The organism is Aeromonas sp. s4, from assembly GCF_040907855.1.
In the GTDB taxonomy this organism is placed as follows: Bacteria; Pseudomonadota; Gammaproteobacteria; order Enterobacterales; family Aeromonadaceae; genus Aeromonas; species Aeromonas caviae.
This window is the reverse complement of the sequence record NZ_JBFOCP010000013.1, coordinates 1-55439: the sequence shown is the minus strand read 5'-3', so window position 1 is coordinate 55439 and position 55439 is coordinate 1. Positions and strand designations below refer to the sequence as shown.

Genomic DNA, 55439 nt, shown 5'->3' with positions numbered 1-55439 from the left:
CCTCACCATCAGCGACAGCACCATCGACAACCTGAGCCTGCAGAGCGAGGCCCTGACCCTGCGCGGCCTCAGTGCGTCCCTGAGTGACTGGGAACTGATCGACCCGAGACGCCAGCCCCAGGCCAACCTCACCCTGGGCATCAACCAGCTGGAGACCCCCATGTTCACCCTGGCCCGTCTCAGCCTCAAGGGGCGGCTGGAGGGGCAGGTGCTCAGCACCGACAAACTGACCACCAACCTGTTCGACGGCCTGCTCGAGACCGGCATGGTGCTGAACTGGCCAGAGCGCAGCCTGCAACTGCACGATCTCAAGGCCCGCGCCATGCGCCTCGAGCTTGGTGACATCCCCCCTGGCGAGTTCCCCCTGCGCCGCATCACCCTGGATAGGGGTCAGCTTGCCCAGGTGAGCATCAATGCCATCGATCAGGAGCTCTCCCTCAACAACTTCAACGGCCAGCTCACCGCCTTCGACTGGCAGGCGGGCAGCCAGCCCAGCGGCTATCTGGCGGGCACCCTGGGCGACATGGGCCGCGGCCTGTTCCAGCTTGAGGCCGTCGAGGGCAAGCTCGCCTTCTCCCCCCGGCAGCTGGATGCCGAGCTGCGGGGCAAGGCATACGAAGGGGAGTTCAACGTCGAGCTGGCCCTAGACACCCAGCAGCAGAAGCTGACCCTGAAGGACCTGGCCCTGAGCGGCATGGACATCAGTTTGCCCCAGGAGTGGTGGCAGGATTGGCAGGGCTGGCGCCCGCAACAGATCGACATCCGCAAACTGGCCTTCGACAAGCTCAAGGTGCTCTCTTTCGACGACACCCTGCCTCTCTCCCTGACCGGCTGGCAACTCTACCTGAACGATCTCGCCCTGCGGGGCAACCAGCTAGGCCCCCTGCTGGGGCGAGCCCGCATCGAGAGCAAGTGGTTCGAGCTGGTGTGGGACGGTCTCAGTGCCCGCAACGGCACCCTGGATGGCGAGCTGACCCCCAGCTCCTGGCAGCTCAACACCCTCACCACCTCCCTGCCCGACGAGGGTACCCTCAACCTGAGCGGCCAGTGGGGCAGGACGCCCGGGCAGGAGAGCCGCCTGCAGTTGCAGGGCAAGCAGCTGGATCTGGAGCAGTGGGGCAAGTTGCTGCACTCCCCCGTCTCCTTCGCGGGCAAGGTGGATCTGGCGGCAGATCTGCAGGCCGACCTCAACGGGCAGCCCGGCGAGCAGACGGCCAACTGGCGCCGGACCCTTCAGGGCAGCCTGAGCCTGGAGAGCAAGGATCCCTTCTGGGACAAGGTCGGCATCGACCCCTTGCTGGATGACTGGTTCAGGGAGCAGACCCCCCCCGATCTGACACCGCAGACGCTGTGGCAGGCGATGCAACGCGGAGACACCCCCTTCTATCAGATCAGGCTGGATGCCAGGGCGGAGCAGGGCAAGGTGCGGATCGAGCAAGGCGGTGCCTCCACCATCACCCACCTGCTGGCACTGCAAGGGGGTGTCGACCTGGCCGCAGACCAGTGGCAGCTCGACCTCGGGGTCCTGAACAAGGGACGCTGCGCCGAGCTGCTCGCCCGTTGGCGCGGCCCCCTCAATGCGCCCGACCTGGGCTGGAGTTTCCCCACGGGACAGGACGCCTGTGGCTGGGAGGCGGGTGTGCGCTACCCCGCCCAGGGACGAAGCGGCCCGCTCTGGCGCCCACGGCCACCCGCCGTCCAATAACGAACAAGGCCTCGCGAAGAGGCCTTGTTGCTGTGAACATCAGGGATCAGCGTGCGCCGCGCTTGATGGGCAGCACCACGTACTGACCGACAAACTCCACCGCCAGCTTACGGCCGCTGAACAGCTGCACCCGCAGGCTGAATTTGGCGGACTCTCCGCCCCTCAGCGGCTCGAGCACGGCGGGCATGCCCTCCCGGGCCACCCGCGCCTCCGGTTCTTCGCTCACCGGCCGGTAATACTTGATGTTGCCCTCGGCCAGCACGGTATCCCCTCCCAGCCCTGCCTCCTTGAGCTGCAACCAGATGAGACCCCAGCCCGCCAGCACGCACTGGCTGTAGATGCTGCCGGCGAACATGGTGTCGTGGACGTTGAGATTGGCCGCCAGGTTGGCCTTGAGGTGGAAGGTCTGGCCATCGTAGTGGGTGATGTGCACCCCCATCTTCTCGCTGATGGGAATACCCCGCGACCAGCGGGTGGTGAGATCCTGGCACCACTCCGGACGGTACTGGATGGTCTGCATGGGACTCAGGGACTTGATCATCTGGCGGTGAGGGATGCGGCCGAAGGAGACGGGGCCTTCCCCTACCTCGAGGAAGCCGCAGCGGCGATAGAACTCCACCGCCTCCTGGCGGGCGTTCATCACCAGCCGTTTCACCTTCTCGTCGCGGGCAAGCTGCTCGAGATCCTCCACCATGCGGGCGCCCAGCCCCTGGCCGCGAAATTCGGGTCGCAGCGCCATAAAGCGGATCTGTGCTTCATCGCCGCCCACAAAGAGGCGACCCACGGCGATGGGCGTTCCGTCGGGGGAGAGCATCAGCCGGTGAATGGCAACGGTATCGTACTCGTCACGCTCGGAGCCAAGGGGCAGATTGAAGGGTTTGCGCAGTAGTTCCCAGCGCAACTGATAGTAAGCATCCAGCTCCGCTGGTGTTTCTGGGGTGACTACCCGGTACATAAAGCGATCCTTGAGTGTGCGCCGACTGGCAGATGGAAGGACTGACGCAACCATTTCTCCCGGCGCAGCCTGTAGTAGGTATCCAGCTCGGCTGCCGTTTGGGGGATGACCACCCGGTACATAACAACATCCTTGAGTTACACTGGTCGAAAGCCATCTTGCCGTGCAAATTCATGGACTTCAATCTGCAAGCGTACCAAGCCGATCACTTATTGCACCTCAGTGCCAAACCCGAACGCCGCGTTTCGGTGCTTGAAAATGCCCGTCATCGCTGGCTGGAAATGGATGGCGTGGTGCAATCCGCCATGAGCCTCCACCAGCCGGCCCGCCTCTGTCTGCCTCATCAACGGAGCATCGCGGAGCAGTTGCCAAAGCAGGCAAGCCGTATCCTGGAGCTGGGGCTGGGCGGAGGGGATCTCACCCGTCACCTGGCGGCACGCTGGCCCGATGCCCACCACGACTGCGTGGATCTGGATGCCGAGATCCTCACCCTGTTCCAGCAGTTCTTCCTCCCCTCATCAGGGGGCTCGCCTCGGCTGCATCACGCCGATGCGCTGCACTTCCTGCACCAGAGCCAGGAGAGCTACGATCTGGTGCTGCTGGATTTGTTCAGCCAGGACGGCAACCCCCTGCTGCTGTTCCAGGCTCCGCTCTATCAGGCACTGGCCAGCCGCCTGAGCGGCACCCTCATCATCAATCTGCTGCCCCGCACCCGGCTCGAACAGGCACAGGCTCTGCGACTGGCAGAGGAGTGGATAGGCCCGACCCACGTCCACGACGTGCCCGGCTACCGCAACGTCATCCTGCACGCGACCCGTCAGCATGGCCAGGGCGGGCGAGCACCGGCAGGGTGAAGAACCTGCGAAGTGTGCAGGCATCGCGTCCTGCCCTCCGGTGAGGCCTGCCCTGCCTGCCACCCTTATACCTGCAGCCAGAAGGTGACGGGGCCATCGTTGAGCAGCCTGACCTTCATGTCGGCGGCGAAGCGGCCGGTTTCGGTCGGCACGCAGCTCTCCCTGGCACGAGCCACGAAGTACTCATAGAGTCGCTCGGCATCTGCGGGATGGGCGCCACCGGAGAAGCTGGGTCTCATCCCCTTGCCGGTATCCGCCGCCAGGGTGAACTGGGAGACCACCAGCAGGCTGCCACCCACCTGGCTCACGTTGAGGTTCATCTTGCCGTTCTCGTCAGAGAAGATGCGATAGCCGCTCACCTTGTGCAGCAGCTTGTCGGCTTTGGCCTCGTCATCCCCCTGCTCCACCCCGAGCAGCACCAGCAACCCCTGGCCGATGGCCCCGGTCACCTCTCCCTCTACCGTTACGCTGGCCTCGCTGACCCGCTGAATCAGTGCAATCACATCCCTCTCCTCTCAAAACAGCACGACCGCCCATCCTGCGGGATGAGCGGTCGTCGATGCTACCAATAAATGCCCTGCCCGGGCCAACGCCTTTGTGTCGGGATCCGGTGTGATGGCCGGCCAGCGTCAGGCCAGCTCCTCTGCACCGGGCTTCTCGTACTCCCCGAGGCAGGCGGTGGTCTCGGCCCCCAGCAACACCACCAGCCAGCTCAGATACACCCAGACGAACAGGATGGGAATGGTCGCCAGGGCGCCATAGATGGCCTGGTAGGAGGGGAAGTTGGTGATGTAGATGGCAAAGCCGCGCTTGGCCAGCTCGAACAGGGTGGCCGCCACCAGGGCACCGATGAAGGCGTGGGTCAGCCGCACGCGGCAGTTGGGCACCACGGTATAGATCAGCAGGAAGGTGAGCACGGAGAAGAGGAACGGCAGGCTGCGCAGCAGCAGATAGCCGATACCGAACAGGCTGTCAGCCGCGAACAACCTGAGCGAGAGAATGTAGGAGGAGATGGCGATGCTGGCACCGATGAGCACGGGGCCCAGGGTCAGGATCATCCAGTACATGGCGAATGCCTGGGCCAAGGGCCGGCTTCGGGTGGATCGCCAGATGTAGTTGAGGTTCTTGTCGATGGCCGAGATGAGCATCAGGGCCACCACGATCAGGGCACCGATACCGACGGCCGTGGTGTTGGTGGCGTTGGCCACGAAGCCGTCGATGTACTCCTTGAGCATCTCGCCGGCGGTGGGGACGAAGTTGTGATAGACGAACTGCTCCATCGCCTGCTTCAGGCTCTGGAACACCGGAAAGGCCGACATCATGCCGAACACCACGGCGATCATGGGCACCAGGGAGAGCAGGGTGACATAGGCCAGGTAACCGGCAGTCACCGTCAATCTGTCCTGCTGGAAGCGGCCCCAGACAAACTGGGCGAAGTGGGCACCATCGTGGCGCAAGAAGGAGAGTGCATGGGCCAGACGGCCGCGGATCTGCTGCTGCATCTTGTTTCTCGTAAGCGTGATCATGCAGACATTGTGTCAGATAGGGTGGTCATTTGGCCACCCGCAGACCGGCCGGATGCGCCTCCATCGGGCTCAGGCACCATGCGCCCTCATGTCGAGCCCATAAAAAAAGAGGCCATAAGGCCTCTCTTTGGTCTGTCGATGAACAGCTATCGATCAAGCACGACCAGCGCGCTTGCGATCCATCTCGGTCAGCAGTTTCTTGCGGATACGGATGGCTTTCGGGGTGATCTCGACCAGCTCGTCGTTGTCGATGAACTCGAGAGCCTGCTCCAGGGTCATGCGGATCGGCGGAGTCAGCACCTGGGCTTCGTCGGTACCGGAGGCACGCATGTTGGTCAGCTGCTTGCCTTTCAGGCAGTTGACGGTCAGGTCGTTGGAGCGAGAGTGGATCCCGATCACCTGGCCTTCGTACACTTCGGTCGCGTGACCGATGAACAGACGACCACGATCTTGCAGACCGAACAGGGCGAAGGTCAGGGCCTTGCCGGTGGCGTTGGAGATCAGCACGCCGTTCTGACGCTCACCGATGCTGCCACCCTTGTGCGGACCGTAGTGGTCGAAGGTGTGGTACAGCAGACCGGTACCAGAGGTCATGGTCAGGAACTCGGTCTGGAAGCCGATCAGGCCACGGCTCGGGATGATGAAGTCCAGACGGACGCGACCCTTGCCATCCGGGGTCATGTTGGTCATCTCGCCTTTACGCAGGCCGAGCTGCTCCATCACGGACCCCTGATGCGCTTCTTCCACGTCCACAGTGACGGTTTCGAACGGTTCTTGCAGTTCGCCATCCACGGTACGCAGGATAACTTCCGGACGGGATACCGCCAGTTCGTAACCTTCGCGACGCATGTTTTCGATCAGGATGGAGAGGTGCAGTTCACCACGGCCGGAGACGCGGAACTTGTCCGGATCTTCGGTCTCTTCCACGCGCAGGGCCACGTTGTGGACCAGTTCCTGGTTCAGACGCTCCAGAATGTTGCGGGAGGTGACGAACTTGCCTTCTTTACCGGCGAACGGCGAGGTGTTGACCTGGAAAGTCATGTTCACGGTCGGCTCGTCAACGGAGAGCGGCGGCAGGGCTTCGACGGCACTGTTGTCACAGATGGTGTCGGAGATCTTCAGCTCGCCCAGACCGGTGATGGCGATGATGTCGCCCGCTTGCGCGTCGGTCACTTCGGTACGGGACAGGCCCAGGTAGCCCAGCACCTGACCGACCTTGCCGGTACGCGGTTTGCCGTTGGCACTGACGATGGTGACCTGCTGGTTGGTCTTGACGCGACCACGAGTGATGCGGCCGATACCGATGACGCCCACGTAGGAGTTGTAGTCCAGCTGGGAGATTTGCATCTGGAAGGCACCGTCAACGTCGCCCTTCGGGGCTTCCACGTTGTCGACGATGGCCTGGAACAGGGGTTCCATGTTCTCGGACGGGACGTCCTGATCCAGGGTGGCCCAACCGTTCAGTGCAGAGGCGTAAACAACCTTGAAGTCCAGTTGCTCATCGGTGGCACCCAGGTTGTCGAACAGATCGAAGACCTGATCCATTACCCAGTCAGGACGAGCACCCGGACGGTCGATCTTGTTGATGACCACGATGGGCTTCAGACCCTGGGCGAACGCCTTCTGGGTCACGAAACGGGTCTGCGGCATCGGGCCGTCAACGGCGTCGACCAGCAGCAGCACGGAGTCAACCATGGAGAGTACGCGCTCAACTTCACCACCGAAGTCGGCGTGACCCGGGGTATCCACGATGTTGATGCGATAGTCGTTCCAGCGGATCGCAGTGTTCTTGGCGAGAATGGTGATGCCACGTTCCCGTTCCAGATCATTGGAGTCCATGATCCGTTCCTGACCTTCGCTGGTGCGATCCAGAGTGCCGGATTGCTGCAGCAGCTTATCAACCAGAGTCGTTTTGCCGTGGTCAACGTGCGCAATAATCGCAATATTGCGTAAATTCTCTAACATTCTCGCCTCAAATCACCGGGTAAAATTGGGCGCTAATTGTACTCTCGCCTTTGTGATCTGCCTAGCAGAATTGCAACACATTCACACACAACAAAGGATCAGGATCATGGACCCCGCGGCAAAAGGCTGCTTAGATGGCCTGGATACGCTGGCGCACCATCTCGGTGCACCAAAACGATCCAAGGTTGCACCACTTTAATGCAGCAACCGGCATGAGAACGGGTTTCTCGGCAGCCTGAAACGGTGCAAGTGCCCTGAAATCAAGCTGTCACAAACTTGGCACGATACTGGCTTATGTGAATGTGACGACGCATTCACCCAAAGAGTTTTAACACCGGAGGTTACTTAGCATGTCAGCCCAGAACGTTTTGGCCCTGATCCAGGAACACGAAGTCAAGTTTGTTGATCTGCGTTTTACCGACACCAAGGGTAAAGAGCAGCACGTATCCATCCCTTCCCACCAGGTTGACGAAGACTTCTTCGAAGACGGCAAGATGTTCGATGGTTCCTCCATCGGCGGCTGGAAGGGCATCAACGAGTCTGACATGGTGCTGATGCCGGACCCGGCTTCCGCCAAACTGGACCCGTTCACCGAAGAGACCACTCTGAACATCGTCTGTGACGTGCTTGAACCCGCCACCATGCAAGGCTATGACCGTGATCCGCGCTCCATCGCCAAGCGTGCCGAAGATTTCCTGAAGTCCAGCGGCATCGCTGACACCGTGCTGTTCGGGCCGGAGCCGGAATTCTTCATGTTCGACAACATCACCTTCTCCAACACCATGGGCCACAGCTTCGTGAAGATCGAATCCGAAGAAGCTGCCTGGAACTCCGGTACCGACTACGAGCACGGCAACAAGGGTCACCGTCCGTTCGTCAAGGGTGGTTACTTCCCGGTTGCCCCGGTTGACTCCTCCCAGGACATCCGTGCCGCCATGTGCCTGGTGCTGGAAGAGATGGGCCAGGTCGTCGAAGCTCACCACCACGAAGTGGCGACCGCCGGTCAGAACGAGATCGCAACCCGCTTCAACACCCTCACCCTGAAGGCTGACGAAGTACAGGTCCTGAAGTACGTGATCCACAACGTGGCCCACGCCTACAACAAGACCGTCACCTTCATGCCGAAACCCATGTTCGGTGACAACGGCTCCGGCATGCACTGCCACCAGTCCCTGGCCAAAGATGGCGTCAACCTGTTCGCAGGCGACCTGTACGGCGGTCTGTCCGAGATGGCACTGCACTACATCGGCGGCATCATCAAGCACGCCAAGGCCATCAACGCCTTCGCCAACCCGACCACCAACTCCTACAAGCGTCTGGTGCCGGGCTATGAAGCACCGGTCATGCTGGCCTACTCCGCCCGCAACCGTTCTGCCTCCATCCGTATCCCGGTCGTGCCGAGCCCGAAAGCCCGCCGCATCGAAGTACGCTTCCCGGATCCGGCTGCCAACCCGTACCTGGCCTTCGCTGCCCAGCTGATGGCCGGTCTGGACGGCATCATCAACAAGATCCATCCGGGCGATGCCATGGACAAGAACCTGTACGATCTGCCGCCGGAAGAAGCCGCTGAAGTGCCGACCGTTGCCGGTTCCCTGGACGAAGCGCTGTCCGCACTGGATGCAGACCGTGAGTTCCTGACCCGTGGTGGCGTGTTCAGCGATGACTTCATCAACTCCTACCTGGAACTGAAACAGCAGGATGTTGACCGCGTGCGCATGACTCCGCACCCGCTGGAGTTCGAGCTGTACTACTCCGTCTAATCCGCTTTCCCATGATAAACCCGCCATCTGGCGGGTTTTTTTCATTCTGGCAACGGAAATACCGCCAAACGGGCACGATCGTACAGAAAGATGATCCCGTTCACGGAGCCGTACCACCCTCGGCTGCTCACGCCCCGACCCCGTGGTTTTTCTCTGATAGGATTAAGGTGAACCCCGTCAAGGAGAGATGGATGAACACTGTACCCTGGCTGCTGAGCCTCCTGCTGATGGCCTCCTGTTCTGCACAGGCCGCCCGCGTCTATTCCTGGGTCGATCCCCAGGGGGTGACCCACTACACCGATGCCCCCCCTCCCGGCAAAAGCGCAAAAGAGGTGGACCTGCGGGTCTCGCCGCTCATCGGCACAGCCCCCCACTCGGTCCAGGTGGACAACTTCAACAGCCTGACCGGTGTCGATGCCAGGAAAGCCCTGGAAGCGGCGCCCCTGGAGATCGATCTCATCTCTCCGGAACCGGGCAGCACATTGCGCGACAATACCGGCAACATCGTCTTCCAGGGCGAGATCTCTCCCCAGGTCCCGGTGCAATACGATGTGCGCCTGATCCTGAACGGCAAGGCGGTGCCCCTGGTTCACAACAGCCTGGCCATACGGGTGGAAAACCTCGATAGGGGCGCCTATGAGGCACGGCTCGAGTTGCTCGCCAAAGACGGTACGATCCTTGCTAAATCTAAGCCAACCACCTTTTACCTGCACAGGGCGTCGGTGAATCAGGCTCCCAGAGCCGCCCCCAAGGCCAATTAGGGGTGATGTGACGCACCGATGCGGGTAAACTTGATGCACTATATTGGTGCACTCTAGGTGTACAGCACCGTTTTAGGGAGAAACCTGTGCCAACCCGCTCGGACAACGCCAAGACACTCTTGGACAATCTGCTGACCGCCGTCATTCTCATGGATGAACGTCTCTGTATTCAATTCGTCAATCCGGCGGCAGAACAGCTGCTTTCCCTCAGCGAACGACGACTGATCGGCATCGAACTGCCCCACCTGCTGGAACACATCTCTCTCGATCTGCAGCGTTTCAAGCAGTGCCTCATTTCGGGGCAGGGCTTCACCGACAGCGAAGTCACCCTGGTGGTGGAGGGGGAGCCCAGGCTGGTGGAGATCAGCGTCAGCCCCATGGCCGATCATGAACAGCGACTGATGGTGGTGGAGCTGCGCAAGATCGATCAGCAGAAGAAGATCAGTCAGGAGCTGCAGCAACACGCCCAGCAGCAGGCCGCCAAGGAGCTGGTGCGCGGCCTGGCGCACGAAATCAAGAACCCCCTGGGGGGATTGCGCGGCGCGGCCCAACTGCTGCAAAAGGAGTTGCCCGACCCGGCCTTGCGTGAATACACCGGCATCATCATCGAGCAGGCCGATCGCCTGCGGGTGCTGGTCGACAGGTTGCTCGGTCCCCAGCGTCCCGGCCGTCACCAGATGCACAATGTTCACTCCGTGCTGGAGCAGGTGCGCCGTCTGGTGGACCTGGAGCTGCCGCCGCAGATCCGCATCGAGCGGGACTACGACCCCAGCATCCCCGAATTCGAGATGGAATCGGACCAGCTGCAACAGGCGTTCCTGAACATAGTGCGCAACGCCGCCGAGGCCCTTGGGGATCAGGACGGCCTCATCCGCATCAAGACGCGCACCGCCTTCCAGATCACCATCCATGGCCAGCGCTATCGCCTGGCGGCCGAAATCAAGATCATCGACAACGGCCCCGGTATTCCCGACGCCATTCGCGACACCCTCTTCTACCCCATGATCACCGGCAAGGAAGGGGGAACGGGCCTGGGCCTCTCCATCGCCCAGAACCTGATCGATCAGCACAAGGGTCGCATCGACTGCATCAGCTGGCCGGGCCACACCGAATTCACCATTTATCTACCACTTCGCAAATAAGGGAACCTCATGACAGCAAAAGTGTGGATCGTCGATGACGACAGCTCCATCCGGTGGGTTCTGGAGCGCACCCTTGGCAGCGAAGGCTTCGAATGCGAAAGTTTCGCCGACGGCGAAGCCCTGCTGAGTTCACTGGAGATGCGCTCACCGGACGTGATCCTCTCGGATATCCGCATGCCGGGCATCGACGGCCTGAGCCTGCTGGAGCAGATCCATCGCCGCCAGGCCGATCTGCCCATCATCATCATGACGGCCCACTCGGACCTCGACAGCGCGGTCAACGCCTACCAGCGCGGTGCCTTCGAATACCTGCCCAAGCCGTTCGACATCGACGAGGCGGTCACCCTGGTACGCCGGGCCGAGAACCACCTCAAGGAGCAACGTACCAAGCGCAAGGCTCGCCAACAGGAAGCCACCACCACCCCGGAGATCATCGGCGAAGCCCCTGCCATGCAGGAGGTGTTCCGCGCCATCGGCCGGCTGTCGCGCTCCAGCATCTCGGTGCTCATCAACGGTCAAAGCGGTACCGGCAAGGAGCTGGTTGCCCATGCCCTGCACAAGCACAGCCCCCGGGCCCACAAGAACTTCATCGCCCTCAACATGGCGGCCATCCCGAAAGACCTCATCGAATCCGAGCTGTTCGGTCATGAGAAGGGAGCCTTCACCGGCGCCAACAACATTCGTCACGGCCGCTTCGAACAGGCCGATGGTGGCACCCTGTTTCTCGACGAAATAGGCGACATGCCGCTGGACGTGCAGACCCGGTTGCTGCGGGTACTGGCGGACGGGCAGTTCTACCGGGTTGGCGGCCACCAACCGGTGCAGGTGGATGTGCGGATCATTGCCGCCACCCACCAGAATCTGGAGAAGCGGGTCGCCGACGGCGAGTTTCGGGAAGACCTGTTCCACCGCCTCAACGTCATCCGCATCCATATTCCGGCCCTCAAGGAGCGCCGGGAGGACATCCCCCAGCTGGCCCAGCACTTCCTGCTGCGAGCCGCCAAGGAGCTGAACGTGGAGGCCAAGAGCCTGCACCCGGATACCCAGATCTACATCAGCCGCCTGCCCTGGCCGGGCAACGTGCGCCAGCTGGAGAACGTCTGCCGCTGGCTCACCGTGATGGCCTCTGGCCAGGAGGTGCTGGTAGGCGATCTGCCCACCGAGCTGCTGACTCCCATCACCAGCACCGCCGAGCCGGGCCAGCCCGCCCTGACCGGTGGCTGGCAGCAGCAGTTGCAGGACTGGGTGGCCGCCAAGCTGGCGCTGGGGGAGACCGATATCCTGGCGGATGCCATGCCCCAGTTCGAACGGATCATGCTGGAGACGGCACTGGATCACACCCACGGTCACAAGCAGGAGGCTGCCCGCCTGCTCGGCTGGGGCCGCAATACCCTGACCCGCAAGCTCAAGGAGCTCGACATTCCCTGAGCCTGCGGGAAAAACGATTCCCATCACGCCTTGAGGGAAAGCCTGACCAATCACACCCCGTTTGCTTGCAAACGGGGTATCTTTTTCAGGCGCCCCGCCTAGAATGGCAGGCTTTCCAACCCGACTCGCAGAAGGTGCCCCATGATTGACAGATCCCTCCCCCTGACCGACCTGCATCGCCATCTGGATGGCAACATCCGCCCGCAGACCATTCTCGAGCTGGGACGTCAGCACAACATCCGACTGCCAGCCGATGAGCTGGAAGCCCTGCGCCCGCACGTGCAAATCGTCGAGAACGAGCCGAGTCTGGTGGCCTTCCTGAAGAAACTGGACTGGGGTGTAGCCGTGCTGGCCGACTACGATGCCTGCCGCCGGGTCGCCTACGAAAACGTGGAAGATCTGTTGCGTGCCGGGATCGACTATGCCGAGCTGCGCTTCAGCCCGGCCTACATGGCGATGACCCACAAACTGCACCCGCAGGGCGTAGTCGAAGCCATCATCGACGGCGTGGCCGCAGGCAGCCGTGACTTCGGCATCAAGACCAATCTCATCGGCATCATGAGCCGAACATTCGGCACCGAGCAGTGCAAGCAGGAGCTGGATGCCTGTCTGGCTCATCGCGATCGCCTGGTCGCCATCGATCTGGCCGGCGACGAACTGGGCTTCCCGGGCGAGCTCTTCACCGACCACTTCCGCCGGGTGCGGGATGCAGGCATGCGGGTCACCGTGCACGCCGGTGAAGCCGCCGGCCCCGAGAGCATGTGGCAGGCCATTCGCGAGCTGGGAGCCGAGCGCATCGGCCACGGCGTCAAGGCCATCCAGGATCCGGCCCTGATGGCCTATCTGGCCGAACACCGCATCGGCATCGAGTCCTGCCTCACCTCCAACCTCCAGACCACCACGGTGGCGAGTCTGGCCGATCACCCGATCCGCCAGTTCCTGGCCGCCGGCGTGCTGGCCTGCCTCAATACCGACGATCCGGCGGTGGAGGGGATCGATCTGCCCCATGAATACGAGGTGGCGGCCCCTGCTGCCGGCATGACGGTGAGCGAGATCCGCACCGCCCAGCAGAACGGCCTGACCCTGGCCTTCCTGAGCGAAGCCGAGAAGGCCGAGCTGAGTGCCCGTGCGGCTCAACGTTGAGCAGGGGTAAAACCCAATAAAAAAACCGCCGAAAGGCGGTTTTTTATTGTCCCACGACATTGCCCGGCCTAGATCACCCGGGAGAACTGCTGCTGGCGCGCCTTGCTGCGCAGGTAGACATCGAAGCACATGCAGATGTTGCGGATCAGCAGCTGACCGGTGGAGACCACCTCCAGCCCCTCTTCGGTCATGCGCACCAGACCGTCGTCGATGAAGGTCTGCAACAGCTTGAGATCCTCGGCAAAATATTCCTTGAACACCAGGCCGTGGGCCTGCTCCACAGCGGCGAAGTTCAGGGAAAAATCGCAGATGAGGCGCTTGATCACCTCACGACGGATCAGATCGTCCCGATTGAGGGAGCACCCCTTCCACTGGGCATGGCCCAGTGACTCGACCTGGGCGTAGTAGGTTTTGAGATCCTTCTGGTTCTGGGAATAGGCATCCCCCATCATGCTGATGGAAGAGACCCCCAGCCCCAGCAGATCGCAATCCCCCTGGGTGGTATAGCCCTGGAAGTTGCGATGCAGCTTGCCCTCGCGCTGGGCGACGGCCAGCTCGTCATCGGGCTTGGCAAAGTGGTCCATGCCGATGAACTGATAACCCTGGCCGGTCAGGAAGGCAATGGTGTCCTGCAGCATGGCCAGCTTCTCCTGCGGCGCCGGCATGTCCGCTTCTTTCAGCTTGTGCTGGGCGGCAAAACGGCTCGGCAGGTGGGCATAGTTGAAGATGGAGAGGCGGGCCGGGTCGGTCTTGAGCACCTCTTCCAGGGTGTGATGGAAGCTCTCCCGGTTCTGGTGCGGCAGACCGTAGATGAGATCCAGATTGGTGGAGCGGAACCCCAGCTCGCGGGCACGAACCAGCATGGCGCGGATGAAGTCGTTGTCCTGCTCCCGATTGACCGCGACCTGGACCGCCTTGTTGAAGTCCTGAACGCCAAGGCTGATGCGGTTGAAACCGAGCTCCCGCAGCACATCCAGCATGGACAATTCGATCTCGCGGGGATCCACCTCGATGCTGATCTCCCCCTCCTCGGCGAAGTGGAAGTGCTCCCGCAACATGGCCATCAGGCGACGAGTCTGGGGTTCGCTCAGATAGGTGGGTGTGCCGCCACCCCAGTGCAGCTGGGTGACCAGTCTCTCCTTGAACAGGGGGGCCTGGGCCTTGATCTCCTGTTCGAGGTAGTCGAGGTATTGATCTGCCTTGTGCTGGTGCCGGGTAATGACCTTGTTGCAACCGCAGTAGTAGCAGAGCTTGTGACAGAAGGGGATGTGCACGTAGAGCGACAGATTGCGTGCAGGATACTGGCCCGCTGCCTGGACAAAGTCCGGATAGCCAAATCCCTCGTTGAACTCCAGCGCAGTGGGATAGGAGGTGTAACGCGGACCACTGTAGTTGTATTTTTCGATCAGGGCCTGATCCCACACAATCTGTTCTGCTTGCACGCTTGCTTCCTCTGTCTTTGTTATGGGCTCACCGGCTTAACTGAAAATCCTTCAGTCTGGCGACATCCTCAAGGATCTGCGCCTCCAGCTCGGCCTCGTAGCCGCTGCGTTCGAGATCCATCTTCATCACTTCATTGCGCTTGAGTGCCCGCCTCGCCTCATGGGTCGGCATCTCTTTCACCTTCTCATAGAGGCCGTAGAGCCCCGGGAACTCGGTGGCAAAGGCGCGGCCCCCCTTTATTTGCAAGGCATCCAGCAGATTGGTCAGCCGGATGGCACCTTCTGAGTAGTCGCACTGACCATCTCGTACCGCGTGGGCGATCACCCTGACACTCTCCAGGATCCGCTCGTTGCGGGCCGTAATGGCATGCTGCTGCATCTCTTGCTGGCGTTTGAGACGCGCCATCAGGGTGCCGGCATAGACGGCCAGCCCCAGCAAAATCAGGCCACCCAACAGGGCGGCCAGCATCCATCCACTCATCACTTTTTCTTCGGCTCGGGTTTGGCTTCAGGCTGGTAGTCTGCCTGAGAGAAACGCTCCCACAGCTCCTCTTCGGAGGCAGGCTGACTCGGCTCGTCAAAATCGGCATCATCAAAATCCATGTCGCCATCTTCGTCATCGTCGTTGTCGATGATACCGAGCTCGTCCATCAGCTCCTGATAACGGTCAACCCGCTGATCGACCCATGCCTGCTCTGCGGCCTCCAGGGTTTCACCGGCATCCAGACGATCCAGCAAGGCATTGAGGCGATCATCATTCTCGATGGACGCCAGCTCCTGCTCGGGGGTCATCACCACCCGCTTCTCTTTCGCAGGCTTGGTCGCCACCGGCTTGCTGCCCTTCTCGTCGGCAATCAGCGCGATGGGCTTGCGAGAGCCGATGCGTGGATCCTTGGCCTGCTTGGAGCCGCTCTTTTTGCCCGCCTGCTCGACCTGTTGGCGGGAGCCCGCCTTCAGGCCCTTGCGCTTGGCGGCGCGCTTGCGCTCACGACCTTCCTGGGCACTGGCATCTGATTCTTTGCGCTTGCCGGTAGGCTTGCGGTTGGGTTGTTTGGCCGACATGAATGACTCCGACAAATAACTGAATGGAAACCCCCGGAGCGTGTCGTCCGGGGAGGATGCTGAAGCGGGGAACAGTAAATATGGAACAAGAGTGGGATCCCGCACCAATTCGACCACTTTGGGCCGCTGAACACCGCAGGATCGGCATCCTCTGGGCATGTTGCTGGTATTTTGACACAGAATGTCTTGGCGGGTTAATGACCCAATAGAAAAAAGGCAGCCGAAGCTGCCTTTTTCCATCATGCGAGTGCCATTCCCTGGTAGCCAATCGCCTTATCCCTGGGCGAACCACGGCGCATCATTTCGTTGGATCATCCTGATCCTTATTGACCAGTCCTGAGTGTGCGTGTGTTTGTTTGTCTAACCCAAACCGGCGACATCCTGCCTCCCATCGGGGTGGTTGCCTCCCGCAGCCCCGCTCATCCCTGGCGGTCACCATCCTGGCTTTTTGCATCTATTGCTCATCGCATGCTCCGAGCCGACATCCTGTCAAACCGAAGACGGGTCTTGCACCCTCTCTCCGGCCAATCCTGATTGCCTACTGTAACTTCTTCGCTGGATGACTCAATCAACCAAAGCACATTTCGAACTGGTACAAAGTGATGTTATATTTCTTAATTCATTGAAAAACAAAACATAAAAAAATATATGTGAGCAATCTTTCAGACACGACCAGCCCCGTATATAGAAGATCTCTTACAGCAATGCAGGCTGTTTACGGGCGATCGCTACAACCTCAAAAAAGAACAGGGAACACAATGGTTCCCTGTTCTTTTCAACAAGATAACTAACAGGCTATATCAGTGAAGCCCCGCCACATACTTGGAGAGCGCCTCGATGTCCTGATCCGTCAGCTTCTTGGCCACATCCCGCATCATGCCATTGGGATCGTTGTCGCGGGTCGCCGAACGAAAAGCGGTGAGCTGGGCCTTGATATAGGCGGGATGCTGCCCTGACAGGCTGGGGTACTTCGCTTGCTCGACGCCGGAACCCCGTGGGCCATGACAGGCGGTACAGGCGGCCAGGCCTCGCTCCATGTCTCCCCCCATATAAAGCGCCTTGCCTGCGGCAACCACCTCATCGGGCACGGCAACCGGCGTCACCTTCTGGCTGGAGAAATAGGCGGCAAGATCGTCCATATCCTGCTCGGACAACGGCAACGCCATGGGTCCCATGACGGGCGCAACCCGACCAGTTTGGCCAGAAGCTGCAGCCTTCAGTTCAACTAATTGTTTTTTGATATATGATGCGTGCTGACCAGCAATCTTGGGATACATGTCGACTGGGCTGTTGCCGTCCGGTCCATGACAGGCCGCACAGACGGCAGCCTTGGTTTGTCCCGCAGCGGCATCGCCCTTGGCTTGTGCCATCCCAGTTACGCCAACCATCAGAGCAAGTGTAATGACTAGGTTCTTCATGGCGTTCCAACTTTCTCGTTATTAGGCTTCCAGATCCCATGCCGCTGAAGGCATGTTAAAATAAACGCGTTCAAGCGACGCCATTTTACACTATTTCACAAAAAAGTAACTCTATAACCCTCTATCTCTATGGGGAATTTACGTTGGATACACAAACTCTGAATTTCAATAAGGTGCATTTTGTGACCAGCGCACCCGACATCCGCCACCTGCCAAATGATGGGGGTGTCGAGATTGCGTTTGCCGGTCGTTCCAACGCTGGCAAATCGTCTGCATTGAATACCTTGACCAAACACAAGAACCTGGCACGTACCAGTAAGACCCCTGGCCGTACTCAGCTGATCAACCTGTTTGAGCTGGAACCGGGCAAACGCCTGGTCGACTTGCCCGGCTATGGATATGCCCAGGTTCCGCTGGAAATGAAGCTCAAGTGGCAAAAGTCACTGGCTGAATACCTGCAACGACGGGAGTCCCTGAAAGGGCTGGTGATCCTGATGGACATCCGCCATCCGCTCAAGGAAACCGACATGAACATGCTGGAATGGAGTTCACACCGTGAACTGCCGGTGATGCTGTTGCTGACCAAGGCGGACAAGTTAAGCCCGGGGCCCCGCAACAACCAGGTGATCAAGGTTCGTCAGGCGGTGGCTGAACTGGGCCCGCAGATCCAGGTTGAAGCATTCTCTTCTCTGACCAATATCGGCGTCGAGAAGCTGGCCCAGACCCTGAGCGGCTGGTACCTGTCCGAAGCAGACAACGCCCAGGCAGACGACGAAGATCATCAGAACGAGGAGTAAACGACTCCTCTCCCTGGCTGCAATTGGCGGAGTTGGACCTCCGCTGATTGAAAGGCTTTCATGATCCCCCCATCTCCGAGCCCTCCCTCCCCGCCTTCGCCACCTCTGAAGAAAAACCTCAAAAAATATATTTAAATCATACTGATAGCATGTTTAGACGCGAAAAGAATTAACTAATCATCAACCTGATACCGTTTTCATGAATATCGAGTAAAAAATCAGACTTGAAGGCTGTCACAAACGAAACTGAAATTTAATTACACGATGAGGCAATATAGGGATAAAAATGAGGCCGGTCTTGTCATTGCAAACCGGCCTGAAGAAATGAGTTCAAAAATTTGGGAAAAAGCGAGCTCTCGAGAACAAAGACGATTGGTTTTCCTCAAGAAACGCCTTCATTCTAACAAAGAACGGCAACAATTAAAGCATTTACTCTAAATGTTACTCATAAAAAAACGCCCCGACGATGACTCATCGGGGCTGCTATTCAGCCACATTCAATTACGTGAAATAAAAGGTCTGAAAGATAGAACATCTTACCTCTGTACCCTACGCCGACAACTGTACAGCAAAGCAGCAGAAAGTGAAAGTAATTTATGTAATTTAGTTTCAATGGTAGGAAAAAGAAAAAATATTCATAATTTTCATGCAGATAAAAAAATCCCCAGTACGAATACCGGGGAGTTATAAAGGTGACTAGCTAGCACTTCCTCAACTATCCAGTTAGTCAGCAGTCCGTTACAGAAGTTCCGCTGCTTTGAGAAAAAACTCAAAAAAATTCTGCGAGTGACGGCAAAGTAAAAGTAACTTATTGTTATGCAATGGTTTTATAAAAATGGCACCTGTTCTGCCACACACCCACCGCAGAACGACCGTTTCACATCACACGTGCCGTGCCGCATCACGAGGGAGCCCTTATCCAGAGATGCAGAATCTCTACATCAGACCTGCCGACAGCCCAATAGAACGCACAAGCTGGTTCACACGACGCCCAGATTGCGCTGCAACTCTCTCAATACCTGCTTGGTGCCGGGCCGGATCCCTCGCCATACGGTAAAGGCCTCAGCAGCCTGCTCGACCAGCATGCCCAATCCATCCATGGTATGGCGCGCGCCATGTTGTTTGGCCCAGCCGATGAAGGCTGTGTCCGTTGCGCCATACATCATGTCGTAGATCGCGATGTCCGGGTGGATGAGGGTTGGCGCCAAAGGTGGCAACTCTCCTTGCAGACTCGCTGAGGTGGAATTGATGATGAGATCGAACGGCCCCACCAGCTGTTCATAGGGTTGAGCAGTGATGCTGCCCAGATCCCTGAACTCCACAGCCAGCTGTTCCGCCTTGGCATGGGTACGGTTGACCACGACGATCTCGCCCGGCGCTTCCACCAGCAGGGGGGCCAGGGCGCCACGAGCTGCGCCACCGGCCCCCAGAAGCAGGATCCTGCTACCGGCAAGGTTCACTCCGTGAGCCTTGAGATCGGCGACCAGCCCGGCGCCGTCGGTATTGTCACCCAGCAGCACACCATCTTCAGTCAGTTTGATGGTGTTGACCGCTCCCGCCCGCTTGGCCCTGGGGCTCAGCCGCTCCACCAGCCCGAAGGCTTGCTCCTTGAAAGGTACGGTCACGTTGCACCCCTTCCCTCCTTCGGCGAAGAAGTGGTTCAGAGCGCTGGCAAACTCATCGACAGCAGGTTCTGCCAGACCATACTCCAGCGCTTGCTGGGTCTGCCTGGCAAACAGGGTATGAATGAAGGGAGATTTGCTGTGGCGCACGGGGTGGCCAAAAACCAAATAACGATCCATCAAGGCGTTCCTTTTGAGAGCAATATCCCGATTTAACGGGTTTTCTCATGAAGGAACAAGCCGAATATCGGCCAATAAGAAGAGGCCATCATGGCCCCTCTGGTCACAACCACTCGCGCGGTTTGAGGTAGTCGCTGTAGAGCAATGCCTCCGGGCTGCCAGCCTCCGGCTGCCAGTCGTACTCCCAGCGCGCCAGCGGCGGCATCGACATCAGGATGGATTCGGTGCGCCCCCCCGTCTGCAGTCCGAACAGGGTCCCGCGGTCGTAGACCAGATTGAACTCCACGTAACGGCCACGGCGATAAAGCTGGAACGCCCGTTCCCGCTCCCCATAAGCAAGCTCCTTGCGTCGCTCGACAATCGGCAAGTAGGCCGCTAGGTAACCCTCACCCACTGCACGCATGAAGGCAAAGCAGTCGGCAAAGGGCCAGCGGTTCAGGTCATCGAAGAAAAGACCACCCACCCCGCGCGTCTCGCCCCGATGCTTGAGGAAGAAGTAACGATCGCACCAGGATTTGAACTCGGGATAAATGTCGGTGCCGAACGGCTGACAGAGCTCATGGGAGACCTGATGCCAATGCCTCACGTCCTCTTCGAACGGATAGAAGGGCGTCAGGTCGAAGCCGCCACCAAACCACCAGATCGGCTCCTCCCCCTCTTTCTCGGCGATGAAGAACCGCACATTCGCATGGCTGGTCGGTACATAGGGATTATGCGGGTGGATCACCAGCGACACCCCCATGGCCTCAAACCTGCGGCCAGCCAGTTCGGGACGATGTGCGGTCGCGGATGCCGGCATGGCATCGCCATAGACATGGGAGAAGTTGACCCCACCTTGCTCGATCACCGCCCCCTGGCGCAGCACCCGTGTTCTACCGCCACCACCACCTTCGCGACTCCAGGCATCTTCCACAAAGCGCCCGCATCCATCGGCCTGCTCCAGGCCACGGCAGATATCATCCTGCAATTGCAGCAGGAAGGCTTTTACCTGGGCCACATCCGGTTTGCTCATTTTATCTCCTGTCAGACAGGCATCATGCATGCACTGCCTGCACTTCTCGTATTGTCATGACCTCATCGCACAACCTGCATGAAACAGGGCCGTGCCCAACTCAGGATGGGCGAATGATGGCCCCGGTGCGGGCGTCCTTGATTTCGGACGGGTTGGCTTGCCCCCCGACTTCGCCGGGCAGAATGTAAGCCAGCTGGCTTGCCAGCAGATCGCCAATATCAGCCACCCGGCGAGCGGGTTCCTCACCGGTGAGATTGGCACTGGTGGACACCAGCGGTTTGCCAAATGCCCGGCAAAGCCCTTGCACCTGGGGATGGCCTGTGACCCGCACCGCCAGAGTCTCGAACTGACCGGTCAACCAGGACGGCGTCGTCGCGCGAGCGGGCATGATCCAGGTGAAGGGACCAGGCCAGCTCGCCTGCACGCGAGCAAGCTGCTCATCGCTGAGCTGGCTCAGGTCGATGTAGTCCTGCAATTGCGCCAGATCTGCCGCGATCAGGATCAATCCCTTCTCCACCGGCCGCTGCTTGATGGCCAGCAGCCGCTGCACGGCGGCTTCGGAATCAGGATCACACCCCAGACCAAACACGGCTTCAGTGGCATAGGCGATAACCCCTTCTCCTTGAAGGGCGGCAATCGCTTGTTCAAATTCATTTGGCATAAGCACATGCGACAGCCACGCTGCCGCCTCTCATCACTGGATTGTATGTTGAACCGACATGACGGCATCGGGGCCATCACTGCTGCGATATGGGCTATATCCCTGCTCCTCTTCAGTCATGCATTTCGGTTCAGACGCTTGAGTGCATCAGTGAACCGAGCAACCGCAGGGAGCTTGAGATGGCGATCAGGTCAGGATCAGGGCAAGTTGGGCGATGTGCATCAGCTCACAACCTCACGCTGACCAGCAATCCGCCTGCCTGATCATGGGCGGCGAGATTATACCCGCTCAATCTGGTGGGAGCATTTCTTTTGCGGGCAGACCCAGCGCAGGTTTCCCCGCACCTTCTTCTCGATCATGATGCCCCAGCCACACTCGGGACAGGGTATGGGAACCGGCTTGTCATTCACCACATACTTACAGTGAGGATAGGCGTCACACGAGTAGAACTGTTTGCCATAACGGGACGTGCGGCTCACCAGATGACCTTTGCCACACTCCGGGCAGAGGATTTGGGTATCGTCACTCTCCTGAAGGGATTCGATATGCTGACAGGCCGGGTACTGGGTACATCCCACAAACAGACCGTAACGACCCTTCTTGATGGCCAGTGGATGGCCACAATCCGGACAGGACGACCCCTCGAGCACTTTCTCTATATCGCGGCCAGAGGGGGTGAGGGAGCGAATGTAATCGCAAGCGGGATAGGCTGAACAACCAAGGAAGGGACCGTGCTTGCCCTGGCGGATCACCAGTTCAGCACCACACTGCGGGCACGGCTCGCGCTCGAAGGCATGTTCGTGGGCAGAGAAGAGGTGGTGATCGATCTTTGACATGGGCCGCGCCTTGAAATCCAGATGGCCTGAATTCTACCAGCGCGGCACCGGGCTGTCAGTGGATGACGCCGTCCGACTCGTCAAACACCAGCTCTTCCATCTGCTGGTAGGCGTTTTCACTGCCTGGCACATTGAACAGCACCATCATGACGACCCACTTCAGATCGTCCAGCTCGATGTCCGGCTTGTCCAGCTCGAGCAACCGTTCGATGCAGATTTCACGGGTTTCGGCATTCAGCACTTGCGCCTGCTCCAGGAACAGCAGGAAACCGCGACATTCAGTACTGAGGCGAACCAGCTCCTGCGGCGCATAGATCCGCATAGAGCCCTGCTGGCTTGCGGTGACATAGACTTCCCGCTCGCTGTCGTGCAGGTTGGCCAGTCGCTCCAGCCAGTTGAGCGCTTTCTCGATCTCGTCCTTGTCGAAACCGGCCCGGCTCAGTTCGTCGGTGAGTTCATCCTGCTCGACCATCACATCTGCATCGCTGTGGATGTAGGTCTCGAAAAGGTACATCAATACATCAAACATGATTCGCCCTCCTCGCTCTGACGTATCCACCGGCTACCGCCATCACTGCACCAACCAGCTCCAGCTCTACCAACCTGCCCAGTACGACATCGACAGGAAGCCGGGCCCGTTCGGCAACGGTATCCACGCTCGTGGTCTCATAATCTACGTTATCCAACAAATCGGCATAAGGCAATTCGCTATTATACTGCGCCTCGGAAGAACCGTTGACTGGTCCGGGGGGCAAGACCAGCCTTGGAAACTCTTCCAGGATATCGGCGACATTCAAGACCAGCTTGGCACCCTGTTGAAGCAGACGGTTGCAGCCTGCTGCCTGTGCATTTTGCGGGGCGCCGGGAACGGCAAAGACCTCGCGGCCCTGCTCCAGCGCATAACGGGCCGTGATGAGCGAACCACTCTGTTCTGCCGCTTCCACCACCAGTGTCCCCAGCGACAGACCACTGATGATACGGTTGCGGCGAGGGAAGTGTTCAGCCAGGGGGCCTTGCTGGGGCGCCAACTCGGAGACAAGCAGACCTTCCTGCTCGAGGATCTGCATCGCCAACCCCTGATGACGCTTGGGGTAGAGACAATCCAGACCGGATCCCAGCACCGCCAGGGTGATTCCGCCCGATGCCAGCGCCTGCTGATGGCAGACGCCATCGATGCCCAGCGCGAGGCCGGAGGTGATCGCCAGACCACAGTCCACCAACTCGGCACACAAGCGTGTCGCATTGTCTTTGCCGGCATAGGTGGGGTGGCGGGTACCCACCATCGCCAACTGTGGCAAGGAGAGGGATGAGACGTTCCCGCGGCAGTAGAGCAAGAGCGGGGCGCCGGGAATCTCTTTGAGCAGGGCAGGATATGCGGGGTCATCGGGACAGAGGAGGTGATTGCCGGACTCGGCGGCCCAGCTCAATCCCTGCTCCACGACAGGAAGAGGCCATCTCATCTGCTGAATCTGGACACTCTGCAGACCAAGAGCTCGGAGGGCGCCATCGTCTGAGTCAAACAGAGTTGTGATGTCACCACCCACATGAGCCAACAGGCGAGCGGCGGTGACCGGGCCTATGCCTGTAACGGCATCCAGCGTCAGCCATAGCGACAACCGCTCCAGTGGCAAGGACACGTCAGAAATTACTGACCTGATAACCAGAGCCGACCAGATCCTGGCTCTGCAGGATAAGACCGTAACTCAATTTGTCGTAGACCTTGAACAGCATGACTCTGGCAACGGCCTCGGCAGGCAGCGATGACTTGCCGGCAGAATAGAACGCCTTGTCATAGACGGATGAATATTCCCGGTATGACACCTTGCCATTCTTGTCCACCATCTCGGCTCCCGGGCGCAGGATCTCGAGCACATCGCCCGGGGCCACCTGATCACGCTCCCCCTTGTTGATGAGTACCACATCAAATTTGCCCCCACCATGTACCTTGCTCGGCAGCTCGATCACATAGCCGGGGGAAATGGAGGGTGCCGCCTTTGGCATGAACACGGCAGAAATGCTCTCCTGCGGCGGCAGCGGCATCACCTTGTCACCCTGATACACCTCACGCCGGTTATGGGTCAGCGTCACTTTGGTGGTGTCGTGGGCAAGGTACTCCTCTGCCCGCACCGTGCCGACAAAAATCGCCTCCTGACCGAGCGACTCGCCAGTATGCTTGTCCTTGTATGCCACCCCCGGGCGATAGAGGCCATAACTCTGGCCCGGGTTCAGGGCTCCTTTCACATAGAGAATGTCGCCCTCCAGCATCCCGACATGCTTGTCATTGTTGCCGAGCACATAGGGCAGGTCCTTGCTCTGCTGGCTGTTGGCCAGAATGTGGTCGGTCTGCAGGAAGGGCGCTATCTCGCTCAGAGGCAGGGTCGGTATGGGATTGGCCTTGTTTTCATAGCGGTTCTTGGGCGAGAGACGGATGACCTGCTTGCCCCCCTGACTGGCTTTGCCGAGCCGAGGCTCACCATTGACCCAGCTCAGGTGCAGCACGTCACCGGGATAGATCCAGTGAGGATTGGCGATCTGCGGATTGATGTTCCAGAGGCGTGGCCAGAGCCAGGGTTCGGCCAGATACTGGCCCGAGATATCCCAGAGGGTGTCCCCTTTTTGCACCACATAAGTCTCGGGGTAACCGGATTTGAGCGTCAACTGCTGTGCCATGGCGCCACCGGCCAGGGCTGTCGCCAGGCAGGCGACGACGATTTGCTTCAGATACATAACACTCCCTGTTACTTCTGCACGCAAAGTGTTGCTGTTTTTTGTCGGCGTAAATGACTAGAATTACGTCAATATTGACTGCGTTTATATGAAACTAAAGAAAAAATTATGGCCATTCTAGATGTATTGCGTTTCCCCGATGAGCGTCTGCGCACAGTCGCGGCCCCTGTCGAAGCCTTTACACCCGAGTTACAACACATTGTAGATGATATGTTCGAAACCATGTACGCGGAGGAAGGCATCGGCCTGGCTGCGACCCAGGTCGACATTCATCAGCGCATCATCGTCATCGATGTCTCCGAGAACCGCGAAGAACAGCTGGTGTTGATCAACCCGGAGATCCTGGAGCAGTCCGGCAGCACCGGCATCGAAGAGGGCTGCCTCTCCGTGCCCGGCAACCGTGCTCTGGTTCCGCGCGCCGAGTGGGTCAAGGTCAGGGCGCAAGATCGCCACGGCAACACCTTCGAGCTGGAAGCGGACGATCTGCTCGCCATCTGCATACAACATGAGATGGATCATCTGGTCGGCAAGCTGTTTGTGGATTACTTGTCCCCGCTCAAGCGCCAGCGCATTCGTCAGAAGCTGGAAAAGATGGCCCGTGAAGATCGCAAAGTCCTCTGAGGATCCGCTCCATTGAACAAGCTGAAACTGATTTTTGCCGGTACCCCCGACTTCGCCGCCCGTCATCTGGCGGCGTTGTTGTCTTCCGGCCACGAGGTCGTCGCCGTTTATACCCAACCGGACAAGCCCGCCGGTCGCGGCCAGAAGCTCACTGCCAGCCCGGTCAAGGAGCTGGCGCTGGCCCACGATCTGCCGGTCTATCAACCTGCCTCCCTGCGCAATGAAGCGGCGCAAGCCGAACTGGCCGCTCTGGGTGCCGATCTGATGGTCGTCGTGGCTTATGGCCTCATCCTCCCCAAGGCGGTGCTCGATACGCCGCGTCTGGGTTGCATCAACGTGCACGGCTCCCTGCTGCCGCGCTGGCGCGGTGCCGCCCCGATTCAACGCTCCATCTGGGCGGGGGATGCCGAAACCGGCGTCACCATCATGCAGATGGATGTGGGGCTGGATACCGGCGCCATGATCCGCAAGGTAACCTGCCCCATCGCCAGTGATGAGACCTCTGCCAGCCTCTATGACAAGCTGGCCGGTCTGGGCCCGCAGGCACTGGTCGATACCCTGGACGCCATGGCTGCCGGCGACACCGCCGCCGAGCCCCAGGACGATGCGCTGGCCAACTACGCCGAGAAGCTCTCCAAGGAAGAGGCCCGCATCGACTGGTCGATGGACGCCGTTGCCATCGAACGCTGCATCCGCGCCTTCAACCCTTGGCCCATCAGCTGGTTCGAGGTCGCCGGACAGACCGTCAAGGTGTGGCAGGCCGAAGTCCTTCCCAAGGCGCACGGCCAGGCAGCCGGCACCCTGCTCAAGGCCGACAAGCAGGGGATCGAGGTTGCCACCGGTCAGGGCGTGCTGCGCCTGCTGACCCTGCAACCTCCCGGCAAGAAGGCCATGTCCGTTTCGGATCTGCTCAACTCTCGCCGCGACTGGTTTGAACCTGGCACGCAACTGATTTGATCTGGATTGAATTGACACAAGCGGGGCCCTGGCCCCGACTTGTGCATCTAAGGTAACGCTATGAAAACACGCGCACAGGCTGCTCTCGTCATTCAACAGGTGCTGGATCAGGGTCAATCTCTCTCCGCCGTTCTGCCTGCTGCCCAGGAGAAGGTCGCCCCTCGCGATCGCGCCCTCCTGCAAGAACTCTGCTACGGCACCCTGCGCTGGCTGCCCCGCCTCGATGCGGCGGTCAGCGAGATGATGGACAAGCCGCTCAAGAACAAGAGCCGCATCTTCCACTACCTCATCCTGGTCGGCCTCTACCAGCTCATCTATACCCGCATTCCGGCTCACGCCGCCGTGGCCGAGACCGTCAACGCCGTCAAGCTGCTCAAGGGCTCTTCCCTGCGCGGCCTCATCAACGGCGTACTGCGCAACTTCCAGCGCAGCGCCGAAGTGATCCTGCTGCGCATCGACCGCGTTCCCAGCGTCCGCCTCGGCCACCCCGAATGGCTCACCAAGCGCCTGCGCCAGGCCTATCCCGATGACTGGGAGTTCATCATGGAGGCCAACAACCAGCGCCCGCCCATGTGGATCCGCAACAACAGCCAGCGCCAGAGCCGCGAGGCCATGCTGGCCCGCATGAGCGAGGCGGGCATCCCGGCCATGGCCGGTGTGGAAGGGGAAGATTGCATCCTGCTGGAGCGCCCCTGCGACGTGACAAAGCTGCCCGGCTTCGAGCAGGGTGACTGCTCGGTGCAGGACGGTGCCGCCCAGCAGGCCGCCGCCCTGCTCGATCCCCAGCCAGGCGAGTGGGTGCTGGACGCCTGCGCCGCCCCCGGCGGCAAAACCGCCCATTTGCTGGAACGCCAGCCGGCCCTTGCCGGCGTGGTTGCCGTCGACGCCGACGACAACCGCCTCAAGCGGGTGCAGGAGAACCTGGATCGCATCGGCCTTCAGGCCCAAGTGATCCACGGTGATGCCAGCACGCCGGATCTGTGGTGGCCACAGGGGCAGTTCGACCGCATCCTGCTGGATGCCCCCTGCTCCGCCACCGGCGTCATCCGTCGTCACCCCGACATCAAGTGGTTGCGCCGGGATCAGGACATCCGCGAGCTGGCCGAGCTGCAACGCCGCATTCTCGATGCCCTCTGGGGCAAGCTGAAGCACGGCGGCACCCTGCTCTACGCCACCTGCTCCGTGTTGCCGGAAGAGAACCGGGAGCAGATCCGCGCCTTCCTGGCAGATACCCCGGATGCCCGCCTGGTGCCGTTGCATGCAGAAGACACCCCGGCCTGTCCGGGTCGCCAGTTCCTGCCCGGAGAGGCGGAGATGGACGGCTTCTACTATGCCAAGCTCATCAAGCTGTAGGCCGAACCGGCGGATGGCAGGCCCGGTGACGGGCCGCCTCATTACGAAGCAACAACCTTGAGTAAGATGGCCTTATGAAAATCATCATTCTGGGCGCAGGTCAGGTGGGTGGCACCCTGGCCGAAAATCTCGCCGGCGAGAACAACGACATCACCATCGTCGACACCGACAGCGAGCGCCTGCGCGAACTGCAGGACAAATTCGACCTGCGGGTGGTGAACGGCCACGGCGCCCATCCCAGGGTGCTGCGCGAAGCCGGCGCCCAGGATGCCGACATGCTGGTCGCCGTCACCAACAGCGACGAGACCAACATGGTCGCCTGCCAGGTCGCCTACTCCCTGTTCAACACCCCGAACAAGGTGGCGCGCATTCGGTCCCCCGCCTATCTGGTGGAGCGGGATCGCCTGTTCCTGCCAGAATCCGTCCCCGTGGACCACCTGATCGCCCCCGAGCAGTTGGTGACCGACTACGTGCGTCGCCTGATCGAGTATCCGGGGGCGTTGCAGGTGGTGGATTTTGCCGACGGCAAGGTGGGCCTGGTGGCGGTCAAGGCCTATTACGGCGGCCCCCTGGTGGGCAATGCGCTCTCCACTCTGCGGGAACACATGCCCAACATCGAAACCCGGGTCGCCGCCATCTTCCGCCAGGGGCGCTCCATCCGCCCCCAGGGCACCACCATCATCGAAGCCGATGACGAGGTGTTCTTCGTGGCTGCGGCGGGCCATATCCGCGCCGTGATGTCGGAGCTGCAACGCCTCGAGAGCCCCTACCGGCGCATCATGATCGTCGGCGGCGGCAACATCGGCGCCGGCCTTGCCCGCCAGCTAGAGAAGCGCTACAGCGTCAAGCTCATCGAGCGCAACCAGAAGCGGGCGGAGCAGCTCTCAGAACACCTGGAACACACCATCGTCTTCTGCGGCGATGCGGCGGATCAGGAGCTGCTGGCGGAGGAGCACATCGACCAGATCGACGTCTTCATCGCGGTCACCAACGAGGATGAGGCCAACATCATGTCGGCCCTGCTCGCCAAGAAGATGGGGGCCAAGAAGACCATGGTCCTGATCCAGCGCGGCGCCTACGTGGACCTGGTACAGGGCGGCTCCATCGACATCGCCATTTCCCCCCAGCAGGCCACCATCTCGGCCCTGCTGACCCATGTGCGCCGTGCCGACATCGCCAACGTCTACAGCCTGCGCCGCGGGGCGGCCGAAGCCATCGAGGCGATCGCCCACGGGGACGAGAACACCTCCAAGGTGGTGGGCAAGACGGTGGGCGAGCTCAAGCTGCCCCCGGGCACCACCATAGGCGCAGTGGTGCGCGGTGACGAGGTGCTGATCGCCCACGATCGCACCCAGATACAGCAGGATGACCACGTGGTGATGTTCCTGGTGGACAAGAAGTACATCCCGGAAGTGGAGCGTCTGTTCCAGCCCAGTCCCTTCTTCCTGTAAGCCGGCCATGTCTCTGGCAACGGTATCCGGACCCGGCCCTTTTTCTCAGGAAAGGTCCGGGTCTTTTTTCAATCAACGACCAGGTTATCTTGCATGATCAAGCTGCATCCCATCGTCTTCACGCTCGGGCTGGTACTCTCCAAGCTGGCGCTCTTCATGTGGCTGCCCACCCTGCTGGCCCTGCTGACCGGTTCGGAAGGTTTCGTCGAATTTCTCAAGTCGGTCTTGATCACCCATGGTGCCGCCCTGCTCTGCCTCCATTACGGTCGCAAGGCAGAGTTTCACCTCGGCGTGCGGGAAATGTTCCTGCTCACCACCTCGGTCTGGGTGGTCGCCTGCGTCTTCGGGGCCCTGCCCTTCGTCTTCATCACCCATATCGACTTTGCCGACGCCTACTTCGAGACCATGTCGGGGGTCACCACCACGGGATCCACCGTGCTGTCGGGGCTCGACGGCATGGCCCACAGCATCCTGCTGTGGCGATCCATCCTGCAGTGGCTGGGCGGAGTCGGCTTCATCGTGATGGCGGTGGCGGTGCTGCCCTACCTCAACGTCGGAGGCATGAAGCTGTTCCAGACCGAGAGCTCGGATTGGTCCGACAAGAGCGCCCCCCGCGCCAAAACGGTGGCCAACAACATAGTGCTGGTCTATCTGGTACTCTCCATGCTCTGCTTCCTCGCCTACTGGGTGAGTGGCATGAACCTGTTCGAAGCGGTCAACCACGCCATGACAACCCTCAGCACCGGCGGCTACTCCACCTCCGATCAATCCATGTCCCACTTCTCCCACGCGGCGCACTGGATAGGCACCCTCTTCATGTTCCTCGGCGGCCTGCCCTTCCTGCTCTATGTGCAGGCTCTCTCCCGCCGTGACAACAGCCTGTTCAAGGATGCCCAGGTGCAGGGCTTCTTCTGGCTGATCGTCTGGGTGACCCTGGTCGTCACCTTCTATCTCTGGGTGAGAGACATCTACGGCTTCATGGATGCCTTGCGCATCAGCAGCTTCAATATCGTCTCCGTGCTCACCACCACGGGTTTCGGACTCGGCGACTTCGGCACCTGGGGCCCGCTCACCACCATTATCTTCATCATCCTGCTGGCACTCGGCGCCTGCTCCGGCTCCACCTCGGGCGGGCTCAAGATCTTTCGGGTCCAGGTGGCCTTCGCCCTGTTCAAGAAACAGATGCGCCAGCTGATGCACCCCTCCGCCGTGTTTCCCCAGAAGTACAACGGCCGTCCGGTCAACGACGCCATCATCCGCTCCCTGATCTCCTTCGTGCTGGTCTACTTCGCCATTATCCTGCTGATCGCCGCCCTGCTCGCCGCCATCGGGCTGGACCCCCTGACCGCCATCTCGGGCTCCATCACCGCCGTGGCCAACGTGGGCCCGGGCATGGGGCCTGTCATCGGTCCCAGCACCAACTTCGCCAGTCTGCCGGATGCGGCCAAGTGGATACTGTCGTTCGGCATGCTGCTGGGACGCCTCGAGATCCTGACGGTGGCGGTGCTCTTCTTCCCCTCCTTCTGGAAGCAATAAGCAGCCGTCCAGGCTGTTGCATGAAACGAAAAGGGCAGCCAATGGCTGCCCTTTTCGTTGTCCCGGCGAATGACGACTCCCCTCAGTCCGCCGACTCCTCCCGCTCCAGCGCCCTGTCCACCAGCGCGTCCGGCAAGGGCTTGGTCACCTCGACCCCCAGCTCGCGAAAGCGCTCGGCCTGGGCGATCAGGTTGCCACGACCGTTGACCAGCCGGCCCATCGCCTTGTCGTAGCTCTCCTGCGCCTTGTGCAGGCTGCCCCCCATCTGCTGCATCTCCTCCACGAACAGCCGCAGCTTCTCGTAGAGGCGACCGGCCCGCTCCGCTATCTGGCGCGAGTTCTGGTTCTGCCGCTCGTAGCGCCACAGGTTCTCTATGGTGCGCAGCGCCACCATCAGGTTGGTAGGGCTCACCAGCAGGATGTTGTGTTCCAGCCCGTAGCGCACCAGGGAAGGGTCCGCTTCCAGGGCAGCGAGGAAGGCAGGCTCCACCGCCACGAACATCAGCACATAGTCCAGGGTGCGCACCCCGGGCAACTGCTGGTAATCCTTGCGGCCCAGCTCGCGGATATGGTTGCGCACCGAGGCGACGTGCTCCTTGAGCGCCACCGCCTTCTCCAGATCGTCAGCGGCGTTGTACCAGCGCTCATAGGCGGTCAGCGACACCTTGGCGTCGATGATGATGTCCTTCTCCTGGGGCAGGTGGACGATGACGTCGGGCTGGTAGCGCTTGCCCTTGTCCACCTCGATGTTGACCTGGGTGTGGTACTCATGCCCCTCGCGCAGGCCGCACTCGGAGAGGATCCGCGCCAGCACCACCTCCCCCCAGTTGCCCTGCTGCTTGCTGTCGCCCTTGAGGGCCCGGGTCAGCGCCGCCGCCTCTTCGGTCATGCGGGCGTTGAGCTCGGCAAGGCGCTCCAGCTCGAACTTGAGGTTGTGGCGCTGGGCCGTCTCCTGGGCGTGGGTCTCTCCCACCTGGCGGCGAAAGCCCTCCAACTGCTCCTTGAGTGGAGTCAGCAGGAGATCCATGCTGTTCTGATTCAGTTCGCGGAAGTTTCCAGCATTTTGTTCAAAGATACGATTGGCGAGGTTCTCGAACTGTTGGCCGAGGCGCTGCTCAGCCTCTTGCTGCAACTGCAGCTTCTCGGCGCTGGCGATGCGTTCGCTGCGCAGAGTCGCCTCGGCCTCCTTGAGGCGGGCGGTGAGCTTGAGCAGCAGGGTCTGCTGCTGATCCAGCTTCTGCTGAGCCAGCATCTTCTCGTCCTGCAGCGCGTCCCAGCGATCCTGCAACCCCTGATAACGCTCCTCCAGCAGCAGCGCCTCTTCACGGCCGCTGCGTCGCCCCCACCACCAGCCGAACAGCAGCGCCAGCCCGCCAGCCAGCATGGCAGGCCACCAGGTCAGCAGCGGAGTCATCGGCGCCCCCGCTGGCGCAGGAAGAGTTCGAGATAGCGGTTGAGCAGCAACCAGATCAGCACATAGAGCAGATAGGCCGCCAGCACCACCCACTTGTGGCTGTTGACCCCGGTATCCAGTTCACTGAACTCGATACCCTTGAGATGGCAGTAGGCCCACATCAGCAGGGGGAAGACATAGAGCAGAGAAGCACGCCACAGAAATAGCCACATGAGTTCATTCAATCCCGCAAAAAGACCCGCCTAGCTTACACAAGGGCAACCCGGCTTGCGATCCTGCCCGCCGCTATTCTCTGGCTTGCCGGCCTAAAACTGGATAAAATTAACCCCTAATAGGTATAGAGGTGGGCATGACGCATTTTTTCTGTCGCTGGCTGGCACACGCATGGGGGAGCCCCCGCAGACCCGAGGTGGTCTGCCATGAGGCACGCCCGCCCTGGGCCATCGACGAGTCCCAGTTCCTCACCCTCTGCACCCGTTGTGGCGACTGCTTCAAGGCGTGTCCCAACGGCCTCATCAAGCCCGCCGATCGCCCCGAATATGACGGCAGCCCCATCGCCGGTACCCCAGTGCTGGATCTCGCCTGTGGCCAGTGCAGCTATTGCGGCAGCTGCGCCAGAGCCTGCCCCACGGGCGCACTGGATCTCTGCCTCGGCCGTCAGGTGCAGACCCGGGTCAGGATAGAGGCGAGCTGCCAGGCCCGTCAGGGCTACTACTGCCTGCTGTGCGAAGATGCCTGCCCCCAGCAGGCGATCAAGGTCGGCAGCGAGGGAGTGACCGTCAACATGGCCGCCTGCGATGGCTGCGGCGCTTGCGGCCTCGCCTGTCTGCACGGAGCCATCACCCTTGTGCCCCAGCTCTGACCGCTGGCAATGACAGAGGGGCCCGCAGGCCCCTCTGTCATTCACCGTGGCATCATGCCATGGTCAGGATATTATCCTGCTCTATACCGAGAAGGTGGCACAGACGAGTGGGATCCCGCACCGCATCCGCCAAAGTGTACTCCCCCAGCACCTCCAGGAAGGCGTGCATGGCGCGGCGTAGAATGCCCTGGATGCGGCAGCCCCCGGAGAGACGGCAGTTTTCGCGCTTGCAGTCCACCGGGCAGAGCACGTGCTCCATGTCCATCACCACATCGCGCAGGTTGATGGAGACGGCGGCACGGCCGAGGCGGATGCCCCCATGCTTGCCACGCACCGTCTCGATGTAACCTTTGATGCCGAGCTGATGCACTATCTTGACCACGTGATTGCGGGAGATGGCGAAGGTGTCGGCCACTTCCGTGATGGTCGACAGGCGATCACCGGGCTGGATGGCCAGGAAGGTCAGGGTACGCAGGGCGTAATCGGTAAATCGTGTCAGTTGCATGGTCGCACTTGCCTCTTACTACAAGCCAGAAATCAGGACGACAGCCGGTGGCCAAAGAGGGGGTCTGCACATGCGTGCGCACGGGATGGGCTTCTTCGACCGAGTCGTGAAGTCACAAGGGTAAGAGCAGCCCGGGCGGGTGTCGACGAAGATGTACATAAATCGACACTTTCTTTGATTGATCGCAAACTTGCCGCCTCAGCGAGGGGTTTTGGCGGTTTCCGTCGACAAACCCCCACCTCCTCTGCCATCGCCGGAGCCGTTGTCCGGCGAGTTCAGTGGGGCTGCTTCAGCCAGTTGCGCAGCGCCTGGGAGGGGATGGAGCTCTCGGAGGCCACCGCGAAGGCGCCCCAGTCCACGGCGCACTGCAGCGCATCGGCCATGGCCATGCCCCGCGCAAGACCGTGGATGAGACCGCCCGCGAAGGCATCCCCCGCCCCCGTGGTATCCACCACGGAGACCGGTCGCGCCGCCACCCTGACCTGCTCCTCCCCGTGAATGGCCACGGCGCCCGCCTTGCCCTCGGTCAGCACCAGCCATTCAAGCTGCTCCCCCGCGAGCTGGCGGGCATGCTGCCAGGGGTCACTCACCTCGCCGAGATCGGAGCGGGAGGCCACCAGCACGTGGCAGGGGCGGCGGGCCTGCCCCCCCTTGGGATACTGGGCCACCACGAAACTCTTGGCGAGCATCTGGCGCATGTAGCCCACGATGGCGGTGCCCGGATAGTTCACATAGAGGCAGTCCACCCCTTCGGTCGGCAGATCCCCCGGCAGATCCGGACGACGTGGGCGCCTGAGGATGGTGCGCTCACCGGTGGCGTCCACCAGCACCAGCAGCTCGCCGGTCTCGCCGCCAAAGCGTTCCACATGGCTGCAATCCAGGCCGTATGAGGCCGCCTGCTCCAGCAGCCAGTCACCGGTGTCGTCCAGCCCGACCCGGGAGGCGATGATCACCTCGTGTCCCGCCCACACCAATCCGATGCCGGTATTGGCGGCGCCGCCGCCGAGCCTGCGCCCCTGATCCACGTATTGCAGCCGCGCCCCCGCCACCAGGGGCTCGGCCAGGGAGAGCACATGATCACAGTTGAGATTGGCGAGCAGCAGGATGCGGGACATGGAAACCTCGGCGGGAGGAGGCCGACACCCCGGGGTGCCGGCACAGAAACGGAAGCGGGATCAGTAGACGGGCAGCTCCACCCCTGACAACAGCTCGTCGATACGTGCCTGGGTCGGCTGCTGCATCACGTTCTGGATCATCTCCTTGGTGAGATGGGGGGAGAAGGAGCTGATGAAGTCATACATGTAGTTCTGCAAGAGGATGCTCTTGCTGAAGCAGATCTGGGCCGGGCAGGGCTCGAACAGGTGCTCCAGATTGATGGCCACGAGGCCGGGGGCATCGCTATCGTTGGCTACCAGGGAGGAGATGATGCCGATGCCAAAGCCCAGCTCCACGTAGCGCTTGATGACGCCGGCATCCATCACCGTCATGTAGTAGTTGGGAGTGAGGCCGGCCGCCTGGAACACCCTGTCCTGCACCTGACGCCCGGTGGCGCCGCTCTCGTAGCTCAGGATGGGATACTGGCAGAGCTGCTCCAGGGTCGGCTTCTTCACCTTGGCCAGGGGGTGCTCCTGGGGCACCACCAGGGAAAGGGTCCAGAGGTAGGCGGGCAGCGCGATCAGCTCCTTGTCGAAGCCTATCTCGTGGGCCACGATGGAAAAATCCGAGTATCCCTTGCTGATCTGTTCCTTGGTGGCGGACATCACAGGATGCAGGTGGAACGAGATCTTGGGGTACTTTTTGGTGAAGTAGGTGACGCTTTTCGGCAGCAGGTAGCGGGCGATGGTGTGGGTGGTGTGGATGTTGAGGGTGCCCACGGTCGGATCCAGGTACTCCCGGGAGATGGCCTTGATCTTGCTCTCGATATTGAGCATGGCCTCGGCACACTTGATGATCTCCTCCCCCACCGGGGTGATCCGGTGCAGGTGCTTGCCGCGGCGCTCGAAGATGCGCACCCCCAGCTCGCTCTCCAGCAAGCCGATCTGCTTGCTCACCCCAGGCTGGCTGGTATAGAGCGCATCGGAGGCAACGGAGACGTTGAGATTGTGGTCCCGCACCGCGATCAGATACTTCAACTGCTGTAGTTTCAAGGTTGCCCCCTCACAGACTGACGCGGCGCTCGTCGATGGACTAGGCCGCCAAAAATGGCGGCCAGTGTATCATCCGGACTGGGCATATCGCCGCTTGATCCTTCATTTTGTTACAAAATCTAGCATCAGCGCGGTGGATATGACAAACGGGGTTCAGCGCGCGTCGGCCCCGATCGGCAGGATGCCGAGGAACTGCAGCAACCACTGCATCATGGTGGCGGAATCCACCTCCCCTTCCAGGGAAGAGAGACTGCTCTGGTAATGTGCATCGGGCAGCCTGTCCCGTCGCCGCTCGATCAGGGCCCGGTTGTACGCCACCGAGAATTCCGGGTGCCCCTGGATGGCGACGATGTGATCCCCCTGCAGGAACATGAAGTTGGGGCAGAAGTCGTTGCCCGCGAGCAGGGTCGCCCCCGGCGGAAGCTGCTCCACCTGATCCTGGTGGCTTGCCAGGATGCGGATGGTGTCCAGCCCCGGCGCCATCCAGGGTTTTGTCGTCTGCATGGCATGGACCGACACCCCCAGCCCCCACCCCTTGGTGGACTTCATCACCTCCCCTCCCAGCGCCTGGGCGATCACCTGATGGCCGAAGCAGACCCCGGCCAGCTTGACGTTGGCATCGTGGGCCCGGCGGATCCAGTCGCGCAGCGCCAGGATCCAGGGGATGTCACTGTAGGCATCGTGACGCGAGCCGGTGATGAGCCAGGCATCGCATTCGGTCAGATCCGGGGGCAGATCGCCGTCGAGGGCGGACCAGACCCGAAATTCCAGCTCGGGGGCCAACGCCCGGAAACCCTTGATAAACATCTCGGAGTAAACGGGACCAAAATCCCCCACCAAATCGGGGTCCAGCCGGTCACAATCGAGAATACCCAGTCGCATCTGTTACTCCTTGACAGAAGCGCCCCCGCAGACCGGCGGCCTGCGGGGGCAAGAGATTAAAGCCATGGCAGCGAGCCGGTGGCTCACTTCATGGTCGGCATGGAGAACTCGGCGCCGGCGCGCAGGCTCTGGGGCCAGCGGGCGGTCACCGTCTTCATCCGGGTGTAGAAGCGCACCCCATCCGGCCCGTGCATGTTGAGCGGCCCGAAGATGGACCGTTTCCAGCCACCAAAGCTGTGAAACGCCATGGGCACCGGAATGGGAACGTTCACCCCTACCATACCGACCTGAACCCGCGTGGTGAAGTCCCTTGCGGTATCTCCGTCACCGGTGAAGATGGCGGTGCCGTTGCCGTACTCGTGTTCGTTGATGAGGCGCAGGGCCGTCTCGTAGTCCGGGGCCCGCACGATGGCGAGTACGGGGCCGAAGATCTCCTCCCGGTAGATGCGCATCTCGGGGCCGACCCGATCGAACAGGCTGCCCCCGATGAAGTAGCCCTCGCCATGGCTCAGGCCCCGGCCATCCACCACCAGCTCGGCCCCCTCGGCCACCCCCTGATCCACGTAGCCGCGCACCTTGGCCAGGTGTTCCCGGCTGATGAGGGGCCCCATCTCGTTCTCCGGACTCTGACCGAGACCGGGGCCGACCCGCAGGGCCGCCACCAGGGGCGAGAGCTTCGCCACCAGGGCATCGGCGGTCTCGTCACCCACCACCACGGCCACCGAGATCGCCATGCAACGCTCGCCCGCCGCGCCATAGGCGGCCCCCATCAGGGCGGAAACCGCCTGATCCAGATTGGCATCCGGCATGACCACCATGTGGTTCTTGGCGCCGCCCAGGGCCTGCACCCGCTTGCCGTGGGCCGAGGCGGTGGCATAGATGTACTGGGCGATGGGGGTGGAGCCGACAAACGACACGGCACCGACCCGCGGGTCGGTCAGCAGCACGTCCACCACCTCCTTGTCGCCGTTGACCACGTTGAGCACCCCGTCCGGCAGGCCCGCCTGCTTGAGCAGTTCGGCCATGCGCAGGGAGAGGGACGGATCCTTCTCCGAGGGCTTGAGGATAAAGGTGTTGCCGCAGGCCAGGGCCACCGGGAACATCCAGAGCGGCACCATGGCAGGGAAGTTGAACGGGGTGATGCCGGCGCAGACCCCCACCGGCTGCATCATGGAGTGACTGTCCACCCCGCGGCCCACGTTGAGGGAGTGCTCCCCCTTGAGCAGATGGGGAATGCCGCAGGCAAACTCCACCACCTCCAGCCCCCGGGTCAGCTCCCCCTGGGCGTCGGAGAAGACCTTGCCGTGCTCACGGCTGATGAGCTGGGCCAGCTCGTCCCTGTGCTGCTCCATCAGCTCCTTGAAGCGAAACAGCACCCGGGCCCGCACCAGCGGCGGGGTCTGGGCCCACTCCCCAAAGGCGCGCTCGGCGCAGGCAATCGCCTCGGCACACTCGTCGGCCGTGCTGAGAACGACGGAGCCCTGCTGCTGGCCGGTGGCCGGATTGAAGATGGCACCGAAACGCTCGCTGCGACTCTCGGTCGTCTCGCCGTCGATGAAGTTGTCGATCCTGTAACTCATAAATCCTCCGTGATGGGTCATCCGTCCTCCCCTCGCCGCGCCGGGGCAGCACAGGGGGATGACGCCCGGGACGAGCGCCATCCTGTGTGATGTGGGGGTCAGTCCTGGGCCTGCAGGGCGTCCTGCAGCAGGGTGAAGAGATCGTCTATCTGGCTGCGCTCGATGATGAGGGGAGGCGACAGGGCGATGATGTCGCCGGTCACCCGGATAAGCGCCCCCTTCTCGAAACAGCGCACGAACACCTCGTAGGCCCGCTTGCCCGGTGCATCGGGCATGGATTCGAGTTCGATGCCCGCCACCAGGCCGTAGTTGCGCACGTCCTTCACGTGCTTGCAGCCCTTGAGGGAATGGGCCACCTCCTCCCAGTAGCCCGCCAGATCGGCCGCCCGGGTCAGCAGATTTTCGTTACGGTAGATCTCGAGGGTCGCCAGACCCGCCGCCGCCGCCACCGGGTGGCCGGAGTAGGTGTAGCCGTGGAACAGCTCGATGGCCCCCTTGCCCGCCGCCATCATGTCGTCATAGATGTGGTTCTGTACCAGCACGGCCCCCATGGGGATGGCGCCGTTGGTGAGCCCCTTGGCACAGGTGATCATGTCGGGGATGACGTCGAACTCCTGGGCGGCGAAGGGAGAGCCGAGGCGGCCGAAACCGGTGATCACCTCGTCAAAAATCAGCAGGATGCCGTGTTTGGTACAGATCTCCCGCAGCCGCTTGAGATAGCCCTTGGGGGGCATGATGACCCCGGTGCTGCCGGCGATGGGCTCGACGATGACCGCCGCGATGTTGCTGGCGTCGTGCAGGAAGACAATCTTCTCCAGTTCATCGGCCAGGGTGAGGTCTTCTGCTGGCAATCCCTTGGTGAACGCATTTTTCCCTATATTGAGGGTGTGGGGCAGATGATCCACCCCGGTCAGCAGGGAGCCGAACCACTTGCGGTTGCCGGGAATGCCCCCCACCGAGATGCCGCCAAAACCCACCCCGTGGTAGCCGCGCTCGCGGCCGATGAGCCGGGTACGGGTCCCCTGGCCGCGAGCCCGCTGCCAGGCCAGCGCAATCTTGAGCGCGGTGTCCACGGACTCCGATCCGGAGTTGGTATAGAAGACGTGACCGAATCCCTTGGGGGCGATCTCCACCAGCCGGTTGGCCAGCTCGAACGGCAGGGGGTGGCCCATCTGGAAGGTGGGGGCAAAATCGAGGTGGGAGATCTGCTGGGAGACCGCCTCGGCGATCTCGCGCCGACCATGGCCTGCGTTGCAACACCAGAGTCCGGCAGTGCCATCCAGTATCTTGCGGCCATCCTCTGAGTGATAATACATCCCCTCTGCCGACTTCAGGATGCGCGGCGCCGCCTTGAACTGCTGGTTGGCGGTGAACGGCATCCAGAAGGCGGACATGTCGGGGGTATTGATGTCGCTGACAGGTTTCATGGTCACCTCATCCTTAAGGCGTTTAGTAACACCCGGCTCATGCCTATTAAATTAAACACCTGAATCCATAAAAAAGGGCTTTTATCGCCCGGCTTGGTGTCACCCCTCAGGGGTGGTATAAGATATTTAACACAATTTTAATAATAGTAAACAGTCAAGGAGTGTCTATCGATGGATATCGGTCACCGCCTCAAGGCGGTTCGCACCAAGGCGGCCCTCTCCCAGCGCGAGCTGGCAAAACGCTCCGGTGTGACCAACGGCTTTATCTCCCAGATCGAGAAAAATCAGGTGAGCCCCTCGGTGGCCTCCCTGCGCAAGGTGCTGGAAGGCATCCCCATGTCATTGGCCAGCTTCTTCACCGACGAGACGGAGATGGATTCCGAGGTGATCTTCCGTGCGGACGACATGCCGGATCTCGGCACCCACCCCATCAGCTACCGTCTGGTGGGTCACAGCCGCGCCAACCGCGCCATCGGCATGATGCAGGAGATACTGCCCCCGGGCGCCGACACCGGTGACGACATGCTGAGTCACGAAGGGGAAGAGTGCGGCATCGTCATCCGGGGTCAGGTGGAAGTCACGGTAGGCGAGCAGGTTCACCTGCTGGCACCGGGGGATGGCTACTACTTCGACAGCCGCACTCCCCACCGTTTTCGCAACGTGGGGGATCAGGAGTGCGTACTGATCTCGGCCAACACGCCCGCCAGCTTCTGACGGGCCTTCTCCCGGAACAGCCCGCCGGGATCCCCCCCTGCCCGACCCGGGGATCAGGCCCGCGACACGGGCTCCAGCCCCGCCGCGCGGCCCCCGACACCACAGGCCAGGGCCCCCGGTTTGCCCCGCCGTTGGCCCGGGTTGTTCGTGGTCAGTGTTTAATGAATTGTTACAAGATGGATTTACAAGCGGCAGGATGTTTAGCATATTGATACGCGGAGACTGACTTTCTGCCGGTTCAAGGAGTGAACATGAGTGACCTGACCCTGGCCCAGTGGCAACACAAGGCCGCCCATCTGACCCTGCCCTCGCAAGCCTTTATCGACGGCACCTACCGGGATGCCGTCAACGGCGCCACCTTCGATTGCATCAACCCGGCCAACGGCCAACTGCTGACCAGGGTCGCCTCCTGCGACGCCGCCGATGCCGAGCTGGCGGTCAAGGCGGCCCGTGCCGCCTTCGACGACAAGCGCTGGTGCGGCCTCTCTCCCAAGCAGCGCAAGCTCATCATGCAGCGCTTCGCCGAGCTGATGCGCCTGAACCTGGTGGAGCTGGCACTGCTGGAGTCGCTGGATATGGGCAAGCCCATCGGCGACGCCATGGGGTATGACGCCCCCGCCGCCGCGAACTGCATCGCCTGGAACGCCGAGGCGATAGACAAGATCTACGATCAGGTCGCCCCGGTGGAAGAGTCCGCCCTGGCCCTGGTGACCCGCGAGCCCCTCGGTGTCGTGGCTGCCATCGTGCCCTGGAACTTCCCCCTGGTGATGGCCTGCTGGAAGCTGGGCCCGGCGCTCGCCACCGGCAACTCGGTGATCCTCAAACCCTCCGAGAAATCCCCCCTCACCGCCCTGCGCATCGCGGGTCTGGCGAAGGAGGCGGGCATCCCCGACGGCGTCTTCAACGTGCTGCCAGGCTTCGGCCATACCGTGGGCGAGGCGCTGGCCATGCACATGGACGTCGACTGCATCACCTTCACCGGCTCCACCAAAATCGGCAAGCACCTGGTGCAGTGCTCCGGCAAGTCCAACCTCAAGCGCGCCTTCATGGAGTGCGGCGGCAAGAGCCCCAACATCGTGCTGGCGGATGCACCGGATCTGGACGCCGCCGCCAGAAGCGCCGTCGGCGCCATCTTCTACAACCAGGGGGAAGTGTGCACCGCCGCCTCCCGCCTGCTGGTGCAAAACAGCATCAAGCCCCAGTTCATGGAGCGGCTGCTGGCCCACGCCCGCGAATGGATCTCGGCCAACCCGCTCGACCCCACCACCCGCATCGGCGCCATGGTGGACCACATCCAGATGGAGCAGGTGCTCAACTACATCGCCATCGGCCAGCAGGAGGGCGCCAAGCTGCTGCTGGGGGGCAAGCGCACCCACACCGAGAGCGGCGGCTTCTATATCGAGCCCACCATCTTTGACGACGTGACCCCGACGATGCGCATCTTCCGCGAGGAGATCTTCGGCCCCGTGCTGGCTGTGACCGGCTTCGACACCCTGGAAGAGGCCATCGCCCTTGGCAACGACACCGACTACGGCCTGGCGGCCGCCATCTGGACGGCGGATCTCAACCAGGCGGTGAAAGGGTCGCGCGCCCTGCGCGCCGGCACCGTCTTCGTCAACAACTGGGATGGCGGCGACATGACCATGCCGTTTGGCGGCTTCAAGCAGTCCGGCAACGGGCGCGACAAGTCCCTGCACGCCCTGGAGAAGTACACCGAGCTGAAAAGCACCTGGATCCAGCTCGAATAACGTCATAAATGACGCTTATCAACAAAACAGGGGGAGAAATCCCCCTTTCTCATTTTTACTCTTTTATCCCCTCGCTCAATCGATATAATCGTCAAATAGCAAGCCATTAAATTTAAAGATAAAAATGCTGTTTTTTCTGGGAAGTGTACTGTTTCTGGTGGTGGGACTGCCGCTGTTGTTCTTCGTGCTGGGTCAGGGGGAAGCCTATGTCACCTGGGGCCCCTGGATCTCCGCCATCGCCCTCATGCTGTGGCTGCTGATGGACGTGGAGAAGATCCGCCGCGGGGGCGGTCGCTGAAGTCGCTCCTGCTGTTAAAATCCCGTCAGACCCATTTATTGTCTTCTTTCCCTGCAAAAGGATCGCTACACTGACTTTTTGCGATGTTTCCCGACATCCGCACTCCAGTGAAGGTTATCCGCATGCAACAACAGATCCAGCGCCAGGGCGTCCTCTATGCCCTCGGCGCCTACACCCTTTGGGGCCTGGCACCCATCTACTTCAAGTCCCTCTCCGCCGTGCCGGCCGCCGAGATCCTGACCCACCGCATGATCTGGTCCTGCGCCCTGCTGATGGTGCTGGTGCTGCTCGGACGCCAGTGGCACAAGGTGCAGGCGGTGCTGCGCCAGCCCAAGGTGCTGCTCACCCTGGCCTTCACCTCCGTCACCGTCGGCGGCAACTGGCTGCTGTTCATCTGGGCTATCAACAACGGCCACATGCTGGATGCGAGCCTGGGCTACTACATCAACCCCCTGTTCAACGTGCTGCTCGGCATGGTGTTTCTGAGCGAGAAGCTGCGCCGCCTGCAGTGGTGGGCGGTGGGGCTCGCCTTTGTCGGTGTCGCCGCCCAGCTCATCGCCTTCGGCTCCCTGCCCTGGATAGCCCTGGTGCTGGCCTCGAGCTTCGCCATCTACGGCCTCATTCGCAAGAAGCTGGCCCTGGACGCCCTCACCGGCCTGCTCATCGAGACCTTGATCATGCTGCCGCCAGCCGCCTTCTATCTGTGGGGCATCGCCGACAGCCCCACCAGCCACCTCACCCAGAATGACTGGCACCTGAACCTGCTGCTCATCGCCGCGGGCGCCGTTACCACGGCCCCCCTGCTCTGTTTCACCGCGGCGGCCACCCGGCTCAAGCTCTCCACCCTGGGCTTCTTCCAGTACATAGGCCCCAGCCTGATGTTCATCCTGGCGGTGACCCTGTATGGCGAGGCGCTGGCGCTGGACAAGATGATCACCTTCGGCTGCATCTGGAGCGCCCTGGTGCTGTTCAGCCTGGATGGCCTGCGCAGCGGCAAGCGGCGCCAGGAGGCCGGCTGAGGCGCCAGCGCAATAATCTACAAGCCAAGGGGCCGCTTTCGGGGTATCAATAGGGGATGAACGCACCCCAATCCCGCATCCACTACTGGCAATCCCGGCTGCTGCCGGGGGTTGAACTCTCCCACTCCCACCACAGGGAGTTCAGCTATGGCCGCCACGTGCATCTGGACTACCACATCGGTCTGGTGCAGCGGGGCGGCCAGAAGTTCATCCACAAGGGGAACAGCCACAACCTGGTGCGCGGCGAACTCTCCACCGTCAACCCGGACGAGATGCACGACGGCCTCAGCCTGCTGCCGGAAGGGTACGAGGTGCGGGTCTTCTCCATCGCCCCCGAGCAGCTGGCCCGCTGGCTGCCGGAACACCCCGAGCCCTTTTTCCACCAGGGATTGCAGAGCCGCCCCGACCTCTATCAGGGCTTTGCCCGCCTGCACATGCACCTGGACGGCCCCGCCCCCGACGGCCTGCTGGCGGAGAGCCAGTTGCTGGCCCTGCTGGGCGAACTGTTCCGGCTCGCCCCCGAGCGCCACGCCCTGGCGGATCCCCAGCTCAGGTTCCTGCGCGACCATCTGCTGGCCCGGCTGGACGAGCGCCACACCCTGGAGGACCTGGCCGCCCTGTTCGGGCTGGATCGCTTCGCCTTCCTGCGTCAGTTCAAGAAGAAGACCGGCATGACCCCCTATGCCTGGCTCAAGCGGCTGCGCCTCGAACAGGGCAAGCGCCTGCTCGGCAGCGGTCTGCCGGTGAGCGAAGTGGCACTGGCGGTGGGCTTCTTCGATCAGAGCCACTTCCACCACGGTTTTCGTCAGGCCTTCGGGCTCACCCCGGCGGAGTATCGCCAGCAGATGCTGCCCGCCTGAATCGTCGCTGCTGCAATCTTTTACAATCTCCCGTCCCCCGTCCTGCCCCATGCTGTCACCTCCATACCGCTGTCGGAGGTCTTTTATGTTCACCAGCCTGTTTCTGACCCTGGGTCTCGTCCACCTCGTCGCTCTGGCGAGCCCGGGCCCGGATTTCGCACTCATCCTGCGCACCAGCCTGCACAGGCCCACCGCCCTCGGAGCGGCCCTTGGCATCGCCCTCGCCATCCTGCTCCACGCCACCCTGAGCCTGACCGGCATCAGCCTGCTGATCGCAAGCCAGCCCTGGCTGTTCCTCGCGGTGAAACTGGTGGGTGCCCTCTATCTGGGCTGGCTGGGCTGGGGGGCGCTGAAGGCGGCCTGGCAGGGAAGCGGGGATCTGGCGCTGCGCGCCGGAGGCGAGCGGCCGGGCTGGCGCAAGGGGGTGAAGAGCGGGCTGGCCACCAATCTGCTCAACCCCAAGGCGATGCTGTTCTTCATGGGACTGCTGGCCGCCATGGTGACGCCCCAGGTGGATGGCCTGACCCGGGGCTTGCTGATCCTGGAGCTGTTCCTGCTCTCCCTCGTCTGGTTCAGCGCCCTGGCCTGGAGCCTCTCCACTCCCCGCGCCCAGCACCTGCTCGGCCGCATCCAGCGCCCGCTCAACCTGATGACAGGCCTGCTGTTTGGCGCGGTCAGCCTCTCCATCCTGGTGGATCTGCAGGGGCACTGGCCAGCAGCCTGACCGGCACGTCCTTTAAGGCGGCAAGCAGGGAGGGGCCTTGACGGACGGCGCGACTACTCCCCGCGCCGCATCCCCTTGCGCAGGTAGACGTAACCCTCCCCCGGGCTGCCCCAGCGCTGATGGGCGCCGTTGTCATAGGCCCTGTCCAGCAGCCGGACACTGTCCGGGCCGATCCAGAGGTACTGCACCAGGGTGGTGGCACCGCCAAAATCGGTGGCGCAATGCCCGACCCGGGTCTGTCCCTTGTACTCCCCGCCCGGCTGTCGGGTCAGCCAGATTTCGCACCCTTCGCGCAGGGAGAGTTGCTGCGGGGTGAGGGAGTCAAGCAGCTCGGGCCGACGCCAGGCGCCGGCAAAATCCGTGGCCCTCGGCATGGTCAGTTCGGCCATCAGGATGCGGCCATCGGGCAGGGAGGAGAAGCGGTAGATGCGCTGGCGAAACGGTCGCTGCGCCCGCTCGGTCAGAAACTGCTCCGCATAGACCCAGCGAAAGGGGCCTTCCCCGGGCCAGATCTCCACCAGCCGCAGCTCGGCGCTGGTGAAGCGGGCATCGAAGGTGGCCTGCTCCTGGCTGGAAAACTCCCCCGAGAACCAGGAGAGCAGGGGCTCCAGCCTCCCCTGCGTGGCATGGGGGCCGGGGGCCGTCACGAAGGGGACGGGCGCCGCCCAGATCAGGCTGGCGTAAAACAGCCCCAGCAGGGCCGCCATCAGCTGTGTCATCGAATCCTTCCGAGTCGCTTGCATGGCGGCGATTATATGAGCGAACGGTGACAATAACCTCTATCTTGATCAACTCCTTGAAGAGAAAACGAAAAATCCTCTCTGCAGGCGAAAGGAGGCGACGCACCCCCGCAGGCCACGGGGATGACGGCTATCCTTGCTGCGACCCGTCCCTGTTGCCACCAAGAGGAGTCCCCCATGAACACAGTCACCCTGCATCGCGTACTCAAGGCCCCGCCACAGCGGGTATACCAGGCCTTTGTGGAGGCAGACGCCCTGGCCAAATGGCTGCCCCCCCATGGCTTCACCTGCAAGGTGGCGGCGCTGGATGCCAGGGTCGGCGGCCAGTTCAGGATGTCGTTCACCCACTTCGCCAGCGGCCACACCCACGCCTTCGGCGGCGAGTATCTCGCGCTGGAGCCGGGCAAGCGCATCCGCTACACCGACCGCTTCGACGACCCCAACCTGCCGGGGGAGATGCAGGTCACCATCACCCTCACCCAGGTGCTGTGCGGCACCGATCTCGCCATCGAACAGGCGGGTATTCCGGCGGTCATCCCGGTGGAGATGTGCTACCTCGGCTGGCAGGAGTCCCTGATGCAGCTCGCCACCCTGGTAGAGCCCGAGATCCCCGCCGAGTGACCCGACACGGGGGCTCCCCCGGTGGCCCGCGCACAGATACCCCTTGTGAGAGAGGGGCCTGATCAGGTATCTCTGTGGGCAGGGCGGGCTGCGTTCTTGCAGCGACCATCCACCGCCAGGAGCCCCCATGAAACGAGTCTTGATGATGACCATGGCCGCCGCCCTGCTGGGCGGGTGCGCCGTGAAGAACCAGGTCACCCACAGCCTGCAGGCGATCCCGCTCACGGCCTTCCAGCAAAGCGAGAGCAACCCCAATCAGCGCATCTACAAGGAGCCCGGCGTGGATCTTCGCCAGTACCACGCAGTGCTGCTCGATCCCTTGCAGTTCATCCGCCAGGAGAACGGCCAGTGGTATCTGCTGACCGCCAACGAGCAGAACGAGATAGGCCGCTACTACCACGCCACCTTCCAGCGGGAGCTGATGAGCCACGGCGTCAAGATGGCTACCGAACCCGGTCCCGGCGTGATGCGGGTGCAGGCGGCCATCACCAACTTCGACCTGACCCGGCCCGACCCCAAGCTGCGGGATCTGCTGCCCGCCAAGATCGCCATCAACGTCACCCGCGAGGTAATAGGCAAGGAGCCCTATCTGCTCAAGGTGGGCAGCATGGCCCAGTTGCTCGACGCCCAGAGCGGCAAGCTGCTGGTGCGGGTGATGGACGCTCGCGAGAGCCCGGACACCACCCACAAGGATTCCCCCATCACCGCCCTGGAGATGGAGAAAATGATCGATCAGTGGGCCACAAGTCGCGCCAAACAACTGGCCGACAATCTGGGGCGCTGAGCCGGGCCGAAAACGACAAAGCCTGCCAGGGGGCAGGCTTTGTTGTCGCTGAAGCGCGGCTTATTGCAGGTTCAGACCGCCCAGGTAATCCCGCTTGCCCAGATCCACCCCGGCCTGGCGCAGCAGGGCATAGGTCATGGTGAGGTGGAAGTAGAAGTTCGGGATGCCGTACTCATGCACGCAGCTGTGGCCGTCCATCCCCTTGCCGCCCGCCCAGTAGGGGTAGTAGTGGCCGCTCGCATACTGGCTGAAATCGGCGTCCAGCTTGCCTTGCAGGTAGGCGATGGTCTTGGCCACGTGGGCGCGCAGATCCGCCATGGTCTTGGGATCATCCCCCAGCACCGGCGGCTCGCTCAGGCTGGCGGTGGCCACCACGGCGCGGGCGCTGTCACAGCAGATCAGCACCTGCTTGCTCAGGGGCAGCATGTCGACGATGAGGCGCTCATTGAAGAAGTTGTCCACGTTGAATTTCTTCGCCTCGGCGTGGGCCTCGGCCTTGGCCAGACACTGGTCCAGGTTGGTCAGCATCTTGATGAACTGGGCTGCGATATCACGATTCATAATGCACTCTCGGTTGGTTGAAGGCAGTAAAACGAGCGGCTCCACTATAGCGCATCCCCCTTGCAGTTCGAGCCCGAGGGGATGAAAAGCGAGGGCGTCCTCCTTGCCCTGCGACAGGCAGTGGCGATCACCGGCGGGCTGCGAGGCCAGAGCGCCATACCCCGTCGCCGCACCGAGTCCCTCTTTCCCCTTTTTTTGATCTGTGACAGGCATCTCGTTTTTCGAGGGGCGTAGTCTGGAGCCCGTTGCCCCGGCACGGGCCGGGGCACCCATCCCACAAGGAGAATGCCATGAAGATCTACGATCGAAACCGCAATGTGCTGACCCTGGGCCAACGGGTGATGATTGCCGCCACCGGCGCGGTCGACACCCTCAAGGAGGCGCACACCGACAACCTGACCCCCTATGAGGCGGAACATGAGAAGTGCGTGCTGCTGACAAACAGCCAGGAGCGCTACGCCCCCATCGAGTTGATTAGACTAGGCTGATCCCGTTTTCCGTCACCCTACTCTTTACAATTCACCCGGCCGCACGCCCGTCGCTGGCCGGGTTTCTGGTCCCCTGTTTCGCCATCATCTCTCATTGCCCTAGTCCCATTGATGCTCGATGGCAGCTAGCCATGTCTCCATCTGCCTCGGCGTCAAAGGGCCGCTCGGGGTACCGGTCACGGTCCGTGACATGGGGATACAGCACGCCATCGCCAATGGCTTCGGTTAGGGCGGCGTGAATGCCTGCATATGATTCCAGGGCGGGCAGTGGGCTTGATCTTGCCATTGGCTGGAGGGGCGGCGAACGCCTTGTCCAGGTGTTCGCCAACACGTTTTGATAGCGACAGCCAACATCGCTGCGACTTGCTTGAAAGGATGATGCTCGCCTACGCGGTGGGCACTGTACCTCCGTCGATCACATATTCGGTACCGCTGATGGAGGCGGCCAGGGGAGATGCCAGAAAGGCGATGAGATTCGCAACTTCCTGCGGTTTGGCAGGGCGACCGAGGGGGATCCCTCCCAGGGAATCCATGATGATCTGCTTACCGCCCTCGTAGTCCGTGCCAGCCTGGGTTGCCAGCCGCTCGGCCAGCGCAACGGATGCCTCCGTCTCTATCCAGCCGGGAGAGACCCGTACCACCCGCACCCCTTTTGGCGTCACCTCTTTCGACAGGCTCTTGCTGTAGGTTGACAGTGCAGCCTTGGCGGCGGCATAGGCCGTGGTCGACTCCGGCAGGGGCAACTCACGCTGGATGGAGGTGACATGGATGATCACCCCCTCCCCCTGTACCAGCATGGCGGGCAGCAAGGCGCGATCCAGGCGCACCGCCGGCATCAGATTCAGGCAGAGCTCCCGCTGCCATTCCTCCTCCCCCAGCGCCGCGAAGCCGCCACCCGGCGCCGATGAGCCCCCCAGCACGTGGACAATGATGTCCACACCGCCCAGCCTGGCGTTCACGGCATCCACCACCGTATTGCAGCCTTCCACACTGGTCAGATCGGCGGCGACGAATTGTGCTTCCGGCACCTCCGCCGGGCGGCTGCGCGCCGTGGTCAGCACCCGGGCGCCATTGTCACGAAACAGGGTGAATACGGCCTTGCCCACCCCCTTGGTCCCCGCGGTGATCAATACCCGCCGGCCTTGCAGTGCCAAATCCATTGTCATCATCGTATCTCCAGAGAGTGAATGTCATCGCCCGACATCAGGAACAGGTGATCAAGCATCACAGGACTGCCGGGGAAGTTGCCCGCCACCTTGGCAACCACGGTCACCCGCGCCCCGTCCTGCGTCACCTTCATGGGTGTCACACAGTAGTCGAAGGCGGCCCGGGTACCCGCCATCCAGGACTGGATGGCGCTATGTCCCTGATGGGTATGGCGTTCGTCCCGCACAAACGCATCTTCGGTGAAACATCCGGCCAGGCGGGCGGGATCCCCCCCGTTGCTGACCTCGAAATAGGTGGCAATGGATGGAAAGAGTAAGGTCGTCATCGTCATCCTCGCTAAAAGACAATTGCTGTACCGCCACTTTCCACATAGGCTTACGTTTAATCAAGTACGCACAAAAAAGTAAGTGACTCACCCATGAACAAGATCTATACCCCGTCCACGGCGGCCACCGGTGTCGAAGAGGTGCTCAAATTGCTGGAAGGGCGCTGGAAGCTGGTCATCCTGTTCCACCTGTTTGATGGCAAGGTGCAGCGTTATTCGGACTTTGAGCGGCTGATCCCGGCCATTTCCCAGAAGATGCTTGCCCAGCAGTTGCGACAGCTGGAAGCAGACGGCATCGTCGTGCGCAAGGTCTACCCGCAGGTGCCGCCCAAGGTGGAGTATCGCCTGACCGACTGGGGACAGGCCCTGTGCCCGGCGCTGGACGCCCTGCTGAAATGGGCGGAGCAGAAAGAGGCGCTACAGCCCGGAAACGCAGCCGAGCAGGAAACGTCCGACTAGCCATCCGTCAACCAGGAAGCCGCATACCGGCTCCGTCCCCCAGGTCTTTACAATTCACCCGGCCGCCGCGCCCCGTCGCTGGCCGGGTTTCTCTCTCCGCTCTACTCCTTCTCCGAGCCGCTGCACCTTATGAGGGCGAGGCGATGCAGCTGGCCGGGATCCAGCCTGATTGCCCCGCTTCGTTGTGAACCCAGAGCCAGCCTGCCAGCTCCCGCTCCACCCGTACCCGCTCCCCCGCCGCCACGTCTAGCTCCCGGGCGGTATAGTCCTGGCGCGCCTGCGCCTCCCCGGCGCTGATCGGGGTCAGCAGGGACAGGGGCGCCCACCCCTCGTTGCCGTCTGCGGTAAAGGTGCGCACCCAGCCCGGGAACTCGTCGTCCTCGTGGCCGATGCGCACCCGCTCTCCGGCCCGAAAGGCGATGGGATTGGGGTAGCAGGTGTGGTGCGCCGTGGTGATCAACGCCAGCATTGTCTCGTCCTCCGACAGGTTCTGTTTGGTGACGCCCAGAGTCATACCACAAGCCGGGCCCCGTTGCGTCAACCGGGCTCACACCCTCTGGCAGAGGGCGATCTCCCCCGGGGCGGGCCGACGGCTCTGATCCCCACGATTCATTACTATCAGTGAATTTTCATATCATCCGAGTGTCATTTCAGTGAACACATCACCGCCCTAGACTGCTTCTCGAACCTTAACGAGGAGTCTTGTATGAAACTCACCCATATCCCGTTGCTGGCCGGCACCCTCGCCTCGGCCTTCTCTTTCAACACCTTCGCCGGTGACATCGTCTCGGTGCAGTTCAGCGATGGCCGCCCTGCCGTGACCGGGGTCGAAGCGGTCAACAACGCGCTCAACCCCATCGGCGTCAACGTGGTCACCGTCGACATCCCCGTGGCCGCCAGGCCGCTGCTTGAAGCCTCCCACCGCCGCGCGTTGACCAAAGCGGAGCACGGCGCCCTGATTGCGGCCTTCAACCTGAGTCAGGGGGAACTGCTGGAGCAGGCCAGGCTCGCAGGGCGCGCGCCCGCGGTGCAAGGGGGCGGCGTCGCCACCGAGGAGACCGGCGTCGGCCCCTACCCCAAGGTCTATGACCTGATGGCGCTGGACGAGCGCACCCGCAGCGCCGTGCTCGGCAAATATGGCCGCATGCACGTCAACTCCGCCGAGGACGGCACCGACATCGACGAGGTGATGACGGTGGTCAGCGGCGGCCCGTTCCGCTGGGGCTTTACCCTCAAAGACGGCAGTATCGCCCGCTTCCAGATAGACAAGGTGGGCCTTGAGGACAAGGCCGTGCGAGTCAGCTATCACGGGCTCGGCATGCACGCCGGGTTGATGGACGCAAAACAGGGGCTGCTGGTGGCTTTCGCCCACGGGCCCAAAGCGTTCACCATGCGCTACCAGGCCGACGTGCCCCACGCGCAGCTGCTCGGCACCAACCCCTGGGCCGATGTCGGCATCACCCTGCCCCCCGCCCCCGGCAAGGTGCAGTAAGCCGGTGCGTGCCATCTGGCGGCGGGGCCCGGGCCCTGCCGCCTGCTTTTATGCCTGCTATGCCTGCCGCCTCGGGGCCGGGGTGCCCTGGGCTCATCGCCTCTCTTTCGTCTGCGTCTCTGCCGGGCCCGCCACGCCCCGGAGGGCCATGATCCGGGCCGGTCTGCCACCGGCAACTTTCTGTCTGGCGGGGGATGGGGGGTGGACACCCCGGGGAACCGCACTATTGTGATAAAAGTGCGCAATGATGGCGCCATCATTTACCAGTAGTGAATTAACGGGGGCAGGATGAACAAGATCACGGCGCTGAACGTCTTTCGCCGGGTGGTGGAAATGGGCACCTTCAGGGCGGCGGCGGACGATCTGCGCCTCTCCCAGGCGGCGGTCAGCAAGAACATCAACGAGCTGGAAGCCTTTCTCGGCATCGCCCTCATCAACCGCACCACAAGGCGGCTGAGCGTCACCGAATCCGGCATGGCCTATTACGGCCAGATATGCGCCGTGCTGGACAGCCTGGAGGCCGCCGACCAGTCCATCATGGCCGCCTCCTTCACCCCCAGAGGCAGGCTGAGGATCGGCATGCCCATGTCCTACGGGCTGATCCGCCTCAACCCCCTTGTCTGCGAATTCCAGCGCCGCTATCCGGAAATCGGCATCGAGGTGATCCTGAGCGACGCCTACATGGATCTGGTGGATCAGGGGCTGGACGTGGTGATCCGGGGGGCAGGCACCCTGGAGGACTCCACCCTGCGCGCCAAACCCCTGTGCGAGGTGCAGCGGGTGCTCTGCGCCGCCCCCGACTACCTGAAGGAGGCGGGCCAACCCGCCCACCCGGCGGATCTCAAGGGCCACAACTGCCTGCGCTACAGCCTCTCCTCCTCCCCCAACAAGTGGTTCTTCACCCGGGACGCGGAGAGCGTGGCGGTGGAACTGCCCCCCGCCAGCTTCTGCGCCAACAACGGCATCGCCCTGAAACAGGCGGCGGTGCAGGGGCTCGGGGTGATCCTGGTACCGGATGAATTCGTGTCGAACGAACTGGCAGACGGCACCCTGGTCAGACTGCTCCCCGACTGGCAACCCGACCCCCACGCCCTCTTCGCCGTCTACCCCTTCCACAAGGAGCAGTCCCGCAACGTGCGGCTCTTTATCGAATATCTCGTCAAGGCGTTTCAGTTGCGGTGAGCCCGACAGGCGGGAGTGTGAGGCATTCACCTGTTGGAACCCGCCTGCATGTAGGTTCGATTAGCGAAGCGTCATCGGACGATCGCGTAATCAATCGCTCCCTCTGGCTACCGTCCGTCGTCCAGGATGACGCCCCCTGCCTGTGTTGCCGATCTATCCGCAAATAGTCGCCTGCCAAGCTGGCGGATCAGCAGCAATGGCGCCAGCAGGGTGAGCAGCAGCCAGTGGGTGTGAGGCAGGATAAAGGTCCAGATGATCTCGTGGGGCAGCCAGGTCGATGCGGTTGTCGTCATAAAGGCGATGTCATAGGTCTGCCACACCCAGAGCCCGGCAAAGAGCGGCAGCAACAGCGGGCGGGGCGTCAGCAAAAACAGCGGCCAGAAGGCAGAGGCGAGCACGGCGCTGAACTCCAGCATGGCCGGGGCCAGCTCGGCAAAGGTCCGCCCTTGGAAGAAGCCACTCCATTCGAGAGACGTATCCTCGGCCAGTGCCGGCCACCAGGATGCGTATTGAAACAGGGTAAACGAGATCATAAACAGCAGGCTGGTCAGCAGCGCCAGCGCCGCTTTTCGCAGCAACCACAACCCCAGCCGTCGCAGTGTCGACATCCACTTAGACATTAATGACTCCCATCTGGTGACGGGGCAGTATGCCTTGGCTGGTTTCAGCTTCAAAGCGGTACGCCATGCCCGTTAATTGTTGAAATATTGAATCCCGTCACATCACCATCAACCTGAGCGGTTGCGTACCCGCAAGGCCCCATGCGAACCTTTATTTTCCTTTCTTCCAACCAAAACAGAGGGCGCCGGGCAGCCGCATCTCTTACATGTCGAAGAACGATGCCACCCTTACCCTCAATACCGAGGCGGGTAAAAACTACTACGTCTGGCAGGAGGTCAAGATGGACCTGCTGATAGCCCGCTCCAAGCTGAGTCAGGTCAGTGAGGAAGAAGGCAAGCAAGGGGTGATGGAGAGCAAGTTGGTTAAATGATTGAGTTTTAAAGCAAGGCGTAGTTATATCAGCTACGTCTTAGCTAGAAATTGATTTCTAATAGGGGGTTGCGTCGTTATATGGACCAAGAAAGAATTGAAAGTGTTCTTAAAAAGAACAAATATATTAATTCAAAGTTTACTGGTTATTTTATATCAACATTTAGCATATGGAACACTTGTTTCGCTCCAATTATTATTGGCCTTGGTGTTTCCTATGTTTTCTTATTTAAAGATGACTTATCAAAGCTTCATCCTTCATTTTTTATATTCTGTTTTGTTTTCTTGGTTGTTCATTTTTTGCTCTCCGTTGGATTTCATTACCTTGATAAGAGAAGTGATACAACTATAGAGCTTTCCGAGTTAGTGAAAAAATATAATAGCATATCTGATGATATTGAAAAAATTTATGAAAGAATGCATTTATCAACCTCGTTGACAGCAACACAAAAGTTAGTTATCTATCTAACAACATTAAAAGTTAATAGTCACATCAGGGATATGATCCACGGTAAACGAGATGGTTCACTTTCTGAAGAAACAATGGATAATAAACTGCAGGATTTCTTTGACACAATACTCAGCTATCTTTCCATACACAGAGAAGTGCTATTTAGTTTTGTTAGTGAATCTCGATACAACATAGCTCTCTATATATATGATAACCGCAACCAAGAGCTACAGGTAGCATCAAGACGCTGTGATGATAGAATTATTAGAAAAGATAGAAGTTGGAAACCTGGTTTTGGGCATGTAGGTTTAACACACTTACACAAAGAATTGAAAATATGCCCCGATATTACTAAAAGTAATGAACTGAAAATAACTAACCCATCAGATAAAAGAAATTATTGCTCTTTTATATCCGTCCCAATCCTAACATATAATGAAAGCAATTCAGACAATGAGTGTCTAGGAGTTCTTGTGTTGACAAGTGCCCAACCAGAACAATTCTCATTGGAAAGAGATAAAGATTTTCTACAAAATATAGCGTCACTTATTGCTGTGTATTTAGATGTTGCTATAGAAATATATACAAATCACGAAAATAATCAAAGCAAAAACTAGATTTAACTTTAAAAGTGTGCTAAATGATAGTGTGTCTATGTCAAAGAGATAGATAAGGAGGGGCCGAGAATGAACACGCTAAAAAAAAGGAAAATAGTGGGCTATGCCAAACTCCTAGTGCCCAAAGGAAACGAGCTTGATGGATATACTGTTTCCAACGAATTTGAAAAGACATTTTTCAAATATTCTTCTCAAGGTCTAGATAGCCAAGCGGAAGAAATGATGGCTGATTGGATATACAATAAAATTAAGCAAGAAGAAGATGCAATATTCCAAGGTATATCAAAACATCAAAAAATAAATATCTAGGCACAATTGAGTACTAATTGCTATCGCGATATAACGACTAACCCGGCCTAAAGCCGGGTTAGTGTGTACAGATCTAGTTATCGCCTGACACCGGCCTCAAACCGGCGTCTTGTTTACGCTACTTTAGTGCGCACTTCCTTCGGTATCAATTTCAGACCC

The 55439-nt window shown here is 61.0% G+C and carries 58 protein-coding genes (1 of these 58 running past the window's edge); 29 read left to right on the top strand and 29 right to left on the bottom strand.

Annotated elements, in window-relative coordinates; all coding sequences use genetic code 11:
• Positions 1–1705, top strand: the 3' portion of a protein-coding gene (locus tag AB5Y89_RS02645) for an AsmA-like C-terminal region-containing protein (RefSeq protein ID WP_139736785.1). It extends 356 nt beyond the left edge of the window; the window shows 1705 of its 2061 coding nt (coding positions 357–2061); its start codon lies beyond the left edge, outside the window; its stop codon occupies positions 1703–1705.
• Positions 1706–1751: 46 nt separating this feature from the next.
• Here AB5Y89_RS02645 and AB5Y89_RS02640 read toward each other — a convergent pair whose 3' ends face one another.
• Positions 1752–2660, bottom strand: a complete 909-nt coding sequence (locus tag AB5Y89_RS02640; RefSeq protein WP_010672532.1) for a bifunctional GNAT family N-acetyltransferase/hotdog fold thioesterase — start codon at positions 2658–2660, stop codon at positions 1752–1754.
• A gap of 173 nt (positions 2661–2833) precedes the next feature.
• Here AB5Y89_RS02640 and AB5Y89_RS02635 point away from each other — a divergent pair, with 173 nt between their 5' ends.
• Positions 2834–3514 carry a methyltransferase domain-containing protein gene (locus tag AB5Y89_RS02635; protein WP_010672530.1) on the top strand — a complete coding sequence of 227 codons (681 nt, stop codon included), beginning with the start codon at positions 2834–2836 and terminating at the stop codon, positions 3512–3514.
• Positions 3515–3579: 65 nt separating this feature from the next.
• Here the strand turns inward: AB5Y89_RS02635 and dtd are convergent, their stop codons facing one another.
• From dtd to typA, 3 genes are all read right to left on the bottom strand, one after another.
• Positions 3580–4017: a D-aminoacyl-tRNA deacylase gene (gene dtd, locus AB5Y89_RS02630; RefSeq protein ID WP_139736786.1), complete on the bottom strand. Its 438-nt coding sequence runs from the start codon at positions 4015–4017 to the stop codon at positions 3580–3582.
• Positions 4018–4143: 126 nt separating this feature from the next.
• Complete coding sequence (locus AB5Y89_RS02625; protein WP_039039511.1) at positions 4144–5016, bottom strand: virulence factor BrkB family protein; 873 nt, start codon at positions 5014–5016, stop codon at positions 4144–4146.
• A gap of 177 nt (positions 5017–5193) precedes the next feature.
• Complete coding sequence (typA, locus tag AB5Y89_RS02620) at positions 5194–7005, bottom strand: translational GTPase TypA (RefSeq protein WP_043153538.1); 1812 nt, start codon at positions 7003–7005, stop codon at positions 5194–5196.
• A gap of 350 nt (positions 7006–7355) precedes the next feature.
• On the opposite strand from typA, the gene glnA reads away from it, so the two are divergent.
• The 5 genes from glnA (at position 7356) to add (ending at position 13239) form a co-directional block, all read left to right on the top strand.
• Positions 7356–8765 carry a glutamate--ammonia ligase gene (gene glnA / locus AB5Y89_RS02615; RefSeq protein WP_010672526.1) on the top strand — a complete coding sequence of 470 codons (1410 nt, stop codon included), beginning with the start codon at positions 7356–7358 and terminating at the stop codon, positions 8763–8765.
• A gap of 191 nt (positions 8766–8956) precedes the next feature.
• Positions 8957–9526 (top strand): DUF4124 domain-containing protein, encoded by a 570-nt coding sequence (locus AB5Y89_RS02610; RefSeq protein WP_010672525.1) that lies wholly within the window; start codon positions 8957–8959, stop codon positions 9524–9526.
• An 86-nt stretch (positions 9527–9612) separates the two neighbouring features.
• A complete protein-coding gene (gene glnL, locus AB5Y89_RS02605) occupies positions 9613–10668 on the top strand; it encodes a nitrogen regulation protein NR(II) (protein ID WP_010672524.1) in 1056 nt (351 codons plus the stop codon).
• A 9-nt stretch (positions 10669–10677) separates the two neighbouring features.
• Positions 10678–12096 (top strand): nitrogen regulation protein NR(I), encoded by a 1419-nt coding sequence (glnG, locus tag AB5Y89_RS02600; RefSeq protein ID WP_368222824.1) that lies wholly within the window; start codon positions 10678–10680, stop codon positions 12094–12096.
• 141 nt (positions 12097–12237) lie between these two features.
• Positions 12238–13239 carry an adenosine deaminase gene (add, locus tag AB5Y89_RS02595; RefSeq protein ID WP_010672522.1) on the top strand — a complete coding sequence of 334 codons (1002 nt, stop codon included), beginning with the start codon at positions 12238–12240 and terminating at the stop codon, positions 13237–13239.
• 68 nt (positions 13240–13307) lie between these two features.
• On the opposite strand, the gene hemN is transcribed toward add, so the two are convergent.
• The 4 genes from hemN to AB5Y89_RS02575 all read right to left on the bottom strand — a co-directional run bounded on the left by hemN (position 13308) and on the right by AB5Y89_RS02575 (position 17161).
• Positions 13308–14681, bottom strand: a complete 1374-nt coding sequence (gene hemN / locus AB5Y89_RS02590; protein ID WP_080767919.1) for an oxygen-independent coproporphyrinogen III oxidase — start codon at positions 14679–14681, stop codon at positions 13308–13310.
• Between the two features lie 28 nt (positions 14682–14709).
• Entirely contained in the window at positions 14710–15150 is a 441-nt protein-coding gene (locus AB5Y89_RS02585) for a DUF2489 domain-containing protein (RefSeq protein WP_043153541.1), read from the bottom strand.
• Between the two features lie 11 nt (positions 15151–15161).
• Entirely contained in the window at positions 15162–15743 is a 582-nt protein-coding gene (gene yihI, locus AB5Y89_RS02580; RefSeq protein ID WP_039039515.1) for a Der GTPase-activating protein YihI, read from the bottom strand.
• 800 nt (positions 15744–16543) lie between these two features.
• Positions 16544–17161, bottom strand: a complete 618-nt coding sequence (locus AB5Y89_RS02575) for a cytochrome c (RefSeq protein WP_010672518.1) — start codon at positions 17159–17161, stop codon at positions 16544–16546.
• A 143-nt stretch (positions 17162–17304) separates the two neighbouring features.
• Between AB5Y89_RS02575 and yihA the strand changes: the two genes are divergently transcribed.
• Positions 17305–17958: a ribosome biogenesis GTP-binding protein YihA/YsxC gene (gene yihA, locus AB5Y89_RS02570; RefSeq protein WP_041212162.1), complete on the top strand. Its 654-nt coding sequence runs from the start codon at positions 17305–17307 to the stop codon at positions 17956–17958.
• A 980-nt stretch (positions 17959–18938) separates the two neighbouring features.
• Here yihA and aroE read toward each other — a convergent pair.
• The 7 genes from aroE to AB5Y89_RS02535 form a co-directional block, all read right to left on the bottom strand.
• A complete protein-coding gene (gene aroE / locus AB5Y89_RS02565; RefSeq protein WP_368222823.1) occupies positions 18939–19760 on the bottom strand; it encodes a shikimate dehydrogenase in 822 nt (273 codons plus the stop codon).
• Positions 19761–19863: 103 nt separating this feature from the next.
• The gene (hemF, locus tag AB5Y89_RS02560; RefSeq protein ID WP_103244068.1) at positions 19864–20772 is read right to left on the bottom strand and encodes an oxygen-dependent coproporphyrinogen oxidase; all 909 of its coding nucleotides are present in this window, start codon (positions 20770–20772) and stop codon (positions 19864–19866) included.
• A gap of 100 nt (positions 20773–20872) precedes the next feature.
• Positions 20873–21433, bottom strand: coding sequence for a Sua5/YciO/YrdC/YwlC family protein (locus AB5Y89_RS02555; RefSeq protein WP_323951092.1), 561 nt, complete (start codon positions 21431–21433; stop codon positions 20873–20875).
• A 278-nt stretch (positions 21434–21711) separates the two neighbouring features.
• Positions 21712–22269: a type I DNA topoisomerase gene (locus tag AB5Y89_RS02550; RefSeq protein ID WP_045522424.1), complete on the bottom strand. Its 558-nt coding sequence runs from the start codon at positions 22267–22269 to the stop codon at positions 21712–21714.
• 55 nt (positions 22270–22324) lie between these two features.
• Positions 22325–22798, bottom strand: a complete 474-nt coding sequence (locus tag AB5Y89_RS02545) for a DUF494 family protein (RefSeq protein ID WP_010672510.1) — start codon at positions 22796–22798, stop codon at positions 22325–22327.
• Positions 22791–23906, bottom strand: a complete 1116-nt coding sequence (gene dprA / locus AB5Y89_RS02540) for a DNA-processing protein DprA (protein WP_368222822.1) — start codon at positions 23904–23906, stop codon at positions 22791–22793. The genes AB5Y89_RS02545 and dprA overlap by 8 nt, the downstream gene beginning before the upstream one ends.
• A 1-nt stretch (position 23907) precedes the next feature.
• Complete coding sequence (locus AB5Y89_RS02535) at positions 23908–24996, bottom strand: LysM peptidoglycan-binding domain-containing protein (protein ID WP_302097858.1); 1089 nt, start codon at positions 24994–24996, stop codon at positions 23908–23910.
• Between the two features lie 108 nt (positions 24997–25104).
• Between AB5Y89_RS02535 and def the strand changes: the two genes are divergently transcribed.
• The 5 genes from def to AB5Y89_RS02510 all read left to right on the top strand — a co-directional run bounded on the left by def (position 25105) and on the right by AB5Y89_RS02510 (position 30914).
• Positions 25105–25617, top strand: a complete 513-nt coding sequence (def, locus tag AB5Y89_RS02530) for a peptide deformylase (protein WP_010672507.1) — start codon at positions 25105–25107, stop codon at positions 25615–25617.
• 12 nt (positions 25618–25629) lie between these two features.
• Positions 25630–26574 carry a methionyl-tRNA formyltransferase gene (gene fmt, locus AB5Y89_RS02525; RefSeq protein ID WP_048209226.1) on the top strand — a complete coding sequence of 315 codons (945 nt, stop codon included), beginning with the start codon at positions 25630–25632 and terminating at the stop codon, positions 26572–26574.
• Between the two features lie 60 nt (positions 26575–26634).
• On the top strand, positions 26635–27927 hold the full coding sequence (rsmB, locus tag AB5Y89_RS02520; protein WP_124245012.1) for a 16S rRNA (cytosine(967)-C(5))-methyltransferase RsmB: 1293 nt from the start codon (positions 26635–26637) through the stop codon (positions 27925–27927).
• A gap of 74 nt (positions 27928–28001) precedes the next feature.
• Positions 28002–29378 (top strand): Trk system potassium transporter TrkA, encoded by a 1377-nt coding sequence (gene trkA, locus AB5Y89_RS02515; RefSeq protein WP_010672504.1) that lies wholly within the window; start codon positions 28002–28004, stop codon positions 29376–29378.
• A gap of 93 nt (positions 29379–29471) precedes the next feature.
• Entirely contained in the window at positions 29472–30914 is a 1443-nt protein-coding gene (locus AB5Y89_RS02510; protein ID WP_010672503.1) for a TrkH family potassium uptake protein, read from the top strand.
• Positions 30915–30996: 82 nt separating this feature from the next.
• Here the strand turns inward: AB5Y89_RS02510 and rmuC are convergent, their stop codons facing one another.
• Together rmuC and AB5Y89_RS02500 are read right to left on the bottom strand one after the other, a co-directional pair.
• Positions 30997–32328, bottom strand: a complete 1332-nt coding sequence (rmuC, locus tag AB5Y89_RS02505; protein ID WP_045522434.1) for a DNA recombination protein RmuC — start codon at positions 32326–32328, stop codon at positions 30997–30999.
• Complete coding sequence (locus AB5Y89_RS02500; RefSeq protein ID WP_010672501.1) at positions 32325–32540, bottom strand: hypothetical protein; 216 nt, start codon at positions 32538–32540, stop codon at positions 32325–32327. Before AB5Y89_RS02500 ends, rmuC begins: the two co-directional genes overlap by 4 nt.
• A 137-nt stretch (positions 32541–32677) precedes the next feature.
• Here AB5Y89_RS02500 and AB5Y89_RS02495 point away from each other — a divergent pair, with 137 nt between their 5' ends.
• A complete protein-coding gene (locus AB5Y89_RS02495) occupies positions 32678–33190 on the top strand; it encodes a ferredoxin-type protein NapF (RefSeq protein WP_010672500.1) in 513 nt (170 codons plus the stop codon).
• 52 nt (positions 33191–33242) lie between these two features.
• Here AB5Y89_RS02495 and AB5Y89_RS02490 read toward each other — a convergent pair whose 3' ends face one another.
• The 6 genes from AB5Y89_RS02490 to AB5Y89_RS02465 form a co-directional block, all read right to left on the bottom strand.
• Complete coding sequence (locus tag AB5Y89_RS02490; protein WP_010672499.1) at positions 33243–33695, bottom strand: Rrf2 family transcriptional regulator; 453 nt, start codon at positions 33693–33695, stop codon at positions 33243–33245.
• A 275-nt stretch (positions 33696–33970) separates the two neighbouring features.
• The gene (locus tag AB5Y89_RS02485) at positions 33971–34810 is read right to left on the bottom strand and encodes a PfkB family carbohydrate kinase (RefSeq protein WP_041212154.1); all 840 of its coding nucleotides are present in this window, start codon (positions 34808–34810) and stop codon (positions 33971–33973) included.
• A 60-nt stretch (positions 34811–34870) separates the two neighbouring features.
• Positions 34871–35842 carry a LysR substrate-binding domain-containing protein gene (locus AB5Y89_RS02480; RefSeq protein WP_041212153.1) on the bottom strand — a complete coding sequence of 324 codons (972 nt, stop codon included), beginning with the start codon at positions 35840–35842 and terminating at the stop codon, positions 34871–34873.
• 153 nt (positions 35843–35995) lie between these two features.
• Positions 35996–36724 (bottom strand): glutamine amidotransferase, encoded by a 729-nt coding sequence (locus tag AB5Y89_RS02475; RefSeq protein WP_010672496.1) that lies wholly within the window; start codon positions 36722–36724, stop codon positions 35996–35998.
• Between the two features lie 83 nt (positions 36725–36807).
• The gene (locus AB5Y89_RS02470; RefSeq protein ID WP_053288836.1) at positions 36808–38304 is read right to left on the bottom strand and encodes a CoA-acylating methylmalonate-semialdehyde dehydrogenase; all 1497 of its coding nucleotides are present in this window, start codon (positions 38302–38304) and stop codon (positions 36808–36810) included.
• A gap of 98 nt (positions 38305–38402) precedes the next feature.
• On the bottom strand, positions 38403–39731 hold the full coding sequence (locus tag AB5Y89_RS02465) for an aspartate aminotransferase family protein (protein WP_368222820.1): 1329 nt from the start codon (positions 39729–39731) through the stop codon (positions 38403–38405).
• Positions 39732–39902: 171 nt separating this feature from the next.
• On the opposite strand from AB5Y89_RS02465, the gene AB5Y89_RS02460 reads away from it, so the two are divergent.
• The 6 genes from AB5Y89_RS02460 to AB5Y89_RS02435 all read left to right on the top strand — a co-directional run bounded on the left by AB5Y89_RS02460 (position 39903) and on the right by AB5Y89_RS02435 (position 45094).
• Positions 39903–40445, top strand: a complete 543-nt coding sequence (locus AB5Y89_RS02460) for a cupin domain-containing protein (protein ID WP_010672493.1) — start codon at positions 39903–39905, stop codon at positions 40443–40445.
• A 251-nt stretch (positions 40446–40696) separates the two neighbouring features.
• Positions 40697–42193, top strand: a complete 1497-nt coding sequence (locus AB5Y89_RS02455; protein WP_368222818.1) for an aldehyde dehydrogenase — start codon at positions 40697–40699, stop codon at positions 42191–42193.
• A gap of 124 nt (positions 42194–42317) precedes the next feature.
• Positions 42318–42491 carry a hypothetical protein gene (locus AB5Y89_RS02450; protein ID WP_010672491.1) on the top strand — a complete coding sequence of 58 codons (174 nt, stop codon included), beginning with the start codon at positions 42318–42320 and terminating at the stop codon, positions 42489–42491.
• 122 nt (positions 42492–42613) lie between these two features.
• On the top strand, positions 42614–43510 hold the full coding sequence (gene rarD / locus AB5Y89_RS02445; RefSeq protein ID WP_139737187.1) for an EamA family transporter RarD: 897 nt from the start codon (positions 42614–42616) through the stop codon (positions 43508–43510).
• A 56-nt stretch (positions 43511–43566) separates the two neighbouring features.
• On the top strand, positions 43567–44370 hold the full coding sequence (locus AB5Y89_RS02440) for an AraC family transcriptional regulator (RefSeq protein WP_010672489.1): 804 nt from the start codon (positions 43567–43569) through the stop codon (positions 44368–44370).
• Between the two features lie 85 nt (positions 44371–44455).
• Entirely contained in the window at positions 44456–45094 is a 639-nt protein-coding gene (locus AB5Y89_RS02435) for a LysE family translocator (RefSeq protein ID WP_010672488.1), read from the top strand.
• 53 nt (positions 45095–45147) lie between these two features.
• Here the strand turns inward: AB5Y89_RS02435 and AB5Y89_RS02430 are convergent, their stop codons facing one another.
• The gene (locus AB5Y89_RS02430) at positions 45148–45813 is read right to left on the bottom strand and encodes a chromophore lyase CpcT/CpeT (RefSeq protein WP_041212148.1); all 666 of its coding nucleotides are present in this window, start codon (positions 45811–45813) and stop codon (positions 45148–45150) included.
• A gap of 198 nt (positions 45814–46011) precedes the next feature.
• On the opposite strand from AB5Y89_RS02430, the gene AB5Y89_RS02425 reads away from it, so the two are divergent.
• Positions 46012–46455, top strand: a complete 444-nt coding sequence (locus tag AB5Y89_RS02425) for an SRPBCC family protein (protein ID WP_045522445.1) — start codon at positions 46012–46014, stop codon at positions 46453–46455.
• Positions 46456–46582: 127 nt separating this feature from the next.
• Complete coding sequence (locus AB5Y89_RS02420) at positions 46583–47239, top strand: DUF3313 domain-containing protein (protein WP_201888987.1); 657 nt, start codon at positions 46583–46585, stop codon at positions 47237–47239.
• 60 nt (positions 47240–47299) lie between these two features.
• Here the strand turns inward: AB5Y89_RS02420 and AB5Y89_RS02415 are convergent, their stop codons facing one another.
• Complete coding sequence (locus AB5Y89_RS02415) at positions 47300–47800, bottom strand: DUF1993 domain-containing protein (protein WP_041212145.1); 501 nt, start codon at positions 47798–47800, stop codon at positions 47300–47302.
• Between the two features lie 290 nt (positions 47801–48090).
• Between AB5Y89_RS02415 and ydfZ the strand changes: the two genes are divergently transcribed.
• Complete coding sequence (gene ydfZ, locus AB5Y89_RS02410; RefSeq protein ID WP_010672483.1) at positions 48091–48288, top strand: putative selenium delivery protein YdfZ; 198 nt, start codon at positions 48091–48093, stop codon at positions 48286–48288.
• A gap of 386 nt (positions 48289–48674) precedes the next feature.
• On the opposite strand, the gene AB5Y89_RS02405 is transcribed toward ydfZ, so the two are convergent.
• Complete coding sequence (locus AB5Y89_RS02405; RefSeq protein WP_199767283.1) at positions 48675–49457, bottom strand: SDR family oxidoreductase; 783 nt, start codon at positions 49455–49457, stop codon at positions 48675–48677.
• Positions 49454–49780, bottom strand: a complete 327-nt coding sequence (locus AB5Y89_RS02400) for a nuclear transport factor 2 family protein (protein WP_052814920.1) — start codon at positions 49778–49780, stop codon at positions 49454–49456. The genes AB5Y89_RS02405 and AB5Y89_RS02400 overlap by 4 nt, the downstream gene beginning before the upstream one ends.
• Before the next feature lie 93 nt (positions 49781–49873).
• Between AB5Y89_RS02400 and AB5Y89_RS02395 the strand changes: the two genes are divergently transcribed.
• Positions 49874–50239, top strand: coding sequence for a helix-turn-helix domain-containing protein (locus AB5Y89_RS02395; RefSeq protein ID WP_052814919.1), 366 nt, complete (start codon positions 49874–49876; stop codon positions 50237–50239).
• Between the two features lie 127 nt (positions 50240–50366).
• On the opposite strand, the gene AB5Y89_RS02390 is transcribed toward AB5Y89_RS02395, so the two are convergent.
• Positions 50367–50708, bottom strand: coding sequence for an SH3 domain-containing protein (locus tag AB5Y89_RS02390; RefSeq protein WP_135320832.1), 342 nt, complete (start codon positions 50706–50708; stop codon positions 50367–50369).
• Between the two features lie 237 nt (positions 50709–50945).
• On the opposite strand from AB5Y89_RS02390, the gene AB5Y89_RS02385 reads away from it, so the two are divergent.
• Entirely contained in the window at positions 50946–51731 is a 786-nt protein-coding gene (locus tag AB5Y89_RS02385) for a hypothetical protein (RefSeq protein WP_368222817.1), read from the top strand.
• A gap of 288 nt (positions 51732–52019) precedes the next feature.
• Positions 52020–52913, top strand: coding sequence for a LysR family transcriptional regulator (locus AB5Y89_RS02380; protein ID WP_368222816.1), 894 nt, complete (start codon positions 52020–52022; stop codon positions 52911–52913).
• Positions 52914–53020: 107 nt separating this feature from the next.
• Here AB5Y89_RS02380 and AB5Y89_RS02375 read toward each other — a convergent pair whose 3' ends face one another.
• A complete protein-coding gene (locus AB5Y89_RS02375; protein WP_368222815.1) occupies positions 53021–53533 on the bottom strand; it encodes a hypothetical protein in 513 nt (170 codons plus the stop codon).
• A 206-nt stretch (positions 53534–53739) separates the two neighbouring features.
• Here AB5Y89_RS02375 and AB5Y89_RS02370 point away from each other — a divergent pair, with 206 nt between their 5' ends.
• The 3 genes from AB5Y89_RS02370 to AB5Y89_RS02360 all read left to right on the top strand — a co-directional run bounded on the left by AB5Y89_RS02370 (position 53740) and on the right by AB5Y89_RS02360 (position 55280).
• On the top strand, positions 53740–53904 hold the full coding sequence (locus AB5Y89_RS02370) for a hypothetical protein (RefSeq protein ID WP_368222837.1): 165 nt from the start codon (positions 53740–53742) through the stop codon (positions 53902–53904).
• Positions 53905–53984: 80 nt separating this feature from the next.
• Positions 53985–54971 (top strand): GAF domain-containing protein, encoded by a 987-nt coding sequence (locus tag AB5Y89_RS02365; RefSeq protein ID WP_319892013.1) that lies wholly within the window; start codon positions 53985–53987, stop codon positions 54969–54971.
• 69 nt (positions 54972–55040) lie between these two features.
• On the top strand, positions 55041–55280 hold the full coding sequence (locus tag AB5Y89_RS02360) for a hypothetical protein (protein WP_053288842.1): 240 nt from the start codon (positions 55041–55043) through the stop codon (positions 55278–55280).
• Positions 55281–55439 lie beyond the last annotated feature (159 nt).

What these genes read in the sequence shown, in the direction of transcription:
- AB5Y89_RS02395 (WP_052814919.1), top strand. Translation starts at nt 49,874, where the DNA reads ATGAACAAGATCTATACCCCGTCCACGGCGGCCACCGGTGTCGAAGAG.
- AB5Y89_RS02640 (WP_010672532.1), bottom strand. Translation starts at nt 2,660, where the DNA reads ATGTACCGGGTAGTCACCCCAGAAACACCAGCGGAGCTGGATGCTTAC.
- yihI (WP_039039515.1), bottom strand. Translation starts at nt 15,743, where the DNA reads ATGTCGGCCAAACAACCCAACCGCAAGCCTACCGGCAAGCGCAAAGAA.
- AB5Y89_RS02625 (WP_039039511.1), bottom strand. Translation starts at nt 5,016, where the DNA reads ATGCAGCAGCAGATCCGCGGCCGTCTGGCCCATGCACTCTCCTTCTTG.
- typA (WP_043153538.1), bottom strand. Translation starts at nt 7,005, where the DNA reads ATGTTAGAGAATTTACGCAATATTGCGATTATTGCGCACGTTGACCAC.
- AB5Y89_RS02510 (WP_010672503.1), top strand. Translation starts at nt 29,472, where the DNA reads ATGATCAAGCTGCATCCCATCGTCTTCACGCTCGGGCTGGTACTCTCC.
- glnG (WP_368222824.1), top strand. Translation starts at nt 10,678, where the DNA reads ATGACAGCAAAAGTGTGGATCGTCGATGACGACAGCTCCATCCGGTGG.
- AB5Y89_RS02550 (WP_045522424.1), bottom strand. Translation starts at nt 22,269, where the DNA reads ATGTCAAAGATCGATCACCACCTCTTCTCTGCCCACGAACATGCCTTC.
- ydfZ (WP_010672483.1), top strand. Translation starts at nt 48,091, where the DNA reads ATGAAGATCTACGATCGAAACCGCAATGTGCTGACCCTGGGCCAACGG.
- AB5Y89_RS02375 (WP_368222815.1), bottom strand. Translation starts at nt 53,533, where the DNA reads ATGTCTAAGTGGATGTCGACACTGCGACGGCTGGGGTTGTGGTTGCTG.
- AB5Y89_RS02360 (WP_053288842.1), top strand. Translation starts at nt 55,041, where the DNA reads ATGAACACGCTAAAAAAAAGGAAAATAGTGGGCTATGCCAAACTCCTA.
- rsmB (WP_124245012.1), top strand. Translation starts at nt 26,635, where the DNA reads ATGAAAACACGCGCACAGGCTGCTCTCGTCATTCAACAGGTGCTGGAT.
- glnA (WP_010672526.1), top strand. Translation starts at nt 7,356, where the DNA reads ATGTCAGCCCAGAACGTTTTGGCCCTGATCCAGGAACACGAAGTCAAG.
- AB5Y89_RS02405 (WP_199767283.1), bottom strand. Translation starts at nt 49,457, where the DNA reads ATGATGACAATGGATTTGGCACTGCAAGGCCGGCGGGTATTGATCACC.
- AB5Y89_RS02420 (WP_201888987.1), top strand. Translation starts at nt 46,583, where the DNA reads ATGAAACGAGTCTTGATGATGACCATGGCCGCCGCCCTGCTGGGCGGG.
- AB5Y89_RS02415 (WP_041212145.1), bottom strand. Translation starts at nt 47,800, where the DNA reads ATGAATCGTGATATCGCAGCCCAGTTCATCAAGATGCTGACCAACCTG.
- AB5Y89_RS02610 (WP_010672525.1), top strand. Translation starts at nt 8,957, where the DNA reads ATGAACACTGTACCCTGGCTGCTGAGCCTCCTGCTGATGGCCTCCTGT.
- AB5Y89_RS02440 (WP_010672489.1), top strand. Translation starts at nt 43,567, where the DNA reads ATGAACGCACCCCAATCCCGCATCCACTACTGGCAATCCCGGCTGCTG.
- AB5Y89_RS02545 (WP_010672510.1), bottom strand. Translation starts at nt 22,798, where the DNA reads ATGTTTGATGTATTGATGTACCTTTTCGAGACCTACATCCACAGCGAT.
- AB5Y89_RS02470 (WP_053288836.1), bottom strand. Translation starts at nt 38,304, where the DNA reads ATGAGTTACAGGATCGACAACTTCATCGACGGCGAGACGACCGAGAGT.
- AB5Y89_RS02400 (WP_052814920.1), bottom strand. Translation starts at nt 49,780, where the DNA reads ATGACGACCTTACTCTTTCCATCCATTGCCACCTATTTCGAGGTCAGC.
- AB5Y89_RS02460 (WP_010672493.1), top strand. Translation starts at nt 39,903, where the DNA reads ATGGATATCGGTCACCGCCTCAAGGCGGTTCGCACCAAGGCGGCCCTC.
- aroE (WP_368222823.1), bottom strand. Translation starts at nt 19,760, where the DNA reads ATGGATCGTTATTTGGTTTTTGGCCACCCCGTGCGCCACAGCAAATCT.
- AB5Y89_RS02500 (WP_010672501.1), bottom strand. Translation starts at nt 32,540, where the DNA reads ATGTGGCTATTTCTGTGGCGTGCTTCTCTGCTCTATGTCTTCCCCCTG.
- add (WP_010672522.1), top strand. Translation starts at nt 12,238, where the DNA reads ATGATTGACAGATCCCTCCCCCTGACCGACCTGCATCGCCATCTGGAT.
- AB5Y89_RS02365 (WP_319892013.1), top strand. Translation starts at nt 53,985, where the DNA reads ATGGACCAAGAAAGAATTGAAAGTGTTCTTAAAAAGAACAAATATATT.
- AB5Y89_RS02385 (WP_368222817.1), top strand. Translation starts at nt 50,946, where the DNA reads ATGAAACTCACCCATATCCCGTTGCTGGCCGGCACCCTCGCCTCGGCC.
- AB5Y89_RS02380 (WP_368222816.1), top strand. Translation starts at nt 52,020, where the DNA reads ATGAACAAGATCACGGCGCTGAACGTCTTTCGCCGGGTGGTGGAAATG.
- AB5Y89_RS02450 (WP_010672491.1), top strand. Translation starts at nt 42,318, where the DNA reads ATGCTGTTTTTTCTGGGAAGTGTACTGTTTCTGGTGGTGGGACTGCCG.
- AB5Y89_RS02575 (WP_010672518.1), bottom strand. Translation starts at nt 17,161, where the DNA reads ATGAAGAACCTAGTCATTACACTTGCTCTGATGGTTGGCGTAACTGGG.
- AB5Y89_RS02585 (WP_043153541.1), bottom strand. Translation starts at nt 15,150, where the DNA reads ATGCTGGCCGCCCTGTTGGGTGGCCTGATTTTGCTGGGGCTGGCCGTC.
- hemF (WP_103244068.1), bottom strand. Translation starts at nt 20,772, where the DNA reads ATGAGCAAACCGGATGTGGCCCAGGTAAAAGCCTTCCTGCTGCAATTG.
- AB5Y89_RS02435 (WP_010672488.1), top strand. Translation starts at nt 44,456, where the DNA reads ATGTTCACCAGCCTGTTTCTGACCCTGGGTCTCGTCCACCTCGTCGCT.
- rarD (WP_139737187.1), top strand. Translation starts at nt 42,614, where the DNA reads ATGCAACAACAGATCCAGCGCCAGGGCGTCCTCTATGCCCTCGGCGCC.
- AB5Y89_RS02535 (WP_302097858.1), bottom strand. Translation starts at nt 24,996, where the DNA reads ATGTATCTGAAGCAAATCGTCGTCGCCTGCCTGGCGACAGCCCTGGCC.
- AB5Y89_RS02555 (WP_323951092.1), bottom strand. Translation starts at nt 21,433, where the DNA reads ATGCCAAATGAATTTGAACAAGCGATTGCCGCCCTTCAAGGAGAAGGG.
- AB5Y89_RS02635 (WP_010672530.1), top strand. Translation starts at nt 2,834, where the DNA reads ATGGACTTCAATCTGCAAGCGTACCAAGCCGATCACTTATTGCACCTC.
- AB5Y89_RS02425 (WP_045522445.1), top strand. Translation starts at nt 46,012, where the DNA reads ATGAACACAGTCACCCTGCATCGCGTACTCAAGGCCCCGCCACAGCGG.
- AB5Y89_RS02490 (WP_010672499.1), bottom strand. Translation starts at nt 33,695, where the DNA reads ATGCAACTGACACGATTTACCGATTACGCCCTGCGTACCCTGACCTTC.
- rmuC (WP_045522434.1), bottom strand. Translation starts at nt 32,328, where the DNA reads ATGACTCCGCTGCTGACCTGGTGGCCTGCCATGCTGGCTGGCGGGCTG.
- AB5Y89_RS02485 (WP_041212154.1), bottom strand. Translation starts at nt 34,810, where the DNA reads ATGTCCCGCATCCTGCTGCTCGCCAATCTCAACTGTGATCATGTGCTC.
- AB5Y89_RS02370 (WP_368222837.1), top strand. Translation starts at nt 53,740, where the DNA reads ATGTCGAAGAACGATGCCACCCTTACCCTCAATACCGAGGCGGGTAAA.
- AB5Y89_RS02495 (WP_010672500.1), top strand. Translation starts at nt 32,678, where the DNA reads ATGACGCATTTTTTCTGTCGCTGGCTGGCACACGCATGGGGGAGCCCC.
- trkA (WP_010672504.1), top strand. Translation starts at nt 28,002, where the DNA reads ATGAAAATCATCATTCTGGGCGCAGGTCAGGTGGGTGGCACCCTGGCC.
- AB5Y89_RS02390 (WP_135320832.1), bottom strand. Translation starts at nt 50,708, where the DNA reads ATGCTGGCGTTGATCACCACGGCGCACCACACCTGCTACCCCAATCCC.
- AB5Y89_RS02465 (WP_368222820.1), bottom strand. Translation starts at nt 39,731, where the DNA reads ATGAAACCTGTCAGCGACATCAATACCCCCGACATGTCCGCCTTCTGG.
- AB5Y89_RS02475 (WP_010672496.1), bottom strand. Translation starts at nt 36,724, where the DNA reads ATGCGACTGGGTATTCTCGATTGTGACCGGCTGGACCCCGATTTGGTG.
- def (WP_010672507.1), top strand. Translation starts at nt 25,105, where the DNA reads ATGGCCATTCTAGATGTATTGCGTTTCCCCGATGAGCGTCTGCGCACA.
- AB5Y89_RS02430 (WP_041212148.1), bottom strand. Translation starts at nt 45,813, where the DNA reads ATGACACAGCTGATGGCGGCCCTGCTGGGGCTGTTTTACGCCAGCCTG.
- AB5Y89_RS02455 (WP_368222818.1), top strand. Translation starts at nt 40,697, where the DNA reads ATGAGTGACCTGACCCTGGCCCAGTGGCAACACAAGGCCGCCCATCTG.